Annotated in this window: 55 protein-coding genes, 1 tRNA gene and 1 pseudogene (1 of these 57 cut by a window edge); 32 read left to right on the top strand and 25 right to left on the bottom strand. The window is 63.8% G+C overall.

Features of this window, described 5'->3' with window-relative positions:
* Positions 1–1,133, bottom strand: partial view of an MFS transporter gene (locus tag Q3C01_RS11835; RefSeq protein WP_458145498.1) — the 5' portion only. Its footprint begins 283 nt before the window's first position; only the first 1,133 of its 1,416 coding nucleotides appear in the window; its start codon is at positions 1,131–1,133; its stop codon lies beyond the left edge, outside the window.
* 250 nt (positions 1,134–1,383) lie between these two features.
* Here Q3C01_RS11835 and Q3C01_RS11830 point away from each other — a divergent pair, with 250 nt between their 5' ends.
* Together Q3C01_RS11830 and Q3C01_RS11825 are read left to right on the top strand one after the other, a co-directional pair.
* On the top strand, positions 1,384–2,163 hold the full coding sequence (locus Q3C01_RS11830; RefSeq protein WP_458145497.1) for an ArsR/SmtB family transcription factor: 780 nt from the start codon (positions 1,384–1,386) through the stop codon (positions 2,161–2,163).
* A gap of 264 nt (positions 2,164–2,427) precedes the next feature.
* A pseudogene (locus Q3C01_RS11825) lies at positions 2,428–3,120 on the top strand (IS5 family transposase).
* 60 nt (positions 3,121–3,180) lie between these two features.
* Here the strand turns inward: Q3C01_RS11825 and Q3C01_RS11820 are convergent.
* On the bottom strand, positions 3,181–3,648 hold the full coding sequence (locus tag Q3C01_RS11820; RefSeq protein ID WP_458145496.1) for a cupin domain-containing protein: 468 nt from the start codon (positions 3,646–3,648) through the stop codon (positions 3,181–3,183).
* A gap of 315 nt (positions 3,649–3,963) precedes the next feature.
* Here Q3C01_RS11820 and Q3C01_RS11815 point away from each other — a divergent pair, with 315 nt between their 5' ends.
* On the top strand, positions 3,964–4,851 hold the full coding sequence (locus Q3C01_RS11815) for a hypothetical protein (RefSeq protein WP_458145495.1): 888 nt from the start codon (positions 3,964–3,966) through the stop codon (positions 4,849–4,851).
* A gap of 429 nt (positions 4,852–5,280) precedes the next feature.
* On the opposite strand, the gene Q3C01_RS11810 is transcribed toward Q3C01_RS11815, so the two are convergent.
* Both Q3C01_RS11810 and Q3C01_RS11805 read right to left on the bottom strand, forming a co-directional pair.
* Positions 5,281–5,547, bottom strand: a complete 267-nt coding sequence (locus Q3C01_RS11810) for a hypothetical protein (protein ID WP_458145494.1) — start codon at positions 5,545–5,547, stop codon at positions 5,281–5,283.
* Positions 5,548–6,193: 646 nt separating this feature from the next.
* Positions 6,194–7,093 (bottom strand): helix-turn-helix domain-containing protein, encoded by a 900-nt coding sequence (locus Q3C01_RS11805; RefSeq protein WP_458145493.1) that lies wholly within the window; start codon positions 7,091–7,093, stop codon positions 6,194–6,196.
* A 194-nt stretch (positions 7,094–7,287) separates the two neighbouring features.
* On the opposite strand from Q3C01_RS11805, the gene Q3C01_RS11800 reads away from it, so the two are divergent.
* From Q3C01_RS11800 to Q3C01_RS11790, 3 genes are read left to right on the top strand one after another with little or no spacing between them, the layout of a single operon-like run.
* Positions 7,288–9,414 (top strand): molybdopterin-containing oxidoreductase family protein, encoded by a 2,127-nt coding sequence (locus Q3C01_RS11800; RefSeq protein ID WP_458145492.1) that lies wholly within the window; start codon positions 7,288–7,290, stop codon positions 9,412–9,414.
* A 2-nt stretch (positions 9,415–9,416) separates the two neighbouring features.
* The gene (locus Q3C01_RS11795; RefSeq protein ID WP_254105298.1) at positions 9,417–9,722 is read left to right on the top strand and encodes a ferredoxin family protein; all 306 of its coding nucleotides are present in this window, start codon (positions 9,417–9,419) and stop codon (positions 9,720–9,722) included.
* Positions 9,719–11,035 (top strand): FAD-dependent oxidoreductase, encoded by a 1,317-nt coding sequence (locus tag Q3C01_RS11790; protein ID WP_458145491.1) that lies wholly within the window; start codon positions 9,719–9,721, stop codon positions 11,033–11,035. Before Q3C01_RS11795 ends, Q3C01_RS11790 begins: the two co-directional genes overlap by 4 nt.
* Positions 11,036–11,168: 133 nt before the next feature.
* Here Q3C01_RS11790 and Q3C01_RS11785 read toward each other — a convergent pair whose 3' ends face one another.
* Together Q3C01_RS11785 and cysE are read right to left on the bottom strand one after the other, a co-directional pair.
* The gene (locus Q3C01_RS11785; protein ID WP_458145490.1) at positions 11,169–11,387 is read right to left on the bottom strand and encodes a DUF3126 family protein; all 219 of its coding nucleotides are present in this window, start codon (positions 11,385–11,387) and stop codon (positions 11,169–11,171) included.
* Positions 11,388–11,522: 135 nt separating this feature from the next.
* Complete coding sequence (gene cysE / locus Q3C01_RS11780) at positions 11,523–12,347, bottom strand: serine O-acetyltransferase (RefSeq protein WP_458145489.1); 825 nt, start codon at positions 12,345–12,347, stop codon at positions 11,523–11,525.
* A 272-nt stretch (positions 12,348–12,619) separates the two neighbouring features.
* Here cysE and Q3C01_RS11775 point away from each other — a divergent pair, with 272 nt between their 5' ends.
* Positions 12,620–13,996: a hypothetical protein gene (locus Q3C01_RS11775; RefSeq protein WP_458145488.1), complete on the top strand. Its 1,377-nt coding sequence runs from the start codon at positions 12,620–12,622 to the stop codon at positions 13,994–13,996.
* Here Q3C01_RS11775 and Q3C01_RS11770 read toward each other — a convergent pair.
* Positions 13,982–14,737, bottom strand: a complete 756-nt coding sequence (locus Q3C01_RS11770) for an alpha/beta fold hydrolase (RefSeq protein WP_458145487.1) — start codon at positions 14,735–14,737, stop codon at positions 13,982–13,984. The genes Q3C01_RS11775 and Q3C01_RS11770 overlap by 15 nt on opposite strands.
* Before the next feature lie 37 nt (positions 14,738–14,774).
* On the bottom strand, positions 14,775–15,914 hold the full coding sequence (locus tag Q3C01_RS11765; RefSeq protein ID WP_458145486.1) for a hypothetical protein: 1,140 nt from the start codon (positions 15,912–15,914) through the stop codon (positions 14,775–14,777).
* A gap of 303 nt (positions 15,915–16,217) precedes the next feature.
* On the opposite strand from Q3C01_RS11765, the gene Q3C01_RS11760 reads away from it, so the two are divergent.
* A complete protein-coding gene (locus tag Q3C01_RS11760) occupies positions 16,218–16,463 on the top strand; it encodes a zinc-finger domain-containing protein (protein ID WP_008140025.1) in 246 nt (81 codons plus the stop codon).
* A 20-nt stretch (positions 16,464–16,483) separates the two neighbouring features.
* Positions 16,484–17,686 carry an FAD-dependent monooxygenase gene (locus tag Q3C01_RS11755; RefSeq protein ID WP_458145485.1) on the top strand — a complete coding sequence of 401 codons (1,203 nt, stop codon included), beginning with the start codon at positions 16,484–16,486 and terminating at the stop codon, positions 17,684–17,686.
* Positions 17,687–17,698: 12 nt separating this feature from the next.
* Here Q3C01_RS11755 and Q3C01_RS11750 read toward each other — a convergent pair whose 3' ends face one another.
* Together Q3C01_RS11750 and Q3C01_RS11745 are read right to left on the bottom strand one after the other, a co-directional pair.
* Positions 17,699–18,145 carry a twin-arginine translocation pathway signal gene (locus Q3C01_RS11750; protein ID WP_458145484.1) on the bottom strand — a complete coding sequence of 149 codons (447 nt, stop codon included), beginning with the start codon at positions 18,143–18,145 and terminating at the stop codon, positions 17,699–17,701.
* A 1,255-nt stretch (positions 18,146–19,400) separates the two neighbouring features.
* On the bottom strand, positions 19,401–19,646 hold the full coding sequence (locus tag Q3C01_RS11745) for a hypothetical protein (protein WP_458145483.1): 246 nt from the start codon (positions 19,644–19,646) through the stop codon (positions 19,401–19,403).
* Between the two features lie 181 nt (positions 19,647–19,827).
* Here Q3C01_RS11745 and Q3C01_RS11740 point away from each other — a divergent pair.
* A tRNA-Leu gene (locus tag Q3C01_RS11740) sits at positions 19,828–19,916 on the top strand.
* A gap of 35 nt (positions 19,917–19,951) precedes the next feature.
* On the opposite strand, the gene Q3C01_RS11735 is transcribed toward Q3C01_RS11740, so the two are convergent.
* Positions 19,952–20,746, bottom strand: coding sequence for a carbon-nitrogen hydrolase family protein (locus Q3C01_RS11735; RefSeq protein ID WP_458145482.1), 795 nt, complete (start codon positions 20,744–20,746; stop codon positions 19,952–19,954).
* A 9-nt stretch (positions 20,747–20,755) separates the two neighbouring features.
* Positions 20,756–21,058 (bottom strand): hypothetical protein, encoded by a 303-nt coding sequence (locus tag Q3C01_RS11730; RefSeq protein ID WP_458145481.1) that lies wholly within the window; start codon positions 21,056–21,058, stop codon positions 20,756–20,758.
* Between the two features lie 119 nt (positions 21,059–21,177).
* Between Q3C01_RS11730 and Q3C01_RS11725 the strand changes: the two genes are divergently transcribed.
* The 3 genes from Q3C01_RS11725 to Q3C01_RS11715 all read left to right on the top strand — a co-directional run bounded on the left by Q3C01_RS11725 (position 21,178) and on the right by Q3C01_RS11715 (position 23,244).
* Positions 21,178–21,621, top strand: a complete 444-nt coding sequence (locus tag Q3C01_RS11725; protein WP_458145480.1) for a hypothetical protein — start codon at positions 21,178–21,180, stop codon at positions 21,619–21,621.
* Positions 21,622–21,803: 182 nt separating this feature from the next.
* Positions 21,804–23,054 (top strand): multidrug effflux MFS transporter, encoded by a 1,251-nt coding sequence (locus Q3C01_RS11720; RefSeq protein WP_458145479.1) that lies wholly within the window; start codon positions 21,804–21,806, stop codon positions 23,052–23,054.
* A 58-nt stretch (positions 23,055–23,112) separates the two neighbouring features.
* Complete coding sequence (locus Q3C01_RS11715) at positions 23,113–23,244, top strand: hypothetical protein (RefSeq protein ID WP_458145478.1); 132 nt, start codon at positions 23,113–23,115, stop codon at positions 23,242–23,244.
* A 9-nt stretch (positions 23,245–23,253) separates the two neighbouring features.
* On the opposite strand, the gene Q3C01_RS11710 is transcribed toward Q3C01_RS11715, so the two are convergent.
* Positions 23,254–24,852: a glycosyltransferase family 39 protein gene (locus tag Q3C01_RS11710; RefSeq protein ID WP_458145477.1), complete on the bottom strand. Its 1,599-nt coding sequence runs from the start codon at positions 24,850–24,852 to the stop codon at positions 23,254–23,256.
* 199 nt (positions 24,853–25,051) lie between these two features.
* A complete protein-coding gene (locus Q3C01_RS11705) occupies positions 25,052–26,659 on the bottom strand; it encodes an ABC transporter substrate-binding protein (RefSeq protein ID WP_458145476.1) in 1,608 nt (535 codons plus the stop codon).
* A gap of 271 nt (positions 26,660–26,930) precedes the next feature.
* Between Q3C01_RS11705 and Q3C01_RS11700 the strand changes: the two genes are divergently transcribed.
* The 9 genes from Q3C01_RS11700 to Q3C01_RS11660 all read left to right on the top strand — a co-directional run bounded on the left by Q3C01_RS11700 (position 26,931) and on the right by Q3C01_RS11660 (position 38,029).
* Positions 26,931–28,061 carry a M20/M25/M40 family metallo-hydrolase gene (locus tag Q3C01_RS11700; RefSeq protein WP_458145475.1) on the top strand — a complete coding sequence of 377 codons (1,131 nt, stop codon included), beginning with the start codon at positions 26,931–26,933 and terminating at the stop codon, positions 28,059–28,061.
* A gap of 232 nt (positions 28,062–28,293) precedes the next feature.
* Positions 28,294–29,235 carry an ABC transporter permease gene (locus tag Q3C01_RS11695; protein ID WP_027526424.1) on the top strand — a complete coding sequence of 314 codons (942 nt, stop codon included), beginning with the start codon at positions 28,294–28,296 and terminating at the stop codon, positions 29,233–29,235.
* Between the two features lie 9 nt (positions 29,236–29,244).
* The gene (locus Q3C01_RS11690; RefSeq protein ID WP_458145474.1) at positions 29,245–30,132 is read left to right on the top strand and encodes an ABC transporter permease; all 888 of its coding nucleotides are present in this window, start codon (positions 29,245–29,247) and stop codon (positions 30,130–30,132) included.
* A gap of 157 nt (positions 30,133–30,289) precedes the next feature.
* Positions 30,290–31,936, top strand: a complete 1,647-nt coding sequence (locus Q3C01_RS11685; protein WP_458145473.1) for an ABC transporter ATP-binding protein — start codon at positions 30,290–30,292, stop codon at positions 31,934–31,936.
* Positions 31,937–32,230: 294 nt separating this feature from the next.
* A complete protein-coding gene (locus Q3C01_RS11680) occupies positions 32,231–33,736 on the top strand; it encodes a M81 family metallopeptidase (protein WP_458145472.1) in 1,506 nt (501 codons plus the stop codon).
* A 15-nt stretch (positions 33,737–33,751) separates the two neighbouring features.
* Positions 33,752–34,924, top strand: a complete 1,173-nt coding sequence (locus tag Q3C01_RS11675) for a M20 aminoacylase family protein (RefSeq protein ID WP_458145471.1) — start codon at positions 33,752–33,754, stop codon at positions 34,922–34,924.
* Entirely contained in the window at positions 34,917–36,338 is a 1,422-nt protein-coding gene (locus Q3C01_RS11670) for an amidase (RefSeq protein ID WP_458145470.1), read from the top strand. Before Q3C01_RS11675 ends, Q3C01_RS11670 begins: the two co-directional genes overlap by 8 nt.
* Positions 36,339–36,476: 138 nt before the next feature.
* On the top strand, positions 36,477–37,367 hold the full coding sequence (locus tag Q3C01_RS11665) for a crotonase/enoyl-CoA hydratase family protein (protein WP_458145469.1): 891 nt from the start codon (positions 36,477–36,479) through the stop codon (positions 37,365–37,367).
* Positions 37,364–38,029, top strand: a complete 666-nt coding sequence (locus tag Q3C01_RS11660) for an esterase/lipase family protein (protein WP_458145468.1) — start codon at positions 37,364–37,366, stop codon at positions 38,027–38,029. The genes Q3C01_RS11665 and Q3C01_RS11660 overlap by 4 nt, the downstream gene beginning before the upstream one ends.
* Before the next feature lie 150 nt (positions 38,030–38,179).
* Here the strand turns inward: Q3C01_RS11660 and Q3C01_RS11655 are convergent, their stop codons facing one another.
* Both Q3C01_RS11655 and Q3C01_RS11650 read right to left on the bottom strand, forming a co-directional pair.
* Positions 38,180–39,157, bottom strand: coding sequence for an NADPH:quinone oxidoreductase family protein (locus Q3C01_RS11655; RefSeq protein ID WP_458145467.1), 978 nt, complete (start codon positions 39,155–39,157; stop codon positions 38,180–38,182).
* Positions 39,157–39,765 carry a 2-hydroxychromene-2-carboxylate isomerase gene (locus Q3C01_RS11650; RefSeq protein ID WP_458145466.1) on the bottom strand — a complete coding sequence of 203 codons (609 nt, stop codon included), beginning with the start codon at positions 39,763–39,765 and terminating at the stop codon, positions 39,157–39,159. Before Q3C01_RS11650 ends, Q3C01_RS11655 begins: the two co-directional genes overlap by 1 nt.
* A gap of 130 nt (positions 39,766–39,895) precedes the next feature.
* Here Q3C01_RS11650 and Q3C01_RS11645 point away from each other — a divergent pair, with 130 nt between their 5' ends.
* Positions 39,896–40,918, top strand: a complete 1,023-nt coding sequence (locus tag Q3C01_RS11645) for a methionine synthase (protein WP_458145608.1) — start codon at positions 39,896–39,898, stop codon at positions 40,916–40,918.
* The gene (locus Q3C01_RS11640) at positions 40,915–41,142 is read left to right on the top strand and encodes a hypothetical protein (RefSeq protein ID WP_458145465.1); all 228 of its coding nucleotides are present in this window, start codon (positions 40,915–40,917) and stop codon (positions 41,140–41,142) included. The genes Q3C01_RS11645 and Q3C01_RS11640 overlap by 4 nt, the downstream gene beginning before the upstream one ends.
* Here the strand turns inward: Q3C01_RS11640 and Q3C01_RS11635 are convergent.
* The 5 genes from Q3C01_RS11635 to Q3C01_RS11615 form a co-directional block, all read right to left on the bottom strand.
* Positions 41,139–41,756: a hypothetical protein gene (locus Q3C01_RS11635; RefSeq protein WP_458145464.1), complete on the bottom strand. Its 618-nt coding sequence runs from the start codon at positions 41,754–41,756 to the stop codon at positions 41,139–41,141. The genes Q3C01_RS11640 and Q3C01_RS11635 overlap by 4 nt on opposite strands.
* A gap of 90 nt (positions 41,757–41,846) precedes the next feature.
* Positions 41,847–42,182: a hypothetical protein gene (locus Q3C01_RS11630; RefSeq protein WP_458145463.1), complete on the bottom strand. Its 336-nt coding sequence runs from the start codon at positions 42,180–42,182 to the stop codon at positions 41,847–41,849.
* A 118-nt stretch (positions 42,183–42,300) separates the two neighbouring features.
* The gene (locus Q3C01_RS11625) at positions 42,301–43,113 is read right to left on the bottom strand and encodes a class II aldolase/adducin family protein (RefSeq protein ID WP_458145462.1); all 813 of its coding nucleotides are present in this window, start codon (positions 43,111–43,113) and stop codon (positions 42,301–42,303) included.
* A gap of 19 nt (positions 43,114–43,132) precedes the next feature.
* Positions 43,133–43,657, bottom strand: a complete 525-nt coding sequence (gene gpt / locus Q3C01_RS11620) for a xanthine phosphoribosyltransferase (protein ID WP_458145461.1) — start codon at positions 43,655–43,657, stop codon at positions 43,133–43,135.
* A 31-nt stretch (positions 43,658–43,688) separates the two neighbouring features.
* Positions 43,689–44,426, bottom strand: coding sequence for a competence/damage-inducible protein A (locus Q3C01_RS11615; RefSeq protein ID WP_458145460.1), 738 nt, complete (start codon positions 44,424–44,426; stop codon positions 43,689–43,691).
* A 295-nt stretch (positions 44,427–44,721) separates the two neighbouring features.
* Between Q3C01_RS11615 and Q3C01_RS11610 the strand changes: the two genes are divergently transcribed.
* The 3 genes from Q3C01_RS11610 to Q3C01_RS11600 all read left to right on the top strand — a co-directional run bounded on the left by Q3C01_RS11610 (position 44,722) and on the right by Q3C01_RS11600 (position 48,041).
* Positions 44,722–46,140, top strand: coding sequence for a circularly permuted type 2 ATP-grasp protein (locus tag Q3C01_RS11610; RefSeq protein WP_458145459.1), 1,419 nt, complete (start codon positions 44,722–44,724; stop codon positions 46,138–46,140).
* A 5-nt stretch (positions 46,141–46,145) separates the two neighbouring features.
* Positions 46,146–47,090 carry an alpha-E domain-containing protein gene (locus Q3C01_RS11605; RefSeq protein WP_458145458.1) on the top strand — a complete coding sequence of 315 codons (945 nt, stop codon included), beginning with the start codon at positions 46,146–46,148 and terminating at the stop codon, positions 47,088–47,090.
* 108 nt (positions 47,091–47,198) lie between these two features.
* Positions 47,199–48,041 (top strand): transglutaminase family protein, encoded by an 843-nt coding sequence (locus tag Q3C01_RS11600; protein ID WP_458145457.1) that lies wholly within the window; start codon positions 47,199–47,201, stop codon positions 48,039–48,041.
* A 60-nt stretch (positions 48,042–48,101) separates the two neighbouring features.
* Here Q3C01_RS11600 and Q3C01_RS11595 read toward each other — a convergent pair whose 3' ends face one another.
* The gene (locus tag Q3C01_RS11595; RefSeq protein ID WP_458145456.1) at positions 48,102–48,488 is read right to left on the bottom strand and encodes an SEL1-like repeat protein; all 387 of its coding nucleotides are present in this window, start codon (positions 48,486–48,488) and stop codon (positions 48,102–48,104) included.
* 158 nt (positions 48,489–48,646) lie between these two features.
* Here Q3C01_RS11595 and Q3C01_RS11590 point away from each other — a divergent pair, with 158 nt between their 5' ends.
* A complete protein-coding gene (locus Q3C01_RS11590; RefSeq protein WP_458145455.1) occupies positions 48,647–49,405 on the top strand; it encodes a proteasome-type protease in 759 nt (252 codons plus the stop codon).
* 23 nt (positions 49,406–49,428) lie between these two features.
* Positions 49,429–50,187, top strand: a complete 759-nt coding sequence (locus Q3C01_RS11585; protein ID WP_458145454.1) for an SDR family oxidoreductase — start codon at positions 49,429–49,431, stop codon at positions 50,185–50,187.
* A gap of 101 nt (positions 50,188–50,288) precedes the next feature.
* On the opposite strand, the gene Q3C01_RS11580 is transcribed toward Q3C01_RS11585, so the two are convergent.
* Positions 50,289–51,509 carry an MFS transporter gene (locus tag Q3C01_RS11580; protein WP_458145453.1) on the bottom strand — a complete coding sequence of 407 codons (1,221 nt, stop codon included), beginning with the start codon at positions 51,507–51,509 and terminating at the stop codon, positions 50,289–50,291.
* Between the two features lie 179 nt (positions 51,510–51,688).
* On the opposite strand from Q3C01_RS11580, the gene Q3C01_RS11575 reads away from it, so the two are divergent.
* The gene (locus Q3C01_RS11575; RefSeq protein ID WP_458145452.1) at positions 51,689–52,939 is read left to right on the top strand and encodes a NupC/NupG family nucleoside CNT transporter; all 1,251 of its coding nucleotides are present in this window, start codon (positions 51,689–51,691) and stop codon (positions 52,937–52,939) included.
* 155 nt (positions 52,940–53,094) lie between these two features.
* Here the strand turns inward: Q3C01_RS11575 and Q3C01_RS11570 are convergent, their stop codons facing one another.
* Together Q3C01_RS11570 and Q3C01_RS11565 are read right to left on the bottom strand one after the other, a co-directional pair.
* Complete coding sequence (locus Q3C01_RS11570; protein WP_458145451.1) at positions 53,095–53,628, bottom strand: cupin domain-containing protein; 534 nt, start codon at positions 53,626–53,628, stop codon at positions 53,095–53,097.
* Between the two features lie 180 nt (positions 53,629–53,808).
* Positions 53,809–54,096: an usg protein gene (locus Q3C01_RS11565; RefSeq protein ID WP_458145450.1), complete on the bottom strand. Its 288-nt coding sequence runs from the start codon at positions 54,094–54,096 to the stop codon at positions 53,809–53,811.
* A gap of 374 nt (positions 54,097–54,470) precedes the next feature.
* On the opposite strand from Q3C01_RS11565, the gene groES reads away from it, so the two are divergent.
* The gene (gene groES / locus Q3C01_RS11560) at positions 54,471–54,785 is read left to right on the top strand and encodes a co-chaperone GroES (RefSeq protein WP_212407848.1); all 315 of its coding nucleotides are present in this window, start codon (positions 54,471–54,473) and stop codon (positions 54,783–54,785) included.
* A gap of 90 nt (positions 54,786–54,875) precedes the next feature.
* A partial coding sequence (gene groEL / locus Q3C01_RS11555) for a chaperonin GroEL (RefSeq protein WP_458145449.1) occupies positions 54,876–55,864 on the top strand: 989 nt, incomplete at its 3' end.

Raw genomic sequence — 55,864 nt, 5'->3', positions numbered from 1 at the left:
CCGATCGCCCAGTAGCTCGTGCCTGAGGTCATGGGCAGCAGCGCAATGCAGCCCGCGGCGGTGATCACCGAAGCCAGCGCGATGGTTTGCGGCGCGCCCAGGCGCTCGCCGACCGACGCGGCGACGAGGTTGGCGGGCAGCACCATGCCCATCATGGGCACAAAGGCGAGGCCCGTTGCGAACGGCGACCAGCCACTGACCTTCTGGAAATAGAGGCTCAGCACGAAGATCAGGCCGTAGAAGGCGACGTTGAAGAGAAGCCCGACCAGCGCGGTCAGTGCGAACATGCGATGGCCAAACAGCGAGAGCGGCAACATCGGTTGTGCCGCGCGTGCCTCGCGCCATACGAACAGGAGTCCGATCACGGCCGCCGCCGCGAAGCCCATGATGACGAGCGGATGGCTCCAGCCGAGCACGCCGCCCTCGATCAGAGCGCCGGCCAGCATGCCGAGCGCTGCGATCGCCGCGATCTGGCCCGGCAGATCGATCTCGCGCTGCGCGAGTCGCGGCGTCTCCTCCGCATAACGCCATGCGAGCCAGAGGCCGGCGGCGCCAATCGGCAAGTTGACCAAGAAGATCGAGCGCCAGCCGACCAGCGCGATCAGCGCGCCGCCGACGAACGGCCCTGCAGTCAGTGCGACGCTCGCACCTGCAGCCCAGAAGCCGACCGCGCGGCCGCGCGCCTTCGGATCGGCATAGGCGTGATTGAGCAGCGTCAGCGAGTTCGGCACCAGGATCGCCGCCGCCAGGCCCTGCACGGAGCGCGCGGCGATCAGGAACACCGCCGACGAGGCCAGTGCGCAGGCGAGCGAAGCCAACGTGAAGATTGCAAAGCCCCCTATGAATATCCGTTTGGCGCCAACGCGGTCACCGAGCGCGCCGGCGGTCAAAATGAAGGCAGCGAACGCGATGGTATAGGCGGTCACCACCCATTGCAGCTCGGCGACGCTGCCGCCGAGCGAGGTCCCGATGCTGCTCAGCGCGGTGTTGACGATGGTGATGTCGAGCTGCACAACGCCAAGGCCGAGGCTCATGGCCGCAAGCGCCAGCGGCTTCGCGAGATGCGAATGCAATGACGTGTTGTCGGAGCGGGCTTGTTCCCGATGCCTTGTGTCGAGCAAAGTTGGTTGCATTGATCACACTCAGTTGTCTGTGAGAATTTGACGGCTCAGATAAGCCCCGTTTTGCGATGATCATTCGATATCAATCGAATATTCGACGCCGCAGGATGATCTATGCTTCGTGACAGCACTTCCTTCGACGGGGCGTATTGGTGTCCGCGCAATCTATGTCCCGCGATCGCGCCAGTCTCGCGGAAACACTACGATCTTCGCCGAAGTGTTTGTGCTTGGCGCTGCGTCCTAGTCGGCGTAAGACAAAGACATGGACACGGGACCCAAGATCGCGCAGGTCGCGGCACTCGTCGGCGATCCTGGGCGCGCCAACATGCTTAGTGCGCTGATGGATGGCCGAACATTGACCGCCACGGAGCTCGCCTATCTGTCCGGCGTGGCGCCGCAGACGGCGAGTGGCCATCTCGCGAAACTCAGCGACGCCGGACTGCTCGCGCTCGAAAGGCGGGGCCGACGACGATATTTCCGTCTGGCCTCTCCACTTGTCGCACGCATGCTGGAAGGTCTCATGGTCGTGGCGCAGGAAGGCCCCGCAAGGCAGCGTAATCTCTGGCGCGGCGGAGAGACGCTTCGACACGCGCGCACATGCTATGACCACATGGCCGGCCGCATCGCCGTTGCAATCGCCGACCGGCTGGTCCAACAGTCGTTTATTCTGCTCGACGAGGATGGCGGCCAACTGACCGATGCCGGTCGGTCATTCTTCGATGAGTTGGGCGTCGATCTTTGCCTCGCCTCCAAGCGCCGAGTGTTCTGCCGACCTTGTCTCGACTGGAGCGAGCGCCGGCCGCATCTGGCCGGGGCGGTCGGCGCTGCCATTCTTCGTCACGCCCTCGAGCACGATTGGGTCGAGCATATCCGGGATAGCCGCGCGCTCCTCGTTACTCCCGTTGGCGTTAGAGAACTTGCCACAACGTTCGGCATTGAGGGCGCACCACCAACGGACGCCTGCAAGGGGCCTGTTGCATCACTGTCCCGAGGCCGGGCACCGTTATCCCGGTTTAGGCAGCTTCCCCCGGAATGGAGCTAGCAGTGCATCAGCCGCTTCGGCCGCGGCTACTGTCGTCCGTATTTGACCTCAAAATCGTGAAATTGCCTTGTGTGACCAAGCAAGCCGACGCGGCCAGGTAGAAAAATTCGACGAAGTCCGCCTTGGGGCATTTTCGACGGTTTCATCGGCGATTGTCGGCAGGTCGATGTCGCTCCAGCACGTAAGCGCCGAAACGGGGCCGGGCCAAGCGTTGCGCTTGGCCAGACCCCCGTGATTCAAACTCCCGAACTGGGGGCTCGAATCATGCGCTACGAACTCGCGGATTATGAATGGACCACCATCAAGCCGATGCTGCCGAACAAGCCGCGTGGCATTCCCCGGGTAAACGACCGACGCGTTCTCAATGGAGTTTTCTGGGTTTTGCGATCCGGAGCCCCCTGGCGTGATCTGCCCGAGGCATTGGTCCGTACACCACGTGCTACAACCGCTTCGTTAGATGGCGGCGGGCCGGTGTCTGGGGCCGCATCATAGACGCACTTGCTGCTGCCCACGATGCCGCTGTCAAGATGATCGACACTTCGATTGTCCGCGTGCATCGGCATGGAGCCTGCATCACCAGGAACCAGCGGCAGTCGATGGGAAGGTCACGCGGAGGCTTGACCAGCAAAATCCATGCGGTGGTCGATCGCAATGGTCTCCCGGTACGGCTTGCGTTGAGCCCCGGCGAGGCCCACGACGTTCGACTTGCAGGAAAGCTTTCTTGCCATGAAGAAGGGCGCGTGGGCCAACATCCCGCCGAAAGGCAATCGCAGCGATCCGATCTGCTTCAGCCCCTATCTCTACCGCGCTCGCAACCAGGTCGAGCGGTTCTTCAACAGGATCAAACAGTGTCGTCGGGTGGCGACGCGCTACGACAGGCTCGCCGCCAACTACCTTGCCTTCGTTCAGCTCGCGTCAATCAGGCTATGGCTGCGCCTTAATGAGTCCGCGTCCTGATTCTCGATCGCGAGCGTCCTAATTAGGACAGCACCATCATTTTCAACGAATTCAGTCGCTCTATTTCTCTTCCGCCGCCGTCGCTGTTGCCGGGCCTTCGCCCATGATCAGCAGCACGGCGTCCTCGTCCTTGGCGCCGTCCCAATGCACCTGCTTGCCGTAATGGGTCACGAAGCTGCCGGGCGGCATCGGCACGGTGCCGTGGTCGGGATCGAATTTCGGGCCTGAGCCGACCCACCAGGTGCCCTGGAGCACTACGATGTAGCGGTCATTCGGATGGAAGTGCGGTCGGCTGAAGTGATTGCCCTTGGTCCACTTGTTGTAGACCATGTAGAAGCCGGGTTTATTGGGATCGCCCACCACCACGGCGCTCTGCGCGCCGCGCGCGTCGACCGGGCCCCAGGGGATCTGGTCCGGCAATTTATAGACGACAGCGGCAGGATTGAGCTCGGCGGCGGACCCGATGCTCAGCGTGCCGGCCAAGGTGAGCGGCAACAGCAGATAGCGACAGGCGCGGCTTGTCGTCATGACACTCTCCTTTTTTTGGCGCCAGTCGCGTTGGCACCATGTGTTTGCAGGGACGCTAGCCCGTCCTGTCGCCAAGGCAAGGCGCGGGCCGCACCTAATCCCGGCCGGCCAGACGCCGGGATCGTTCTGACGACGGGTCAGGGTTCCTTCCGTAGTTCTCCGACCGTGAACATAGTTCCGCCTTCTCGGCTGCGTTAAACCGGGCTGGTGAAAAAGCCGATTGACATGCAGTTGCATGCTCATCCCTGAGAAGCGTCGCAGGCTCAAGAACCATCTGCGTTCCGTTGAATGTCAGCTTCGCCGTAGCGCAGACGCGTGGACCGCTCTCAGGCGGATGCCAATGCATTTGATACGGAGCGGCCAATGAATTCCACGCTGGACGATGTGCTCGCGGAAGGACAGATCGCGAGCTTGGAGGAACAGCTTTCGAACCTGGCTCGCGAAGCGGGAGTCAGTCATTCGGACCCGCCGGCCAGCATTCCGCCGACCAGCATGACAACGTCTCGCGCCCCCCTGGCGGCGATTTATCGATTGGCTGATTGGCGATTGGCAGATTGGCGCTATGTGGCTCTCGTCGGTGCTCTATTGGCGGCTTCCATTGGTATCGCTGCCTCGTGGCGGTCATCCTCCGCTGATACTGCTATAACGGCCCCCGCAGACGCAGCACGTCTGACGCAAGCCACGCCAGACGCCGCCGCGCCGAAAGAGGTCGCGCCGACTGCCGATGTCCTGCATTCCGAGTTGGCGCAACAGCTCCAACCGATCGCGCGCGACGTCGCTGCCTTGAACCAAATGGTCGAACAGCTCAAAGCGAGGCAAGAGCAATTGGTCAGCGACAATGAAAATCTCGCGAGCCAACTGAAGGCGAGCCGAGATGAAAGCGCACGCAACAACGGCATCATCGACCAGATCAAGGCAGACCAGATCGAGATGGCGCACGAGAACCAGAAGCTTGCCGAGCGGCTCGACGCGAGCCAGCAACAACTCGCCCAGGTCGTCGCCAACGCTGCAGAGCCGAAGGCGATGCCCGAAGCGCCACCAAAGGTGAGCCCCGAAGAACCAAAGGTGATGCCCGAAATACCGCTGCCGCGTCCGCGGCACCCGGCCAATATCGCCCAGGCGCAAAAGCCGACGCCAACCGCGGAGCGGTCGCAAGCCAAGAAGCCGCAATCAGCATTGGCATGGCCCTGGTCAGCGCGCTAAAACGCGCTGAGATTGGGTTGAATCGTCATCGCGTTCTAGATTGTTGCTTGCGCATGATCTCCGCGCAAACGCGATCCGCGTTTGTCGCGAGGGACAACCGCTTCACACTTTGCGCTGACGCGGCCCTTCGGGTCCGGATCATGCGCTGATCACGACAGACAATTGTCTCTAGGGACAATTGCTCGCTTCGCTTCTGTCGCCTTTGATGGAGGTGCGTATCGGCAACCCGATAGGCATCGCGCCAACGGTCCCGTAGCGGCCGCCCGTTGTGGGATCGTTGGTGCGGAGTGCCCGGCAAACCGGCGCACGGCCCACCTTGAGCTCCCGGCGAAAAGCAAGTGGTGCCAGGCGAGAACTGTCGCAGGGTCGGCGCCGGAGGCCGCCAACTGAGGCGGCCTTTGTCGTCGCTACGGTTTCTGAAGAGATCGATCAATTCTTGAAGCCCTGACTACTGCACCACCACCAGGCACCGTTACTGTCCGCACCCGTCTTCCTCACCATCGCCATACATTCGGTGTAGTTGTGGGCGAGAGGCTTCGAACACTGTTCGGCCGAAAAACGGGGCCAAGAAGTGGTGGAGCAGTTGCCGGTAGTTGAGGCATAGGTAATTGGCGCGACTATCTTTCCAGCGTTGGCGGGTGCAAACGACAGGGTTGCGGCAGCCAGGCTCGCAACGAACAACGATGTGGCTTTCATGGCTATCTTCCTCTCCAAAGGCGACAAAATGCCCGCCATGCTACCTATAGTAGCACCGATAGCAAATCGGGGATAGTGCCAAACGGTCGTCGAGCAGGCGCCACAGTCTGCAAGCTGAGATAACGAAATTAGGCCATCACGAAATTCGGTTGGATCACTGCGACAGGAAACATGTCAGCACCTGTTCGCGCACAACGATTGCGCACATAAGTACACTCCAAAAATCAACCTAGGACACCAGGGGTTAAATACGGACAGTACCCGGCGCCGCGTGTCAGCCTCTATTTGCGACGATGCGGTCTATGTCTCGGAGGGGCCATTCCCGTAATTGCCCGATACCATGCAGCGTCTGCTTGCGCCTGCGCTCTGGCAGCGGCGAGATCCGATTGTCCCTGATAGAACTGACTTAGGGCGAGGTAGCAATCGGTGCGGTCCGGTCCGCGAGGTATCGTCGCGCAGTCCACCTGCGCGCTCGCGATGGCAGGAACACTTGCTAGCCCTATTGCGACGAGGCTTGCGGTCAAATACCTCATGCCGCCTCCGCGCTGTATTGGTCTAAGTCGATATACAGTCCTCTCTGCTGCGCCGTCTCGCAGTTGCGTAGGCCGAAAGGGCCCCCGCCCCCGATCGTCAGCAAACCGCCGCGTCAGTCGCGAACCTTCTGCGCGCGATAAAGGCTCGGCGTCGTGCCGACGGCCTTGCGGAAGGCGCGGTTGAAATTGGCCTGCGACGAAAATCCCGTGGCATAGGCGATATCGACCAGCGGGCGATCGCTGGTGGCCAAGAGCCGCTTGGCGAGATCGAGGCGCTGGCGGCTGACATATTCATGCGGCGCCGCACCGGTCGCCGCCTTGAAGCTGCGGGAGAAATGCGCAGGGCTCATGCACGCCACCGATGCCAGATCCTTGACCGAAAAATCGCGCTCGACGGATGCATCGATGAACTCCGTCACGCGCGACAGTCGCTTGGCATCGAGCGGCCTTTGGCCGACATTCAATTGCCGGAGCCTGACCGCCGTGGCCGAGTAGGCATGCACCAGATGGGCTGACAACGCACGCCCGAGGCTTTCGATCAGGAGCCGGCCAGTGGAGGTCTCCTGTTCGAGCTCCTTCAGGATGCGATCCGCAACGTGCTCGATGAACATGTCCTGGTCGATGGTCTCGTACCGGATCGAGATTCCCGACGGGTCGATGTCGAGATCCCGGAGCATGGTATCGTCGAACGGCCGGCCGGGAAGAAAGAGATGCAGGCATTCCTGCATCTGGTTCTCGACACGAATGAAATCTTCGCGGATGCCGGCCGGGCAGAGCCACACCGTGCCCCTTCTGCCGAAGGTCCGCTGCCGCATTCCTGCGCCTTCGCGGTCGACGACCGAGTTGCCACGCAGCAGGATCGCGATCTCGGTGTCGCGCGGCAATTGCGGCGGCAGATCACCCGGCTCATGGCTCCATCGCTCGGCGAGGAGATGCGCCCATCGCCGGTCGTTGGACGTCTGAAGCATTCTGCCGGTAACATATTTATCGACAGAGTTGCCAAGCATACCCATCGGGAATCTCCGCCAGATAACGCGATGTGGGTAAAGAGGTATTGTTGGGTCTGGCAATAACCATGCCAGAGAACCGGTTGGCCGTCCACGGGCCGAAAGCAGTCCGGGACAACAACACCGCACGTTTTGAAAAGCCAGGCCGCGCCCGGCCGCCGCATCCTTCACCGTCTTGAATCGGGAAACGGAGAAGACCCATGGCCCGGACCACGGTAATAGGCGCGTGCCCCCACGACTGCCCGGACACCTGCTCCATCCTGACCACGGTCGAAGATGGCAAGGCCATCGCGGTCCGCGGCAATCCCGATCATCCGTTCACGCGTGGACGGCTCTGCGTGAAGGTCAACAACTATGAGGAGCGCGTCTACAGCGACAAGCGCATCCTCCATCCCCTGAAGCGGGTCGGCCCGAAAGGCTCCAGGCAGTTTCAACGGATCTCCTGGGACGAAGCCATCGAGACCATCGCGTCGCGCTGGAAAGCTGTCATCGCCGAGCACGGCGCGCAGGCGATCCTGCCTTACAGCTATCTGGGCACGCAGGGCATCATCAACGGGCTGAACGTCGGCGATCCCCTCTTCAACAAGCTCGGGGCGACGGTTCTGGAGCGAACGTTCTGCGATTCCGCGTCATGCACCGCGTACATGATGACGATCGGGCACACGCCGGGCGTCGATCCCGAGAGCTTCGTGCACTCGAAATACATCATCCTGTGGGCCTGCAACACGCTGAGCACGAACTCGCATCACTGGCCGTTCATCGAGCAGGCGAAGAAGGCGGGCGCCAAGCTCGTGGTGATCGATCCCGTAAGGACGCGCACGGCGCGCCTCGCCGACTGGCATATTCCGATCCGCCCAGGCACCGACGCAGCACTCGCACTCGCGATGATCCACGTCATCATCAAGGAGAACCTCGTCGATCGCGACTACGTCGACAGGCACACCGTCGGATATGATGAGCTGGCGGAGCGGGTGTCGGGCTACACCCCCGAATTCGCATCGCAGGAAACCGGCATTGCCGTCGACGACATCGTCAAGCTGGCGAGGGAATTTGCGACCACGCCGCCCGCCGTCGTGCGCATTGGCGTCGCGGTGGAGCGGCATGCCGGCGGCGGCCAGACCGTGCGCGCGATCGCCTGCCTTCCGGGACTGATCGGCGCATGGAAGCACGTCGGCGGCGGCCTGCTTCAGCTTCCGATCTGGGCCTTTCCGGTCAGATGGGACGTGCTGATGCGTCCCGATCTCCAGCCCGAAAAGATGCGCGTACTCAATTCCTGGCGCCTCGGCGCGGCGCTGACAGGCGAACTCGGCTTCGACCCGCCGATCAAGTCGCTGTTCGTCTACAACGCCAATCCGATGGCGATGGTGACCGAACAGGGCAAGCTCGAAAAGGGGTTGGAACGCGAGGATCTCTTCACCGTCGTCAGCGATCACTTCCTGACCGACACCGCAAAATATGCCGACATCGTTCTGCCGGCGACCACCCAGCTCGAGCAGAAGGACATCATGTTCTCCTGGGGACACCTTTACCTGTCCTACAACAACCAGGCGATCGAGCCGCTCGGCGAGGCCGTTTCCAACACCGAACTGTTCCGCCGGCTTGCGCGCGCGATGGGCATCACAGACCCGGCCTTCTTCCGGACCGACGACGAAATGATCGAAGGTTCGCTGGACTGGAGCAACCCGGTCCTCGAGGGCATCACGCTCGATGACGTCAAGGCCAAGGGCTATGCACGCCTCAACATGCCGGCACCCGCCGACTGGGCGCCGCATCGCGAGGGCAATTTTCCGACCGCGTCGGGCAAGTGCGAATTCAAGTCGACGATCGCCGGCGGCGGCAACTTCGTGGTGCCGCTGTTCCGCCAGGGCTACAATGGCGACCAGGATGGCGCGCTGGTCGATCCCCTACCCCACTACATCCCGCCGAACGAGAACGCACGGACGGCGCCCGCGCTCGCGACGCGCTACCCGCTCAGCCTGATCTCGCCGAAGAGCCATGCCTTCCTGAATTCGAACTACGGCAACCTTCCGGCTCAGACTGCCCAGGCCGGCGAGGAACAGGCGGTGCTTCTCAATCCGGACGACGCGGCGCAGCGCGGGATCGTCGCGGGCGCGCCGATTCGCGTGTTCAACGATCGCGGCTCGTTCGAGGCCTTTGCGACCGTTTCATCCGACATCATGCCGGGGGTCGTGGTGGCACCGTCCGGCTACTGGCAGCGTTCCAATCGCAAGGGCGCAACGGTTCACGCGCTGACGCCGCCCGCGTTCGCCGACCTCGGCCGTGCGCCGACGTTCTCCGACATCCTCGTTCAGGTCAGCGGAGCCTGACGATGACATATGTGGTCACCGACAACTGCCGCGGATGTCGATACACCGAATGCGTCACCGTCTGCCCTGTGGAGTGTTTCCACGTCGACGACGCCATGACTTATATCGATCCGGAGAATTGCATCGACTGCGGCGGCTGCGCGCCGGCATGCCCGGTCGGCGCGATCGAGCCCGACTATCGCCTCGCCGCGGACAAAAAGTTCTGGATCGACGTCAACCGCAAACGCGCCGCCGAAACCCCCGTCCTCAGCGCGCGCCTGCCGCCTCTGCCAGGCGCCGACGAACGCCGGCAGGCGCTGGGCCGATGATTGGCCCGGCTGAAAGCGTACGCCGCATCGCCATCGTCGGCAGCGGTCCCAGCGGCTTCTACACGGCTGAGGCCTTGTTGCGCTCGGGCGCAGCGGTCGCGGTCGACATGTTCGAACGGCTTCCGGTGCCGTATGGGCTGGTGCGGTTCGGCGTTGCGCCCGACCATCCGAAGCTCAAGCAGGTCACGATTGCCTTCGACCGCATCGCCGGAATGCCCGGCTTTCGCTTCATCGGCGGCGTGACGGTCGGAGACAACGTCACGGTCGACGAGCTGCGCGAGGCCTATGATGCCGTCGTGCTCGCGACAGGTGCCGAACTGAGCCGGGCCCTCGACATCCCCGGCGAAGCGCTGCCGGGAAGCCACAGTGCCGGCGATTTCGTCGCGTGGTACAACGGGCATCCCGAATTCCGTGATCGCGAGTTCAATTTTGACCATGAGGCGGCGATCGTGATCGGCCATGGCAACGTCGCGCTCGACGTTGCGCGCATTCTTGCGAAAACGGCCGACGAGCTGCGCCAGACCGACATTGCGCGCCATGCGCTCGAGGCTTTGGCGCAAAGCCGGATTCGCACCGTCTATGTCGTCGGCCGTGGCGGGCCGGCGCAGGCCAAATTCACCGCGAAGGAGTTGCGCGACTTTTTCGAATTGAGTGCATGCGACACGTCGATCGACATGCGCGACGTCACATCGGATGAGTTCGAGCCGCAACGTCCCGATGATCCAGAGCTTGCCGAAAAGCTGTCCTTGCTGCGCGCGTTCCCGCTGCAGGCAACCACGAAGCCGCGGCGCTGTGTCTTTCGATTTGGTCTGTCGCCCGTCGCCATCGACGGACGAGGCCGCCTGGAGACGATCGCGTTCCGGCAGCGGTCGGGCACCGTCGAGGACATCGCATGCGGTCTCTCCTTCAGCAGCGTCGGCCGAAGGACAGCGCCCGTTGCCGGTGTTCCCTATGACGCGCATCGCGGCGTGCATGCGAACATCGACGGACGCGTCGCGATCGGTCATTCCCTCGTTGATGGCCTCTATGTCTGCGGATGGAGCAAGCGCGGGCCGAGCGGCACGATCGGCACCAATCGCGGCTGCGGGATTGCGACGGCCGAGGCCGTGCTCGCCGATCTTGCCGATCGGCGGCCGCGTTCGGATACTCCCGATGCACTGCTTGCGCGCCTCGCCAGCCGCGTCGCGCGCATCGTGAGCTATTCGGAGTGGACCACGATCGACGCGGCCGAAAAACGCAGGGGAGCCCTGCTCGGCAAGCCCCGGGAGAAATTCGTCACGATTCCCGAGATGCTTGCTGCGACGGATGCGTGACCCCGAAAACGGGGCCGCGCTCGCGTAGGTTATTGTTTGAGCGTCATCTCCGCGCAAACGCGTTCCGCGTTTGTCGCGAGGGAGAACCGCTTCACACTTTGCGCTAACGCGGCCCTTCGGGTCCGGATCATGCTCATTCCTGATCGACGAGATCGTCCTCGAGGATCGCCATCTGGAACTGGAACGAGCGATCGTCGTCCTCGTCATCGACGAACAGCACGCCGATGAACTCCTCGCCGATATAAACCTCGGCGGAATCGTCCTTCTTGATCCGCGGCTGGACGCGAATCTTGGGATTGCCGAACACGCGCTTCAGATACGCGTCGAGCTTCCTCACTTCTTTGATGTCCACGGCAAGTCTCCAATCGAAATCTAACGTGGCGGGGTTTTAGGACGAGACGCGACGAACCGCCAGCATGAATTCCCAAAGAATTCTGGGGACGATCGGGGCCCGAAGGCAAGGCCCCGATTCAAGGTCAAAGCGTGATCAAAGCCCCATGGCGTTGATCATCTGGTCCATGGTGCGCGACGGCTCGGCGCAGCCGGCCTTGCCAACGATCCTGGCGGGAACGCCGGCAACGGTGACGTTGTGCGGCACGGCCTCGAGCACGACCGAGCCGGCCGCGATGCGCGCGCAGTGGCCGACTTCGATATTGCCGAGGATCTTGGCGCCGGCACCGATCATGACGCCATGACGGATTTTCGGATGGCGGTCCTCGTTCTCCTTGCCGGTGCCGCCGAGCGTGACGCCATGCAGGATCGAGACGTCGTCCTCGATGACCGCGGTCTCGCCGCAGACGAAACCGGTGGCGTGGTCGAGGAAGATGCCGCGGCCAATGCGCGCGGCCGGATTGATGTCGGTCTGAAAGACGGCGGAGGCGCGGCTCTGGAGATAATACGCAAAATCCTTGCGGCCCTTCAGATGGAGCCAGTGCGCGAGACGATGAGTCTGGATCGCATGGAAGCCCTTGAAGTAGAGCAAGGGGTCGATGAAGCGGGAGGTCGCGGGATCGCGGTCGTACACGGCGACGAGATCGGCACGGAACGCGTTGCCGAGATCGGGCTCGTCACGCAACGCCTCGTTATAGGTCTGGCGCACGAGATCGCCCGACAGTGACGCATGATCGAGCCGGTCGGCCAAGCGATGCACGACCGAATCTTCCAGGCGGCTGTGATGCAGCACGGTCGAATAGATGAAGGTTGCGAGCTCGGGCTCGCGCTGGACGATGTCTTCGGCCTCGGTCCGGACCCGATCCCAGATCGGATCGAGCGCGGCGAGCTTTCCTGCCGTATTGACCTGATGCATTGCCATGGCGTGCTCTCGAAATTCGCTCGTTTCGTTTAACCTATAGCACAGTCTAGCGTGCCCTGTCCCTGTAGGCTTGCCTGAGAGTGAACACCGGGTTGCCGCCAAAAGCCCATCAACGTGTTGAATTAAAAGACTTTCCTGCAGCACCCCTGATACGGCAAGGCTCGTTCTAAGTGGTCAGCGTTTCGCCAAAATCAAGCTCGGCAGCGTCAAACTATTGGTGAATTCCGCTCCAACCGTTATTGCGGGCATGGTCGAGAGACGACGGAGACGATTTGAGCATCACCACCGACATCTTGCGCACCCGCGCCGCGGGGTCCTTGTGGCTGCGGCTCGCCGCCGTCGCCCTGCCCCTCCTCCTGATCGCGCCGGCGTTCTGGAACGGATACCCGCTCCTTCAATGGGACACCGGCGGCTATCTGGCGCGCTGGTATGAGGGCTATCTCGTCCCCAGCCGCTCCACAGTGTTTGGCCTCTATTTGCATTTCGGAGAGAGCTCGAGCTTCTGGCTCAACCTTGCCGTCCAGTCGCTGGCAACGCTGTGGCTGCTGCAATTGACGCTCCGCGTGCTCGGCCTGATGCAGACCTTCCGCTTCGTCGCGATCAGCCTGCTCCTGATCCTGTCGACCGCGCTGCCCTGGCTTGCCAGCATGCTGCTCACCGACATCTTCGCGGGGCTATCGGTGCTGTCGCTGTTCATCCTGGTGATCGGGGGCGACCGGACCTCGGGCATCGAAAAAATCTCGCTGTTCGCCTTCACCGCCTTTGCCGCAGCGACCCACAGCGCGACGCTCGGCGTCCTGTTAGGACTTTGCGCGGTTGGCTGGTTGGTGCGGCCGCTGCTCGGCAAGCGCCTTCCCCTCGCAGGCCTTGCGCAAGGCAGCCTGACCATCGTCGCCGGCGGGGCCATGCTGGTCATGGCGAACCATGCGCTGTCGAGCCAATGGGCCTGGACGCCCGGCGGTTACGGCGTCGCTTTCGGGCGCATGATGCAGGACGGCATCGTGGCGCGCTATCTTGGCGATCATTGCCCGCGCGAGAGTTTCAAGCTCTGCCCGTACCGCAACGAATTGCCGGCGACCGCGGACGAGTTTCTGTGGGGCAACAGCATGTTCAACACGCTCGGCCGATTCGAGGGGATGAACGACGAGATGAGCTACATCGTCGTGCATTCGCTCGCCGACTATCCGGCCTGGCAGGCAGCCGCAGCGCTGCGGGCCATGGGCCAGCAATTGCTGCATGTCGGGACCGGCGAAGGCACCAATGGCTGGATCCCCCACACCTACGGCATCATCGAGCGCTACATCCCCTCACAAATCGCGCCGATGCGCGCAGCGCGGCAGCAGCACTGGGATATCGATTTCGACTACGTCAACTGGCTGCACGTGCCGGTCGCGCTCGCCTCGATGCTCGCGCTCATCGCCCTGCTCGGCCATGCGCTGGCCAGCCGACGGCTCGACGACCTGACGCTGCTGGCAACGACCGTGACGCTGGCGCTGCTCGGCAACGCCTTCATCTGCGCCGTCATCTCCGGCCCGCACGACCGCTACGGCGCGCGGATGGTGTGGCTTGCGACCTTCGTCGTGCTGACGGCGCTGGCGCGCACCTTCGGCAGGGACGAGCCGGCAGACGAGGTCTCAGCCGCGGCGTGACAGGAAGTCGATCACGCCGGTCTTGTAGACCTTGTCACCGACCGCGCGCATGTGATCGCGGTTCGGGATATCAAGCACTTCCGAACCGGGAATGATCTTTCCCAACGCTGAGGCTGAGCCCGCGACGTCGTCGGTGGTGCCGACGGCGATCAGGACCGGCACGTCGATGCGTGCGGCTTCCTCCCTCTTCATCAGATCGCGGGTGCCGCGCAGGCAGGCGGCGAGCGCCTTGCGGTCTGAGCGGGTTTGATCGGCGAACGCACGAAAGGTGCGCCCGACGGGATCGGTGACGTCGTCGAGCGATGGCGCCTCCAGCGCCTCGGCCACGTTCTCGCCGGGCCCGGTGCCCTCGATCAGGCCCCCGATGCCGATGCCGCCGAGGATCGCCGAGCGCAGGCGCTGCGGCTCGTTGAGCCCGAGCCAGGCCGTCATCCGACCGCCCATCGAATAGCCCATCATGTCGGCCTGCGGGATGCCGAGATGGTCCATCAGCGCGAGCACATCGCCGGCCATGACCGGAATGGAATATTGCGCGGGATCGTAGAGCTTTGCGCTCTCGCCATGGCCACGATTGTCCAGCGCCAGCACGCGGCGGCCGTTCTTGCGCAATTCCGAGACCCAGGTCGGATAGACCCAGTTCACGTTCTTGCTCGAGGCAAAGCCGTGCACCAAGATGATCGGGTCACCCTCGCCTTCGTCGAGATAGGCAATTTCGACTGCGCCGTTGTGAAAGCTCGGCATCAAGTTAAGTCCGCGTCTGTTGGGGGAGAGGATGATCTTAGGCGCTGACGGCTGTGCCCGCCAGCGTAAGTTGCGCCCGGCGCATCCGCCGCGCCCGCCTGCGGTCACACCAGGCCTGCGTCAGCCGCTCGGTCGTGGCCTTGATCGAGGACAGGACGCCGAACAGGGTCACCAGCGCGCCGAACAGCCACAGTGCAAGATCGAATGCGCCGGTTGCGAGCAACAGCGCGCCGCGGCCGAGCAGCTTCATGATCGCGCGGGTCTTGCCGCCCTGGGCCTCGGCGAGCCGCGCTGCGCGCGCAACGTCCTTCGGTCCCTCGGCGACGCGCAGCGTGTCGAGCGCGCCGCGTGTGCCCGCCTTCTCGGTGACGCGGGCGACGTCCTTGCCGAGCCGAACCAGCGCGCCGGCCTTTTCGACACGGAACGCGGCCCTGATTGCGCTCGCGGTCTCGCCTGGCCGCAACACCGAGCCGGTGGCGACCGCGTTCTGGAGCATCGGCGTGTCGACCACCTCGCGCGCGGAGCGGCCGGCCCAAGCCGCAAGTCCCTCGCCGAGCCGCCCGACCTTGCGGGCGTCCTTCACCAGCGACAGGCCGGCGCGCACCGGCGCCGCACCGCCGACCGAGACATAGGTCGCCGCCGTCACCGCAAGACCGGCCGCGGCAAGCCCGAGCACGAGGCGGTCGGTCTCCTCGCCCATGGCCAGATGCTTGCCCTCGCGCACGACGTCCCTGACATCACCGATCACGAAGAGGTCGCCGGCAACGGTGCCAGACAGGCTCGCGACGTCGTCGGCATTGCCGGTGACGAGACCGGTGGCAAAACCTCTTGCGAAATGCGAGGTGGAGCTTTCCTCCTTCACGGCGTCGTTGACGCGGCTCAAGAGGTCGTCAGGCAGCGCGATGCTGCGGTCGCGCGCGAGCTCGACGAAGCTGCTTGCAAGATCGGCGTCGTGCGCTGCGAGCGCCGCTTCGATATTGTCCTGAACCAGCGCGGCGTTCTTGCCCGGTTCGTTCTTGTCCAAGAGGGAATCGAGCTTCAGCTCCGAGAGCTTCGCAGGATCGTCCTTTGCTGCCAGCACGGCACCCGCCTCGCGCGCATGCGGCACGACCTGCACGAGCACAACGCTGCATGCCACGAGGGTGGTCAACGCGGTGCTGATTCGCAGCCACTTCATGCTCAAAGCCTGGACGTTCGCCTGGAAATTCGTTTGGAAAGTCGCCTGCCGCCGGGATTTCGTTCGTCCACAGACATAGTATGCCAGATTTGCGACACAACGGCCCCGACGAAAGAAGGGCTTCTCTGAGGCGACAAGATTGTGTCGAATTTGCATGAGCAAATGAGCATGGGGCAGTTGCGAACCTTTTGGTTCCACTGGACTAGCAATCATCTGCACCCCTCAGTATGGTCCGCGACATTCAAAGATGCCGCGTCAGTCTTGATTGTGTCTGCCGCCATTGCCACTCCAGGATGAGTTCCGATGTCCGACCATGTCGTCCCGCACTTCCACAACGATGCCGGTGTCCCCGTCATCGAAATCGGCTCGCAGGAGTTCATGTGCGTCGGCGCCAATCCTCCGTTCGACCATCCGCACGTCTTCCTTGATCTCGGCAACGACAACGAGATCATCTGCCCCTATTGCTCGACCCTGTACCGCTTCGCGACCGATCTGAAGGCCGGCGAGGCGCGCCCGCCCGAATGCGTGCTGAAGGACAAGGTGGCCTGACCGGCGGCATCCGCTAACGGGTGGCCGTCTCCCGAACGATCATCATTGCCGGTGCCGGAATCGGAGGATTGACGGCAGCGCTCGCGCTTGCCGCCAAGGGCTTCCGCGTCGTCGTGCTCGAGAAGGCTGAGCGGCTCGAGGAAGTCGGCGCCGGCCTGCAATTGTCGCCCAATGCGAGCCGCATCCTTGTCGAGCTCGGGCTGAAGGACCGCCTGGGCTCGCGCGCGGTGACGCCGGAGGCGGTCAGCATCATGAGCACACGCGCCGGCGGCGAGCTGATGCGCCTGCCGCTAGGCGCGGCGGCCGCCGAGCGCGCCGGCGCTCCCTATTGGGTGGTGCACCGGGCCGATCTGCAAGCAGCGCTGGCCGCTGCGGTTGCGGACCATCCTGATATCGATTTGCGGCTAGGTGGGACTTTCGAGGACGTCGCCGCCCACGCCAAGGGACTCTCCGTCGTCTATCGCAGTGGCACGTTGCGCCGGAGCGAAGTGGCAAGCGCGCTGATCGGCGCCGACGGCGTCTGGTCCACGGTACGCCAGCATCTGTTTCCGGACGTAGCGCCGCGCTTCTCGGGCCTGATCGCCTGGCGCGGTACGTTCGAGGCCACGCAACTGCCGAAGGAATACACCTCGCGCCGCGTGCAGCTCTGGATGGGACCGAACGCCCATCTCGTCGCTTATCCGATCGCGGGCGGACGCCAGATCAACGTGGTGGCGATCGTGCCGGGCACCTGGAACAGGCCGGGCTGGAGCACGCCCGGCGATACGTCCGAGCTGAAGGATGCCTTCCCGGCGCCGCGCTGGCCGGGCCCGGCGCGGATGATGCTCAGCGCGGTCGACAGCTGGCGCAAATGGGCGCTGTTCACGCTGCCCGACGGCGTTGGCTGGAGCAAGGGCGCGATCGCACTCGTCGGCGATGCCGTGCATGCGATGCTGCCCTTTGCCGCGCAGGGCGCAGGAATGGCGATCGAGGACGCAGCCGTGCTCGCAGAGCACCTGAGCGGCAACGCCACCGAGAGCGCAGCTGCAATCGCCGCGGCGCTGGCGCGCTATGGCCGGGCGCGCGAGGCGCGCGTCAGACGCGTGCAGCGGACCGCGCGGCAGCAGGGCCGCATCTATCACCTCGCAGGCCCCTTCGCGCTGGCGCGCGATCTTGCGATCCGCGCACTCGGGCCAGAACGCGTGCTGGAGCGGCAGGACTGGATCTATCGCTGGCGCGCGTGAGGTCAGGCGCCCTTAGTGGACGGCACTGCTGGATTTCGAGCCGGATGCTGGCTTCGCTGCAGGCTTGGCGGCGGTCGGGGGCACAGGCGATGCTGGCGGGGGCGTCGGCTCCATGTCGCTGTCGCGGCACTTGTTGCGCCGCCAGTTCTCTTCCACGAGCTTCTGCTGTCCGCGCAGGGAGATATAGTCGTTGCGATAGGCCAGCTCCGAGACGACCGCGCCGCCTGTGCCCGTCTCCGCTTTCGCCATCAGCTTTTCGAGGTCCTCGATACGCTTGATCAGGCTCTTGCGTTCGGGGCCTAGCTGCTTGCAGTCCCAGAGCTCGTATTTGCCCGGATCGACGAAGGCCGGGCTGATGGCGTCGCTCACGCCGGCACAGCCGGTGAGCACGGCACCGAGCCCGAGCAGCGCGACCAGCGCAAGCGCAGGACGGCGGCGGTTGAGAAGCGAAACAGACATGCCGGATTGGTAGTCCCCGTAGATTGACATTGCCTAAAGCAGCCAGAGATGTCCGGATTGAGGCTTTGCCTTGTGCGGCCGGCTCGCTCAAGGGCACCTTTCGCCTCGTCCGGCCCCAAGCCAGGCGGCCTGCAGGGGCTTTAAGTGTTTGATCCCGTTGGATCAAGCGGGCTTGGCGGAGCTCGTACTCGGCGCGCGTCTCCGCCTCGGTGGGGTGCGTCGACCAGTCGATACACACATGTCCCCAACGGCAGTCTCGAAGAAGGCCCCCTTCGCCTCGCACGCCTTAGGCCGTTGCTTTGCGAAAGGAGCTGAAAGTACCGAGGGGGCGCCTGAAGAGCGCTTATGCACCACGCCCTGACGCCTTTACGGCTTCGCCGAAGGACTTGATGACCTGTGACACCATGCTGCTCAACTGGCTGACGTGGGTCGGCGCCAGCTACATCCGCACCGATCGGTAACCAGTCGCGGAGCGCGGCCCGCCCATGCCGCTGCCCTTCAGGCCGATCTCACACGCGCGAGCCTGCCGGATCAATCGATCTCTTTCAGCGCCCGGGGAAACCGAGTGTGCTCTCAGGCGCGCCTGCGCGGCCTGCTCGAGGAGCTGCCTTCGTTCGGCAGCCAGGTCAGGAGTGTCGTGTTGCATCGAAGTCCCCATCGACTTTCCGAATCACAGGATAATGGAGATGCGCGCCCACCGCCGTCGCCCTTCGGCCACACTCAGCGGCGCAACATCGGTTTATCCACAGCGCCTAGGCGGAGCGACGGCCCGCATGCGCCGCCTGCGCGTCGGGCGCATCCTTAACCGTACTTCGACACCGGCTAGCCTGGAGGCTTATCAGTGCGCTCGGCAGGCCGGACCTTACGGCAGCGACCCTCGAAGCTCTGCGACACCAGAGGTGGCTCGACCGGATTTCTCAGCAGGTCCGACGTTTCGAGCGAGGATCGCGGCAATCAGGAGGACGAACATCGCGACGGCAAGTCCGTTCAGCATCGCGGACAGATATCGATCAAACAAATAGCGCATCATACTGCACCCGTGCGCATCGCCCGCCCGCCGTAACTTGCGTCGTTGAGTCGTTGGGCGATTTGGTGGCGCCCTGGTCGCTAATCAACGTACGGCCTCCGCCAGGAGGCCGTCGCTAAGCGGACCATCACCTGCGCTGGACCACCCCGCGGCTATCGAAACCGCGGACCGTCAGAAGTGCCGTCAAGGCAACTTCACGCACGGTTGTCGAGAGGATCGCGGGAGCGCCTAGTGGCGGTCAGTGACCAAAACAACCGGCGCCGTTTCTTGGACGGGCTTGCGATTGCCTTCATCGGCAACGCTCGTTGGCTGAGCCGTGGAGGCTTGCGAAGCTTGCCCGCCAACCGTGGTAGGGGTGGTGCTGGCGACAACGGAAGCCTTTGCGCTGGCTTCGCGGTTCCAATCGCAGGCAGCGGCCGAATACGCGGCGAGAGTAACGGCAGCAAAAATCGTAGCGACGACGATCTTCTTCATGGCCGGGCTCCTCTTCGAGGCAAGTCATTCTACTACGACGAGCCTTGCTCGAACGCTTTGGCTTGATCACGAAGCTGCGAGGGGCGAAGGACAAGCCGTCAACGCCGATCTGCAAAACAGCAAGGGAAAGCCCGCAAGACACTTGCCCGCAAACGGCGATTTCTCTAGACAAATCAACGCGGCGGGCATGGCGGAATTGGTAGACGCAAGGGACTTAAAATCCCTCGGTGCGCAAGCACTGTGCCGGTTCGATCCCGGCTGCCCGCACCAGCGCTGAAGCTCGTCAAAAATCGCAAATAGGTAGGCTATTCGCGCGAGGTGAGCTTGATGCCCTGGCGAGCGGCGGCCCGCCACGGACGAGCTTTTGTCAAAGCGATCTCATACCTTGCACGGTCCAATGTGCCGTACACCAGGTCAGCCTCTGGGGTTGCCTGCCCAAAGGGTCGCCCATCCGGCCCAATTAGGGTGCACGGAAGTTTGAGGCGGCTGACGGCAGGCGTCGCAACGCTGAACCAGACATTGTTCATGGCGGCGTGGGCTTGGGCTTCGATTGCAAAGATAGGATCGTCCGCGTAGGCGGAGTAGAGCACACCATCAACACCCAGCTTGGCATATTCCATAAACAGCTCCGGGAAATGGATCTCGATGCAGAGGGTGCATCCAAATCGAAAACCGTCCACCTCAAACACGAGCGGCTCTGTGCCGGGCGTGTACCAGCTTGTTGCCTCGGCATGGGAAATCAGCCGCTTATCGTAGCGCCCGACCGTGGCTCCCTTGTCTGAAATGACATAGAGCGCATTGCGCGGCCAGTGCGGCGGCGGGCGCGGAGAGTTGGCCCCCACGACAACCCATATACCAAGCTCCGCAGCATGTGCAGCGGTGTCCTCCAGCTCGGCCTGAAGGGTTGGCCAATCCACGGAATCCCACTTGTGGATTTCAGTCTTCACGTATCCGGACAAGGCGCCTTCCGGGAAATGGATTAGACGCGCTCCGAGAGATTTGGCTTTGGTCATCAGTTCGCGGATATGTGCGCCATTCGCGCGAACGTCAGCGCCGATGTGGCTTGAAGCCGAGGCGATGGTAAGCGTGTTGGGAAGCATTGTGTAGTGCTAGGAAATGTAAACGAGACGGTAGACGTAGGACTTGTCGCCTTTCCGGCTGACCCAGTCTCCCTCAGGCGGAACATCACCTTGGTCCTGCGGCAAGACATTCCAGGGCCGCCCCATGCAAGACTGGCTTGCTTCATCCCAGGCCACCCACCCCCATTCCGGTTTCCACTCGATCCAATAATCGCCGTCTTCGCGCTTGTAGCCAACGCTCTCATCGGCTCTCGTCGTGCGCACGAACGTATAGATTAAATCGTCACTTCGCCGGCGCAGCTCAAATTTGGTGGGCTTATCGTCGTTGGGCATCTCACTTTTCCCTTCCTGGAAGAGATAATGAGTCATTGAACCCAGATGCGCAAACCCCCTGAAGTGCTTCACACGCAGTTCACGACTTTCTTCACACTGTCGTCTTCGCAGCAAAATTGATGCACGGTGCCTTTCGGGCACGCGCCTGCGTTTTCGCGACTGAAACCGATCGCATCCAGCTCTGCCGCCCTCCCCAACTTGGCCAAGTTTCTGTCAACGAAAAGCGCGATACGTTTTGCAATTGCTCCTCATCCTGGTACCCCCTTATCGTCCCCTGGAAAGAAGCGGAGCAAAGTTTGGTGCAGGGCCTTTTTGTCCTCCTGATCCTTATGTCGATGTCCTTCGCCGCCGGATATTTCACGCGCGATCATCTGTCGCGCAAACGACGCGAACAGGCACGCAGGTGGAGGGGCTATGTGGAGCCCGAATGGGTGCGGCCGGCCAACTCGAATGAAGCTGCAGCCCGTACGGACGCTGTTCCCGCCGAGCTTGGCGATTTGGGCCAAATGCTGGAACGCTGGGAAAGCAGGGCACGAGCGCGGAAACTCTCGGTTTCTTCCTGATAAGACTTTGGCGCCTCATAGCGCGGCACCATTTGGCAGCCCATGCCGCGGCCCAACTCATCCTCTCCAACCGGCACCAATTCTTGTCGGGTTCCCAGCTCGCCTACCTGCCATCCCCAAATGTGGGTTGTGCAACGCAGCATGCCTACTAAGACAGCATCTGCACTTGCAGAGGTAACTACGTGTCCGACGTCAATGCCGACAGTTGGGTGTCCTCGGGACACCGCCCGATGGGGTTTCCGGAATTCGTGATCGTGATCGCCGCCATCATGGCGCTCAATCCGCTCGCGATGGACATGATGCTGCCGGCGCTGCCGAACATCGGAGCGGCTTTTCATATTCCCGTCGCCAATCATCTCCAGCTCGTGCTGTCGACGTTCCTGATCGGTTTCGGTGCAGGACAGTTCGTCATGGGGCCGCTGTCGGACCGGTTCGGCCGGCGGCCGGTGCTGCTCGGCGGCATGACGGTCTATGCGATCGCGAGCGTGCTTGCAGTTGCGGCGCCCTCGTTCGAGACGCTGCTGCTGGCGCGCGCGCTGCAAGGGCTCGGCACCTCGGCAACGCGGGTGATCGCGACCTCGATCGTGCGCGACTGCTATGTCGGCCGGCGCATGGCGAGCGTGATGTCGCTGGCGATGATGGTGTTCATCGCCGTGCCCGTGATCGCGCCGTCCTTTGGACAAGCGGTGCTGCTGGTGACGCATTGGCGCGGCATCTTCATCGTGCTGATGGCCTATGGTCTCCTCGCGCTCGGCTGGACCGTGCTGCGGCTGCCGGAGACGCTGCCCGAGAGCGAGCGCAAGTCGCTGGCGCCGCGCGAGGTGCTCGACGCCTTCCGCCAGACCCTGACCAACCGGCAGACGCTCGGCTACGCGATTGCCGCGGGCTTCGTCATCGGCTCACTGTTCGCCTTCGTGTTCTGCGCGCAGCAGGTCTTCACCGGCATCTATCATCTCGGCCATTATTTTCCGCTCGCCTTCGCCGCGATCGCGGCCGGCACCGCGGTTGCCGGCTTTGCCAATGCGCGGCTGGTCGGGCGTCTCGGCATGCGCGTGATCTCGCATGGCGCGCTGGTCGGCTACGCGATCGCCGCCGGCCTCATGCTGCTCACCGCGATCCTGCACATGCTGCCGCTGTGGCTGTTCATGATGCTCTCGGCACTGATGATGTTCTCGTTCGGCATGATGATAGCCAACTTCACCGCGCTCGCGATGGAGCCGCAGGGCCACATCGCCGGCACCGCGTCCTCGCTCTACGGCTCGATCACGACGCTGTTCGGCATCGTCGTCGGCATGACGATCGGCCAGAGCTTTGACGGAACGTTGCTGCCGTTCTCGACCGGATTCTTCCTGTGCACGCTGGCCGCGCTCGCGGTCGTTGCCGTGGTGGAGAAGGGCCGGCTATTCCAGCCGCATCATCGCGCGGGCGCTTAAGTCGCGAGCAGGAACTTCGCTCACTTCTCCATGTTGTCCTGCAGCAATGGAGATATGAATGGAACCGGAACGTAAGGACCAACGAACGCAGGACGCCGAAGAGGTCAAGCAGGAGCACGCGGAACAGCAAGAGACCACCCTGCCCTTCGCAAGCGAAGGGCTCGAGCAGTTGCGCGACAGCCATTGTTGATGGAGCGCCTTATCGCGGCGCACGCTTGCTCGCGCTGAAATCATCCGCAGGGCTCGCGGGTGGCTTGGTCCCATCATCATGCGGCGGCACAAGCAGCGCGACCAGCTTGCGCGTCACGCCGCCCCGACCGAGGAGCTCCGCCTGAAGGGTGAATTCGCGCCTGACGAAATCACCGGCACGCGCCGAGGTCCGCTCCATCCAGCCGAGGCAATCGGGCTGGTCGTGGAAACACAGCGCCGCCCAACCGCGCTCCAGCGTGGCCTTGCGCGGCAAGCCCCATGAATATTGATAGGCGAACGGCCGCGAATATTGCGGATGATCGGGACTATAGAAGGCGGTGGCAAAGGCCAGCGCATCGTCGCCGCTGACGGCTGTGAGCGGCACGCCGGTGAGATCGCGCCACTGCCGCGTGAGCTCGGCAGCCGCCTTTGAATAGAACTCCCGGCCCTCTTCGTAGCCGTGCGCATTACGGTAGGCGGCATGAATGGGGGCCACGACCACGAGCGCGACGACGCTGACGCCAGCAACCAGCACCGTGGCATTGACGGCATAGAAGCGCTCGATCGGATAGCGCGTGCCGCACACGATCAGCACGACGAACAGGAACAGGCCCTGCAACGCCCATAGCGACGGCAGGTCCGTGCCGAGGGCGAGCGAAGTCAGCATCGGCAAGAGCAACGTTCCGAGCGCGACATAGAACTGCAGCTTCAATCCCGGATCCATCGCGACGAAGTCGGCCGGCAAACGTTTCAGCCGATCACCTGCGATCATCGCCCAGGTGACGGCCGCCGCGCTCATCGCCGCGACGAGCCCGAGTGCAAATGACTTGACCTCGCCCAATGCCGTGACGAGGTCGGCATTGGCATGCGCCAGGGCGTAGGAGAAGGTCGGGGCGCCCGTGGTCGCGAGCCAGTGGAGATGCGGCGACAAAGCCAGAAGCCCCGTCACGGCGGAGATCCAGGGCGAGGCCGAGGTGAAATAGGCGCGCCGTGCCGGATGCATCGCGGCAGCCAGCACGAAGCTCGCGACCAGGAACACCGAATAGTATTTCCCGACCATCGCCAGCGCCGTCGCAAGACCGGCGGCAATGGCCCAGCGCGTTGCGCGCGTCTCGAAGGCGCGCAGGAAGCAGAAGGTCGCGAGCGGCCAGGTCGCCAGCAGCACGCTGTTGGCGTTGAAGCGCTGGGCATGGAAGTGATACGCGGGCGTCAGCATCAACAGCAGCAGCACCAGAAGGCGCTTGTGCCCACTTACGAAGCGGCGCGTGATCAGGTCGACGAACCACAGCGCCAGCGCCGCATTGGCCATCGCCATCAATTGCATCGACCAGTCGCTCAACGGGAAGATCGCGGTCCAGGCCGCCGCCACCCACCCCATCAGCGGCGGATGTTTGGGATACCCCCAGGCAAAATGCCGACCCAGCGTCCAGGCCTCGAGCGTGTCGGGATGCAGGCCGGCGCCGAGATAGGCGATCACGAGATAGAGCGTCCAGACTGCGGTGAAGGCCGTGAGCAGCAGCGGGACGGCCCAGCCAGCCTCCACGCCGTCGAGCCAGCGCAGGAAGGGACGGCGCCAGCGTGCAGGCGCACGGTCCGAGCGTTCGGCCATCGCCTGGAATGCAAAATCTATCGGCACGTCACTCAAATCGGAGAAAAGGAACGGAAGAGCGCGCCATCTATTTCAGGCACACAAACAAATAGCAATGATCGGAAGCTGGAACAGTTAAAAGCGCAGCTCTTGCCACACAGACGAAAATGGCCGGGACGCTCGGTCCCGACCATCACGATACCACTTTGCGGCGTGACGCCTATTCGGACTTGTCCACGTTCCACCACACCGGCGTCGCCGGGCCGTCGAGCACGCCGGTGAGCGACTTGCGCCAGGAGCTCGGCGCCAGGTACTGCCCGAGCGGGACGTAGATCACCTGATCATAGGCTTCCTTCTGTATCTCGGTGGCGATCTTCTTCTGCTCGTCGAGCGAGGGCGCGCGCACGAAAGCGTCCTTGAGTTGCTCGATCTTCGCGTCCTCCGCCCAGCCAAACCAGCCACCATTCTTGCCCAGCCCGCCGATCGAGAGATTGGCGATCGGGTTGGAGACGTCGGCAGACACCCAGTTGGTGAAGAACATGTTCCAGCCGCCCTCCTTCGGCGGCTTCTGGCTGGCGCGGCGGCTCACCACGGTCTGCCAGTCGGTCGCCTGGAGATCGACCTTGAAGCCGGCCTCGCGGAGCTGCTGCGCCGCCACGATCGGCTGCGCCTTCAGCGTGATCACGTCGCCAGGCGCCATGATCACCACAGGCGTGCCGTCATAGCCGGACTCGGCGAGCGCCTTCTTGGCTTCCGCCAGGCCCCCGCCCTTGACCAGCGTCTCGGAGCCGACGTCGGTCGCGAACGGCGTGTCGCAGATGAAGAATGCACCGCACACCTTGTAGTACTTGGGATTGCCGACCAGCGCGTCGAGCACGTCCTTCTGGCTCATCGCCAGCAGTGCTGCGCGCCGCACCTTCGGATTGTCGAAGGGTGGATAGAGGAAGTTCATGCGGCCGAGCGTCTGGTAGCCGAACTTGTTCAGCACCTCGATCTTCAGATCGCTGTTGGCCTCGAGCACCGGCAGCATGTCCCATGGAACGTTCTCCATGAAATCGATGTCGCCCGATTGCAGCGCGTTCACCGCGGTCTGCGAGTCCGGCATCGTAACCCACTCGACGCGGTCGACCTTCACGACCTTGCCGCCAGCCGTCCAGCTCGACGGCTCCTTGCGCGGCACATAGTCCTTGTTCTTCTCGTAGACGGCCTTCACGCCCGGCTGGAATTCAGCCTGCACGAACTTGAAGGGGCCGGAGCCGATCTGCTCGGGAATCTGCTTGTCCGGTGGCGTTTCGGCGAGGCGCTTGGGCATCATGAAGGCGACGCGCGAGGACGGCTTGCCGATGGAGTCGAGCACGAGGCCGTACGGCTCCTTCAGCTTCAGCGTGATCGTCTTGGCGTCGGTCGCTTCCAGGCTGGCGGTGAAGTCCATCAGCTTCTGGCCCATGCCGTCGACCTTGGCCCAGCGCCGCAGCGAGGCGACGCAGTCTTCGGCCGTCACGGGCGTGCCGTCATGCCACTTCAGGCCGTCGCGCAGCGTGAAGGTGTAGGTGAGCTTGTCGTCGGAGATCTTCCAGTCCGCCATCTGCGGCTGGATCTTGAAATTCGAATCGGTCGCGATCAACGTGTCGTAAACCATGTAGCCATGGTCGCGCGTGATGTAGGCCGTCGTGAAGATCGGATCGATGATTCTGAGGTCGGAGTGCATCACGGCCGTGATGGTCTTTCCGGCGGCAAGGACCGGCGAGGCCAGTGCGGTGAGCGCAACGACCGACAGCGCGAGTTTGGAGACGATCGCGCTGCGTCCCCGGCGCAAGAAGTGGAACATCGAAGTTTCTCCTGACGTGAAACTGGTCAAAGGCAGGTTATTGGTTGAGCATGCGGATCGTTCCTTGGGCGAACCAACCTCATGCAATGCCTTTATTTTTAGAGACTTGCAGAGCGCATCGAAGGCGTCAATCCGCTTTCGCTGCATGCCGATGCAGGCGCGTACAAGGGCTCCGTCCTTGCGCGTTTCGCTATACAACGCATCCCGCCGATCGTTTCCTGACTGCAAAGCAATGCACGTTCCGCGCGTGTGAAGCCTCAAGAGGCCGCCCATGAATCCAGCCAATCTTCCCTTTGACTCCGAGGCCATGCTGCAGGGGCTGCGCGCATGGGTCGAATGCGAAAGCCCGACCTGGGACGCGGTTGCCGTGAACCGCATGCTCGACCTCGCCGCGCGTGACATGGCGATCATGGGTGCGACGATCGAGCGCATCGTCGGACGGCAGGGTTTTGGCGGCGCCGTGCGCGCACGCTTTCCGCATCCGAAGCAAGGCGAGCCCGGCATCCTGATCGCCGGGCACATGGACACCGTGCATCCCGTCGACACCATCGAGAAGCTGAGATGGCGGCGCGAGGGCAACAAATGCTATGGCCCCGGGATCTTCGACATGAAGGGCGGCAACTACCTCTCGCTCGAGGCTATCAGGCAATTGGCCCGCGCCTCCTTCGTAACGCCGCTGCCGATCACGGTGCTGTTCACGCCCGACGAGGAAGTCGGCACGCCATCGACCCGCGACATCATCGAGGCCGAGGCCGCGCGCAACAAATACGTGCTGGTGCCGGAGCCCGGCCGGCCCGACAACGGCGTCGTCACCGGGCGCTACGCGATCGCGCGCTTCAATCTCGAGGCAACGGGGCGGCCGAGCCACGCAGGTGCGACGCTTTCCTCGGGTCGTTCCGCGATACGGGAAATGGCCAGGCAGATTCTCGTGATCGACGCGATGACCACGGATGATTGCACCTTCTCGGTCGGCATCGTGCATGGCGGGCAGTGGGTCAATTGCGTTGCCACCACCTGCACCGGCGAGGCGCTCTCCATGGCCAAGCGCCAGGCCGACCTCGACCGTGGCGTCGAGAAGATGCTGGCGCTGTCGGGCACAACCAATGATGTCAGCTTCAAGGTGACGCGCGGCGTCACGCGGCCGGTCTGGGAACCCGACGCCGGCACCATGGCGCTCTACGAGAAAGCGCGCGGGATTGCCCGCGAGCTCGGCGTCGAGCTGCCACATGCCAGCGCCGGCGGCGGCTCCGACGGCAATTTCACCGGCGCGATGGGCATCGCGACGCTCGACGGCCTGGGCGTGCGCGGCGCTAATGCCCACACGCTCGACGAGCACATCGAGATCGACAGCCTCGCCGAGCGCGGCCGATTGATGGCGGGGCTGCTCGCGACGCTGGCTTGATGTATGGCACCGTCATTCCGGGGCGATGCGAAGCATCGAACCCGGACTCTGGAGATTCCGGGTCGCGCTTCGCACGCCCGGAATGACATCGAGAAGAACCGCGCTCGCAAAGCATGTTGGCTGCACCGCAAAAACGACGGCCGCAATGGCATGGGAATTGCTGAAACGTTAGGTTGGTGGCAACCTGCCGAAGGGCGCCTCGCCGGTTTGACTCTAATCTGACGGATCCAACTTGCTCGGATATCTCGTTCGCAGAATCCTCGCCGCCGTCCCCGTGATGGGCGTGGTGGCGCTGTTCGTCTTCCTCCTGCTCCGGCTCACCCCGGGCGATCCCGCCGCGATCCTCGCCGGCGATAACGCGACGCCCGAGCGGCTCGAGCGCATTCGCGCCTCGCTCGGCCTCAACGAGCCGCTCATCGTGCAGTTCATCACCTGGATCAACAAGCTGCTGCACGGCGATCTCGGGACGTCGCTGATCTCGAACCTGCCGGTCCTGAAGATGATCGGCCAGCGCGTCGAGCCGTCGATCTCGATCGCGCTCTCCACCATCATCCTCGCCGTCGTCGTCGCGGTGCCGCTCGGCGTGATCGCGGCGTGGAAGCACGGCACCTGGATCGACCGTTTCGTGATGGGCCTGTCCGTGCTCGGCTTCTCCGTGCCGGTGTTCGTGGTCGGCTATGTCCTGATCGAGATTTTCGCCATCGACCTGCGCTGGGTGCCGGTGCAGGGCTTCAAGAGCATCACCGCCGGCTTCGGACCGTTCTTCGAGCGCATCATCCTTCCGACCTGCGCACTCTCCTTCATCTATATCGCGCTGATCGCGCGCATGACGCGCGCGGCAATGCTCGACGTGCTCGGCGAAGACTACGTCCGCACCGCGCGCGCCAAGGGCATCAGCGAGGTCGCGGTCATGATGCGGCATGCGCTGCGCAATGCCGCCGTGCCCGTGATCACCGTGATCGGCACCGGCTTTGCGCTTCTGATCTCCGGCGTCGTCGTCACCGAAAGCGTGTTCAACATTCCCGGCATCGGCCGTCTCACGGTCGATGCGGTGCTGGCGCGCGACTATCCGGTGATCCAGGCCATGATCCTGCTGACGTCGCTGATCTATGTCGTCGTCAATCTCCTGATCGACGTCGCCTACACGCTCCTTGATCCGCGGATCAGGTATTGAGGCTCAAGCATGTCGGTTGATACTCTCCCCCGATCGTCCATCCCGATCACCTCGCCACTGCGGCCGCGGTTCGGATTCCTCACGTCGACGCCGATCATCGCGGCCGCGACGATCTGCCTCGCGCTGATCGCGCTGATCTCGATCCTCGCGCCGCTGATCGCGCCGCATGATCCGGTCCTGCTCGCGCCCTCGCAGCGGCTGAAGCCGGCCTCGGCGCAATTCCTGCTCGGCACCGACGCCTTCGGCCGCGATCTGTTGTCGCGCGTGATCTATGGCGGCCGCGTCTCACTGCTGATCGGCATCGGCTCGGCCGCTCTCTCGATCGCCATTGGGCTGGCGATCGGCCTCGTCGCCGGCTTCTTCAAGCTGGTTGACTCCATCATGATGCGCGTCATGGACGGTCTGATGGCGATGCCGAGCATCCTGCTCGCGATCGCCGTCGTCTCGCTGTCGGGCGCCAGCATCTGGACCGTGCTGGTCGCGATCACCATTCCCGAGATTCCGCGCGTGGCGCGCCTGGTACGCTCCGTCGTCCTGTCGGCGCGCGAAGAGCCTTACGTGGAAGCGGCGATTTCGGTCGGCTCGTCACTGCCGAAGATCATGTGGCGCCACCTGATGCCGAACACGATCGCGCCCCTGATCGTGCAAGGCACCTACGTCTGCGCCTCGGCGATCCTCACCGAGGCCATCCTCTCCTTCCTCGGCGCCGGTATCTCGCCGGAGACACCGACCTGGGGCAACATCATGGCCGAAGGACGTCAGTTCTTCCAGATCAAGCCATCGCTGATCTTCTGGCCGGGCCTGTTGCTCTCACTCGCGATCCTCAGCATCAATCTGATCGGCGATGCCGCCCGCGACGCACTCGACCCCCGCATGAAGCAGCGGGAGGGCAAGTGAGGATCACCCATTTCGTCATTCCGGGGCGCGACGAAGTCGCGAGCCCGAAATCCATTTCACCACGCGTATCGGGGCTCGATGGATTCCGGGCTCGCGCTGACGCGCGCCCCCATTGCGCAATCGCGCAATGTGGAATGACGGCGGAGAGTTTTGCTGCATGACCAACACCGTCCTCGACATCAACAATCTCACCGTCTCCATCGGCAAGGCGCCGAATGGACCGAAGATCATCGACGGCATTTCGATCCAGGTCCGCGAGCGCGAGACGCTGTGCCTCGTCGGCGAAAGCGGCTCCGGCAAGTCGGTGACCTCGCTCACCGTGATGGGCCTGTTGCAGAAGGGCTCGCTGACACCCACCGGCGGAAGCGTCAAGCTGGTCGGCGAGGAACTCCTGACCGCGACCGACCGCCGCCTGCGGCAGTTGCGCGCCACGCAGATGGCGATGATCTTCCAGGAGCCGATGACCGCGCTCAATCCGGTCGTTCCTGTCGGCCGTCAGATCGACGAGGTCCTGCGCGCCCACACCAATCTCGACGCGAAGGCCCGGCGCAAGCGCATCCTGGAGATGATGGAACAGGTTCGGCTGCCGCAGGTCGAGCGCATCTTCGCCTCCTATCCGCACCGCCTCTCCGGCGGCCAGCGCCAGCGCATCATGATCGCGATGGCGCTGGTGCTGGAGCCGAAACTGCTCATCGCCGACGAGCCGACCACCGCGCTCGACGTCACGACGCAGAAACAGATCCTCACCCTGATCCGCGACCTCCAGCGCGATCACGGCACCGCCGTGCTGTTCATCACCCACGACATGGGCGTCGTCGCCGAGATCGCCGACCGCGTTGCGGTGATGCGGCAGGGTCGTCTGGTCGAGACCGGCAAGCTCGATTCCGTGCTGCGCAATCCCACGATGGAATACACCCGCAACCTGCTCGCCTCGGTTCCGAGCCTGGTGCCGCGCGCAGCGCGCCCGGAGACCAAGGAACCGATCGTCCTGGAGGCCAACGACCTCGGCAAGGTCTATCGCGAGCGCACCTTCTTCGGCAAAGGCCGCGAGGTGGTCGCAGCCGACAAGGTCACCCTCAGCTTGCGCAAGGGCCGCACGCTCGGCATCGTCGGCGAAAGCGGCTCGGGCAAGTCGACGGTTGCACGCTGCATCGTTCGCCTGATCGATCCGACCTCGGGCGGCGTGCGCCTCGCGGGCCGCGAAATCTCCGACCTGTCGCGGCGGCTGCTCCAGCCGCATCGCCAGAAAATCCAGATCGTGTTCCAGGATCCCTACCGCTCGCTCAACCCGCGCGTCAGCGTCGGCGAGAGCATTGCGGAAGGCCCGATCAATTACGGCGTCGCGCGCGCCGATGCGCTGAAACGGGCGCGTGAGCTTTTGGAGCTGGTCGGCCTGCCTGCGGATGCCGTGTCGCGCTATCCGCATCAGTTTTCGGGCGGCCAGCGCCAGCGCATCGCCATTGCGCGCGCGCTCGCGCTCGATCCCGACGTGCTGGTCGCGGACGAAGCGGTCTCCGCACTCGACGTCTCCGTGCAGGCACAGGTGCTGGAACTTCTTGACGAGATCCAGAAGCGGCTCGGTATCGCGATCCTGTTCATCACCCACGATTTGCGTGTCGCAGCGCAGATCTGCGACGAGGTCGTCGTGATGCAGCACGGCCGCGTCGTCGAACAGGGCCCGGCGGCCGAGGTGCTGACGCATCCGAAGGAAGCCTACACCAAGTCCCTGCTTGATGCGGCGCCGGGCCGCGGCTGGGATTTTGCCAATTTCCGGCCGGTGGAAAGCGCGGCGGCGAGCGCTTAGGATCTTCCCCAATGTCGTCCTGGCGAAAGCCAGGACCCATTACCACCGTCGACAGTTTTGCGACGACTAGGGGCCACATCGTTTTCCGGCAAAACCCACTCGGGGTAATGGGTCCTGGCTTTCGCCAGGACGACACGGAAGGTGTGGTCGCGCACTTCCCTCCCTCTGACAGTGACGTGTCGCACCATTCCCAAAACGGCTTGACGCCATGCGCGGCGCGATTGTCTGCCTTGCTTGCTCTTGCCGCAAAGGCGGGTAACGTCGCGCGCATCATTTGCGTTGGACCAGAATTGAATGACCCGTATCGCCGTCGGCGGCTTCCTGCACGAGACAAACACCTTCGCTCCGACGAAGGCGACGTTCGCGGACTTCCAGCATGGCGGGGGCTGGCCGGCGATGACGCAAGGCGCCGATGTCTTGAAGGTGATGCGGCGCATCAATGTCGGTCTCGCCGGTTTCGTCGACGCGGCTGAGGCCAATGGCTGGGAACTCATCCCCACTATCGCCTGTGGTGCGAGCCCCTCGGCGCATGTCACGAAGGATGCCTTCGAGCAGATCGTGAATGTGATGGTCGACGGCATCAAAGCTGCCGGCCCGCTCGATGCGGTCTATCTCGACCTGCACGGCGCGATGGTCACCGAGCATCTCGACGACGGCGAAGGCGAGATTCTCGCGCGCGTGCGCCGCGTCATCGGTTCGAATGTTCCCCTCGTCGCCAGCCTCGACCTGCACGCCAATGTTACTCCGCAGATGGTCGCGCACGCTGATGCGCTGATCGCCTACCGCACCTATCCGCATGTCGACATGGCCGACACGGGCCGCGCCTGCGCCAGGCACCTCGCGCTGCTCCTGAAGACCAGGCAGCGCCTCGCCAAGGCGTTCCGCCAGGTGCCGTTCCTGATCCCGATCAGCTGGCAGTGCACCAACGACCAGCCCACCAAGAGCATCTACGAAAAGCTCGCCACGCTCGAAAGCGATGCGGTGCTGACGCTATCCTTTGCGCCCGGCTTCCCTGCCGCCGATTTCCGCGATTGCGGGCCAAGCGTGTTCGCCTACGGCCAGACCCAGGCCGATGCCGACCGCGCAGCGGACGCAATCGTCAAACTGATCGAAAGTCATGAGGACGATTTCGACGGCAAGATCTTTTCGCCGGACGAAGGCGTGCGCCATGCCATGGAGCTTGCAAAGAGCGCGAGCAAGCCGATCATCATCGCCGACACCCAGGACAATCCCGGCGCCGGCGGCGATTCCGACACCACGGGCATGCTGCGCGCGCTGGTGCGCAACAAGGCGAGTGCGGCGACCGGCGTGATCTATGATCCGGTCTCCGCCAAGGCCGCGCATGCGGCCGGCGTCGGCGCGACCGTGGCACTGTCGCTCGGCGGCAAGTCGGGCATTCCCGGCGACGAGCCCTATCGAGAGACATTCGTCGTCGAAAAACTGTCCGACGGCCGCTTCATCGCGCCGGGCCCCTATTATGGTGGCCGTGAGATGGAGATGGGCCCCTCCGCCTGCCTTCGCATCGGCGAGGTCCGCGTGGTCGTCAGCTCGCACAAGGCGCAGCTCGCGGACCAGGCGATGTACCGCTATGTCGGCATCGAGCCGACCGAGCAACAAATCCTCGTCAACAAGAGCTCGGTGCACTTCCGCGCCGACTTCGAGCCGATCGCCGCAAAACTCCTGATCTGCGCCGCACCGGGCGCGATGCCGGCGGATACCGCCTCGCTGCCCTGGACACGCCTGCGCGCGGGAATCCGCATCAAGCCGAACGGCCCCGTTTTCACGCCTCCATCACGCTAAGGAATTAAGCACAAAATGCCCACCATCGACCGCATCGACGGCTATGCCGACGAACTCACTGCCATCCGCCGCGATCTCCACGCCCATCCCGAGATCGGCTTCGAGGAGGTCCGCACCTCCGGCATCGTCGCGGACAAGCTGAAGAGCTGGGGCATCGAGGTGCATCGCGGGCTCGGCGGCACCGGCGTGATCGGCGTCATCAAGGGCAAAGGCACCGGTGCAAAGCGCATTGGCCTGCGCGCCGACATGGACGCGCTACCCATGGAAGAGAATACCAATCTGAAATGGCGCTCCACCATTCCCGGCCGCTTCCACGGCTGCGGCCATGACGGCCACACCACCATGCTGCTCGGCACTGCGCGCTATCTCGCCGAGACGCGGAATTTCGACGGCACGGTGCATCTGATCTTCCAGCCGGCCGAGGAAGGCCTCGGCGGCGCGCGCGCCATGATCAAGGACGGATTGTTCGAAAAGTTTCCGTGCGACGAGCTCTACGGGCTGCACAATGCGCCGGACCTCAATCTCGGCGAGGTCGCGATCCTGCCGGGACCCGCAATGGCCGGCGCCGACTTCTTCGACCTTCGCATCAACGGCTATGGCGCACATGGCGCGATGCCGGAGCGCTCCAAGGACGCCGTGGTGATCGCAACCACGCTGGCGCAGGCCATTCAAACCATCGTCAGCCGCAACGTCGAGCCGCTCCAGGCGGCCGTCGTGTCGATCACCCAGATCCATGCCGGCTCCGCCTACAACGTCATCCCCGGCGAAGCGCATCTCTGCGGCACGGTGCGCGCCTTCTCCGATGAAGTGCGCGCGCTGATCCGCGAGCGCATGCGCACGATCTGCGCCGGTGTCGCCAGCGCTTTCCAGGTCGAGATCGAGGCCGACATCCGCGATGCCTTTGGCGTGCTGGTGAACCAGGTCGAGCAGTCCAAGGTCGTCGAGGAGGTCGCGCGCACCGTCGTCGACCCCGCCAAGGTGATCACCCGAACCCAGCCGAAGATGGGCAGCGAGGATTTCGCGGACATGCTGCAAACCATTCCCGGCGCCTATTTCTGGGTCGGCCATGACGGCTCGGTGCCCGTGCACAATCCGGGCTATGTGCTCGACGACAAGATCCTGCCGATCGGCGCCAGCATGTTCGCCCGCATCATCGAGCAGCGCATGCCGGTCGGTGGCCATGCATAAGCTGCGCGCCGAAGAGAAGGTCACTTCGCTGCACGATCTGTCCGCGGTCGATCTGATCGCGGGCTACAAGGCCAGGCAGTTCTCGCCGAGCGAGGTGCTGGACGACGTGCTCGCGCATGTCACCGCATGGGAGCCGCATCTCAAGGCGCTCTACGCCTTCGATCCCGATGGCGCGCGCGAGGCCGCAAAGACCTCGACAGCGCGCTGGTCCGGCGGCGAGCCGTCCGGTCCGCTCGATGGCGTGCCGGTGACGGTGAAGGACAATATCGCGACCAGGGGCGTGCCGGTGCCGCTGGGCGCGGCGAGCTCGAAGCTCGTGCCGGCGGCGAAGGACGCCCCGCCGGCTGCCCGCCTGCGCGAAGCCGGCGCGATCATCTTCGCCAAGACCACCATGCCCGATTACGGCATGCTGTCGTCGGGTCTGTCCAGCTTCCATGCGCTGGCCCGCAATCCCTGGGACCTCTCGAAAAATCCCGGCGGTTCGAGCGCAGGTGCCGGCGCCGCTGCTGCGGCCGGTTACGGCCCCCTGCATCTCGGCACCGATATCGGCGGCTCGGTGAGGCTGCCAGCGGGCTGGTGCGGCCTCGTCGGATTGAAGCCGAGTTTTGGCCGCGTGCCGATCGATCCGACCTATGTCGGTCGCGTCGCAGGGCCAATGACCCGCACCGTCGACGATTGCGCGCTGATGATGAGCGTGATCGCAAAGCCGGATCGCCGCGACGGCATGAGCCTGCCGGCCAACACCATCAACTGGAAGGCGCTCGAGAAGTCGCCGCGCAAGCTGCGCATCGGCCTGATGCTCGATCTCGGCGTCGGCCTGCCGCTGGAGAAGCCGGTGCGCGACGTCGCGGTGAAAGCCGCCAAGGCCTTCGAATCCGCCGGCGCCGTCGTCACCGAGGTCGACGGCATTTTGACGCGCGAGATGCTCGATGGTCTCGACAATTTCTGGCGCGCGCGGATGTGGGACGATCTTGCGAAGCTCGCGCCTGCCGAGCAAGCCAAGGTGCTGCCCTACATCTTCAAATGGGGCGAGTCCGGCGCAAAGCTCTCCGGCGTCGAGGTGATCCGCGGCTTCAACCAGACCATGGCGATCCGCGCCGCCGCCGCAAAACTGTTCTGCGAGCTCGATTATGTGATCTCGCCGACCGCGCCGAACGTGAATTTCCCGGCGGAGCTCGCCTCGCCCACCAACGATCCGATGAAGCCGTTCGAGCACATCTGCTATACCGTGCCATGGAATATGTCGGAGAACCCGGCGATATCCATCAACGGCGGCTTCGACGCCGAGGGTTTTCCGATCGGCGTGCAGATCGTCGGTCGCCGCTTCGACGACATCGGCGTGCTCGGCCTGGCCAAGGCGTTCGAAGGCCTGCGCGGTGCGCAGAGGCCCTGGCCGTCGCCGCCGAAGAAATAACTCTTCCGTCATTCCGGGGCGCGCGTCAGCGCGACCCCGGAATCTCGCGTCACATCTCCAGATTCCGGGTTCGATGCTTCGCATCGCCCCGGAATGACGTGCTAGGTATCAGACAAAAAACGAGGGAAGGAAGCCACCATGGCGTATGAGACGATCAAATACGAGGTCGCCGACGAGATCCTCACCATCACGCTGAACCGGCCGGAGAAGCTCAACGCCTTCAACGCGAAAATGCAGGCCGAGCTGATCGAGGCGTTCGACGCCGCCGACAAGGACGACAACGTCCGCGCCATCATCGTCACTGGCGAAGGCCGCGCCTTCTGCGCCGGCGCCGATCTCTCCTCCGGCGCCGACACCTTTGACCGCGACGCGCGGCGCGGACCGGTGAAGCGGCTTGCGAACGGCCAGGTCGACTACAGCGATCCGCAGGTGCGCGATGGCGGCGGCCAGGTGACGCTGCGCATCTTCAAGAGCCTGAAACCCGTGATCGCCGCCGTGAACGGGCCTGCAGTCGGCATCGGCGTCACCATGCAGCTTGCGATGGACATCCGCATCGCCTCGGAGGCGGCGCGCTTCGGCTTCGTATTCTCCCAGCGCGGCATCGTGCCGGAGGCGGCGTCGAGCTGGTTCCTGCCGCGCCTCGTCGGCATCTCGCAGGCGCTGGAATGGTGCTACACCGGCCGCGTCTTCCCGGCGCAGGAGGCGCTCGCCGGACGGCTGATAAGCAAGGTGGTGCCGCCGGATGACCTCCTGCCGACCGCGCGCGCGCTCGCCAAGGAGATTGCAGCCAAGACCGCGCCGGTGTCGATCGCGCTGATCCGCCAGATGATGTGGCGCATGATGGGCGCCGACGATCCGATGGAAGCCCACAAGGTCGACAGCCGCGGCATCTATACCCGCGGCCGCTCCGACGACGTCAAGGAAGGCGTGATGTCGTTCCTGGAAAAGCGTCCCGCGCAATTCAAGAACAAGGTGTCGAGCGACATGCCGGACTATTTTCCGTGGTGGACGGAGCGCGAGTACAAGTGAGCCTGGAGCTGACGAAGCCGCAAGACGGCGTCGTCCTCCTGCACGGCATCAGCCGGACGGCGCGCTCGTTTCGCAAGATGGAAATTGCGATCGGGCGCGCCGGCTACGCAACGCTCAACCTCGACTACGCCAGCCGTCGCAAGGCGCTTCAAGAGCTCGCGGACGACATTCATCCCGCGATCGAATCATTTGCCGGCTCGGTGAACGGCTCCGTGCATTTCGTCTGCCACTCCATGGGCGGCCTCCTGGCGCGCGTCTATCTCGGGCGGCACCGGACGCGCAATCTCGGGCGCGTCGTGATGCTGGGAACACCCAATGGCGGCAGCGAGATCGCCGATCGCCTCATGAGCTCTTTCCCCTACCGCGCCTTCTTCGGCCCCGCCGGACAGCAGCTCGGCACGCATCGCGACGTAGCGACCGCGGCGCTGCTGCCGCCAATCAACTATCCCCTCGGCATTATCGCCGGTGACCGCTCGATCGATCCGGTGGCTGGCGCCTTGCTGGCGCGCCCCCATGACGGGCGCGTCGCGGTCGCGAACACCACGGTCGACGGCATGGCCGACCACGTGGTGGTGCACGCCTCGCATCCGTTGCTGATGCGAAATCAGGAGGCGATCGCTGCGACCATCGCATTCCTTCAGAACGGATGCTTCCCGAGGTGATCGTGGCTCGAGATCGTAGGGTGCGCAAAGCCACCGGGTCGCGCGAATGCGCGCCCGATGACAGGCTCCGCGTGCCCACCTTCTCTGTCGAAAATCGTTGAGAGATGGTGGGCACGGCGCGAGAGCGTCTTTGCCCACCCTGCGAGAGCGTCAATCCATCACCAGTGCCACGCGCCCGATCGCCTTGCGATCGATCAGGAGCCGCATCGCCTTCGCATAATCCGCCAGCGGCAAGCGATGCGAAACGTTGGGACGCAGCTTGCCCTCCTCGGCCCATGCGAGCAGCGCCTTCAGGCGCACCTCGCCCAGCGCCGGATTCTTGCGTACCGCTTCGCCGGCGCGCACGCCCAGAACGCTCGCGCCCTTGATCAGCAGCAGATTTGTCTTCGCCGAGCCGATGCCGCCGGTGAAGCCGATCACCAGGAGCCGCGCGCCCCAGGCGATGCATCGCATCGAGTTCTCAAACACCTCGCCGCCGACGGGATCGAACACCACGTCGGCGCCGCGGCCGCCGGTGATGCGCTTGACGGCATCGCGGAACGGCTCCCGTGAATAGAGCAGCAGATGATCGGCACCTTTTGCTTTCGCGATTTCAAGCTTCTCCTCCGAAGAGGCGCAGGCAATCACCGTCGCACACAGCAACTTGCCTATTTCAACCGCCGCAAGTCCAACACCGCCTCCGGCGCCATGCACCAGCAGGACTTCACCGGATTGGAGCCGGCCGCGATCGATCAGCGCGTGATAGGCGGTGCCGTGGCCGGCCAGGAAGGTCGCACCTTCCGCGTAGTCGAAGGTCGACGGCATCGGTACCAGCTGCGAGTCCGCCACGACTGCCTCATCGGCATACGCACCGTAGCGCATCTTCACGATGACCCTGTCGCCCACCGCAACGCCGCGCGCCGCAGCATCGACCTCGATCACATCGCCCGCAGCCTCCACGCCCGGCGTGAACGGCAATTCTGGCTTGAGCTGATATTCGCCGGCCGCCATCAGAATATCCGGAAAGTTGAGCCCGGCGGCGCGGATCGCGACCCGCACCTCGCCTTCCCCAAGCGGCCGCGACGGGAAGGCTGCGAGCCGCAAGCTTTCGGGCGGGCCGAGCTCACGGCAGACCACGGCCCGCACCATCAGGCCGCACTCGCCTTGCGGCGAAGCAGCGCCTCGCGGATCAGAGGCAGCCGGTCATTGCCGAAATACATGTCGGTCTTGTCGAGAAAGATGGTCGGCGAGCCGAAGCCACCGCGCGCGACGGCCTCGTCCGTATTGGCCTTGAGCTGGTCCTTGATGCCCTGCTCGGAAATCCCGGCTAAGAACTTTTGCGGGTCGACCCCGACCGTCTTGCAGATGTCTCCGAGCACCGCGTCCTGCGAGATATCCTTGTCCGCCCCCCAATAGGCTTCGAACACCGAGGTCGCGAACGGCACAATGTCTTTGCCGAGCCAGATGCAGCCGCGCATCGCCTTCACGCTGTTCACCGGAAACACCGTCGGCGGCATCTTGATCGCGAGCCCCGCCGAGCGCGCCCAGTCGTTGAGGTCCTTCAGCATGTAGCGCGCTTTTTGCGGCACCGGCTTTTCGCGCTGCGCATAGACGCTGGGGTTGACGCTGTTGAAGATGCCGCCGACCAGGATCGGCCGCCAGGAAATCTCGACGCCGAGCTCCTTTGCCAACGGCTGGATGTTGTGGAAGGCGAGATAGGTCCAGGGGCTGGAGCAGTCGAAGAAGAACTCGATCATGGGGCTTCCTTTGCCTGCATTTTGTTCCCTGTCGAGGTCGCCGGGAATATGAGCCGACTTTTGTTGTTCTGTACCTCGACGTTAAGACATGGCAGGAAGGTGCGCAATGACATCAGACGCGGAGGGCGCCATGCTGTTTCCAACCACCATCGCCGGCTCCTTGCCGAAACCGGAATGGCTCGCAGAGCCGAACATGCTCTGGGCGCCCTGGAAGTCGAAGGACGACGAGCTCCTGCGCGCCAAGCGCGACGCGACGCTGATCTGGCTGAAGATCCAGGAAGACGCCGGCATCGACATCGTCACCGAGGGCGAGCAGGCGCGGCAGCACTTCGTGCACGGTTTTCTCGAGAAGATCGAGGGCATCGACTTCGCGCACAAGGTCGAGATGGGAATTCGAAAGGATCGTTATAAGGCAATGGTGCCGCAGGTGATCGCGCCTTTGCAGCTCAAAGATCGCGTCCACGCCTTCGAGGCGCGCGTGGCGCGGACGCATACGAAGAAGAAGCTGAAATTCACCCTGCCCGGCCCGATGACCATCATCGACACTATCGCCGATCGCTACTACGGCGATCGGGTGAAGATGGCCTTTGCTTTCGCCGATCTCCTGAACGCGGAGGCCAAGGCACTGCAGGCCGACGGCGTCGATCTCATCCAGTTTGATGAGCCCGCCTTCAACGTCTACATGGACGAGGTCAACGATTGGGGCATCAAGGCGCTGGAGCGCGCCGCCGAGGGCCTCACCTGCACGACCGCCGTGCACATCTGCTACGGCTACGGCATCAAGGCCAACACCGACTGGAAGGAGACGCTCGGGAGCCAATGGCGGCAGTATGAGCAGATCTTCCCCGCGATCGATGCCAGCTCGATCCAGCAGGTTGCGATCGAATGCCGCAATTCCAAGGTGCCGCTCGATCTGTTCGCACTTCTGAAGCGCAAAATCGTTCAGGCCGGCGTGATCGATGTCGCCAGCGACACGGTCGAGACGGCCGACGACGTCGCTCAGGTGATCGACGCGGTGTCGAAATTCGTGCCCAAGAGCAACATCATCGCCACCACCAATTGCGGCATGGCGCCGATGCGGCGGGAGATCGCGGAAGCCAAGCTGATGGCGCTCGGCGCCGGCGCCGCGCTGGCGCGCGAGAGGCTCGGATGATGCGGCTTGCGTGCAGCGTCGCGTTGCTGGCAGCGCTTGCGCCGCCGGCGCACGCCGAAGATCGCTCCGTGCTCGTCAATTGCAAGGCAATGGTGGAACGGGCTGCGCGGGATGCGAACGTGGCGAGTGATGGGGAGATCGCCCGATGCCGCCAAGTCATCCGCGAATGGGCTCTGCGCGATGCGCGGATGATCGTGGACGAGCAAGGGCGGCCGCTGCGCTAGCGCAATGCGGTCGCATGCAGCACGGGCTCGTAGCCGGCGTGCAGTGTGCGCAGCGTCGATGGCGGCGTGAGCAGCTTTGCTTCGCTGGGCTGACGCTCGACGTCGGTATAGCCCGCCGGCGACCACAAGAGCACCCTGCCCTGCGCCACCAGAAAGCTCTCCTCGCCTTGGCTCACCATCGCGCCGACGGGAAGGTGGTCGATCGGCATCAGCAGCGCGTGCAGTCGTTTCTGGCCGTGATCGAGCCGCTCGTGGTGCAGCACCGTGTCGATGTCGTGCATGCGGGCATCATGCACGCGATTGCCTTTCTCCCATGCGGCCCGGAAGCGATTGGCATCGTCGCGGCGGCAATAGAAACAGGGACGATGGCCGGCAGCGAGCGCGGTGGCCTCGTCGAGGAAGAACAGCTCGGTCCAGCTCTGCGTCGCCATCACCTCGCGGCGACGGCCGCGGAATTCGCACGTGCAGGTCAGCCAGGCCGGCGTCGACCAGCGTTTTTTCAACAGCGTCTTCGTCGCGGGGTCATGGATGATGCCGCGGTTGCCCGTGAACATGCCGCGATGTGGGGTGGCGATGATCTCACCCGTCGGCATGACGCGGTTTTGCAGCGGCATGGTAAAACGCCTGCGTCCTATAGGTGGCATCAAATCAATCGTCGTCGGGCAAGTACTGCCGCGCAAGCTGGTTGCAAATGTAGAGCGCAATCAGCCTTGCAGACTTGATTTCCTCGAAGTGAAATTCGGAAGCTCTATCGAAAGGAAGTAGTCAACGTCCCACCGCTGTTCGCTTGCCACATCCAACGGCAGATTGTGGATCAAGTTCAATATCCATCCAGCGCTAACGAAGTTGGCACTCTTGATCTGATCGACCGCCTCAGCAACACAGCGCCCGACAATTCTCCGTGTACTTGAACCCGCTATCGAATCGATATCTGCCAGGATTTGCTGAAGGCAGGGCAGAACGTGCTCGTTTGCGTGACCGTTCAGCAGCATATTCCTGCAGGAGATCAAGCCTATGGCGATCGGCTGTTTCGTGGTCATCGGTAGCCCCCGGGGCGCCTCAGTAGCGTCTTGTTGATGCCGCGGTTGCCCGTGAACATGCCGCGATGTGGGGTGGCGATGATCTCACCCGTCGGCATGACGCGGTTTTGCAGCGGCACTATTTTGGTGGCGCCGTGGTGATGCGCATTTTCCACAGGTTCCAGACACGGTCGAGAACCTGCAGATTGATCGCGTCGGCCTTGGCGCCCTCGGCTGCCGTCAGATAATTCACTTCGCCGCCAAGCGCGATGGCCTGCGACTGCAGCCGCGCATTGACGTCGGTGTAGTAGGCACGGAAGACCGCGACTTTCACGGATGGTCCCACGGTTGCGTCGCCATGGCCGCGCATCAGCACCACCGACTTGTCGGCGAGCGCGAGCGCCAGTCCCTTGCCGATGGCCGAATTGCTGACCAGCATGTTGGTCTCGCCGAAGTCTTTCCGGATATCCCAGACCGGCGCGCCCGCGGCAAGGAACGCCGCGTTGTGGAAGACCGGCCGCAGCGCAACCTGGCTGATCGTGAACGGAATCACGCCGGGCGAATGCGTGTGCACCACCGCCATCACATCCGGCCGCGCCTTGTAGATCTCGCTATGGATGAAGCGCTCCAGGAAGACGCTGCGCCCCTTGGCATCCACGGGATTGCCGTCGAGATCGAACTCCATGATGTCGTCAGCCGTGACGAGCGCCGGCGCCAGCGAGCGCGACATCAGGAAGTGATCGGGGTTCTTGGGATCACGGGCGCTGACATGGCCGAAGCCGTCGAGCACGCCAAGCTCGGCGAGAACGCGGCTGCCGATCACGATGTCCTCGATCACGGCTGGGTCGAGAGCCGAGGTCTGCCGATCCTGGCATCGGGCTTCGGCCGCAAGCAGTGTCACAGCGAACGCGACGACGAAGCCGAACCATGCCAACCGCGCGCGTCCGGCCATCGTAGTCAGCTCCCGTGGCTTACGCCGCTCCGTCGCGGAGCGGCGGATGGTAGGACAACGCTGTGTCCCAGGGGAAGAAGATCCAGGTGTCCTGGGAGACTTCCGTAATGAAAGTGTCGACCAACGGACGGCCCTTGGGCTTGGCATAGACGGTGGCGAAATGCGCCTCCGGCAACATTTCGCGGACCAGCTTGCCGGTCTTGCCGGTGTCGACGAGGTCGTCGACGATCAGAAGCCCCTTGCCGGTGCCGCCGCCGAGCTTCATCGCCGCCTCCGAAATGCCCTTGAGCACCTGAAGGTCGCCCTGCTTGGTGTGGTCGTAGCTGGCGATGCAGACGGTGTCGATCACGCGCACCCCGAGCTCGCGCGCCACGATCGCGGCCGGCACCAGGCCGCCGCGGGTGATCGCGATGACCGCATGGAACGGGCCGACCTCGTTGAGGCGCCAGGTCAGCGCGCGACAGTCCCGGTGAAACTGGTCCCACGAGACCGGAAAGGCTTTGCCCGCCCGCTCCTGCGCACTCAGTTCCGGTGCCTCGGCCATCGTCGTCTCCATTCCTCTCAAGCGTCTTCTGCTAGCGGCTAACGTTCAACCCTACCAGCATTTCCTTCACCGCCGCCATTGCTGCCGCCAGCTTCTCCGGATCGCGCGAACGCACCACCAGATTGGTGTTCGGCTTCTGCTCCTCATCCATGAAGGGATAGCTGCCGATGATGGTGTCGGGATGGGCGGCGGCGATCGTCCGCAAGGGCCCGCCGATGTCGCCTTCCCGCGCATTGGCGCGGACCGATTCGGAGAGCATGCGGACGCCCGACTTCAGCTTGGGCGAGACAATGTCCATCATTGCCTGCATGATCGACGGTACGCCCGCCATCACGATGACATTGCCGATCTTGAAGCCGGGGGCGAGGATGGTCGCACTCTGGATCAGCTCGGCGCCGTCGGGGATGCGGGCCATGCGCAAGCGGGCCTCGTTGAGGTCCTGCTCGCTCCAGCGCTCGCGGAAGCGGGCGACCACCTCGGGATGGTGGTCGATGCCGACGCCGAAGGCCTTTGCCACGCTGTCGGCGGTGATGTCGTCATGGGTCGGCCCGATGCCGCCGGTGGTGAAGACATAGGTGTAGCGATGCCGCAGTGCATCCAACGCCGCGATGATGTCGGGCTCGTCATCGGAGACGACCCGGACCTCCTTCAGGTCGATGCCGATATTGGTCAGGTATTCGGCGATGAAGCCGATATTCTTGTCCTTGGTCCGGCCGGACAGAATCTCATCCCCAATAACCAGAATGCCCGCCGTGACGATCTCGCTCATAAACCTGTCCCTCACCTGTAACGCCGACTTTGCCGAGGTAACGCGTTGAAGTCACGCGGTTTTGCTGCCGAATTAAGCAGTCCTCAGCCATTTTTTCAGGCACCTCTCCGGTCATTCCCGGCAAATGCCCCGAGACTGTGCTTCGAAGTCCATGCTTATCGCGCTGGCCCGGCCCTTGCTACTACCGGGGTAAGTCATGCACTCTCGCAAGCATGGCCACAGGACGTTGCGGTCTTCACCAAGGCCCATACGACCTGAGCAATGGCGCAACGCCTGGGGAGAACAGTCGGGATCTATGGCAGTCGCGTTTGACGAAATGAACATTCCCGGCGGGGACCTGCGCCCCGCCTATCAGGAGCTGGCACGCTGGCTCAAGGAGACGCCTCCTGAGGCGCTCGAATATCGCCGCCAGGAAGCGGAGCTGCTGTTCCGCAGGATCGGCATCACTTTTGCGGTCTATGGGGATTCCGAGTCCACGGAGCGGCTGATCCCGTTCGACGTGATCCCCAGGATCATGTCGGGCAAGGAATGGGCGCTTCTGGAGAAGGGCCTCAAGCAGCGCGTGCGCGCGCTGAACATGTTCCTGCGCGACATCTATCATGGCCGCGATATCCTACGGGCCGAGGTCGTGCCCGACGACCTGATCTTCCACAACCCGGTGTTCCGCCCCGAGATGAACGGCCAGCAGGTGCCGCACGACGTCTACGTGCACATCGCCGGCATCGACATCGTCCGGGTCGACGCCAATGACTTCATCGTGCTGGAGGATAATGCGCGCACGCCGTCCGGCGTGTCCTACATGCTGGAAAACCGCGAAATCATGATGCGGCTGTTTCCGGACCTGTTCGCCCGCCACAAGGTTGCGCCGGTCGAGCGCTATCCGGACGAACTGCTCGCGGCCTTGCGCTCCGTCGCGCCACTCGGCGCATCGGCCGAGCCGACGGTCGCCCTGCTCACGCCCGGCGTCTACAACTCCGCCTATTACGAGCACTCTTTCCTCGCCGACAAGCTCGGCATCGAGCTCGTCGAGGGCAGAGATCTCATCGTCAAGAACAACGAAGTGTTCATGCGCACGACGGAAGGGTTGAAACGGGTCGACGTGATCTATCGCCGCGTCGATGACGACTTCCTCGATCCCCTCACCTTCCGCCCCGACTCCGTGCTCGGCGTGCCCGGGCTGATGTCAGCCTATGCGGCCGGCAACATCACGCTCGCCAACGCGGTCGGAACAGGGATTGCCGACGACAAGGCGATCTACTCCTACATGCCGGACATCGTGAAATTCTACCTCGGCGAGGAGCCGATCCTGAAGAACGTGCCGACCTGGCGCTGCCGCGAGCCGAAGGACCTCGCCTACGTGCTGGACAATTTGAGCGAGCTCGTCGTCAAGGAGGTGCACGGCTCCGGCGGCTACGGCATGCTGATCGGCCCCGCGGCGACGAAAGCCACCATCGAAGCCTTCCGCGAGAAGCTCAAGCGCGAGCCCGAAGGATTCATCGCGCAGCCGACGCTGGCGCTGTCGACCTGCCCGACCTGCACCGCAAGCGGCCTTGCGCCGCGCCATGTGGACTTGCGGCCCTTCGTGCTGACGGGCAGCAAGCGCACCACAGTCGTGCCGGGCGGGCTTACCCGCGTGGCGCTGAAGGAAGGCTCTCTGGTCGTGAATTCGAGCCAGGGCGGCGGCACCAAAGACACCTGGATACTGGACGAGTAGAGAGAATGCTGTCGCGTACCGCCGAAAACCTCTACTGGCTCGCACGTTACGTCGAGCGTGCCGAGTATCTCGCGCGCACCATCGATGCGACGTTGCGTGTCACCGCTCTGCCGGCCACCTATGTCGGCAAGACCAACGAATGGGACTCGGCGCTGCTCACCGCCGGCGTCGCCGCGAACTTCTATCAGAACTATGAGGAGGCCAACGAGTACAACGTCGTCGACTATCTTTCGTTCTCGGCGACCAACCCATCCTCGATCAGGAATTGCATCGAGGCGGCGCGGCTGAACTCGCGCTCGGTGCGCACCGCGCTCACCAGCGAGATGTGGGACACGATCAACTCGGCCTGGATCGAGCTCCAGGCGGTCTGGAGCAGGGGCGCTTCGACGCGCGAGGATTTGGCAAAATTCCTGCGCTTCGTGCAGGAGACCTCGCTGCGCTTCGACGGCTCGGCCTACCGCACCATGCTGCGCAACGACGCCTACTGGTTCTCGCGGCTCGGCCTTCATCTCGAACGCGCCGACAACACCGCGCGCATTCTCGACGTGAAGTACCACGTGCTGCTGCCTGAGGAGGAACATGTCGGCGGCCCGCTCGACTTCTATCAGTGGAGCTCGATCCTGCGCTCGGTGTCGGCACTCACCGCCTATCACTGGGTCTATCGCGAAACGCTGAAACCGTGGCTGATCGCAGATCTCCTCATCCTCAACGACACGCTGCCGCGGTCGCTGGCGAGCTGCTACGGCAATCTCGTGCGCAACCTCGACCAGATCGGCGTCGCCTATGGTCGCCAGGGCGCGGCCCAGCGTCACGCCCGCGGCATTCGCAACCGGCTGGAACACTCCAACATGAACGACATTTTCCAGCACGGTGTGCATGAATTCATTCAGGAATTCATCGCTGACAATTCAAGGCTGGGCGAAATCGTCACGAAGCAGTATTTGATCTAGCCGAACAGGGACCCACCTCAGCCCTCGTCATTCCGCGGCGCGAACCCGGAATCTCGAGATTCCGGGCTCGGTCCTGCGGACCGCCCCGGAACGACGGAATCAAACACCATGCGCCTGCGAATCCAGCACACCACGACCTATCGCTACGAGCCGGCGGCGACGAGCGTGATCCAGATCCTGCGCATGACGCCCGGCAGCCATGACGGGCAATATGTGGCGGAATGGCAGATCGACGTCTCCACCGACACCAAGCTCGACATGCACGAGGACGCCTTCGGCAACGTCACCCATGTGCTGTCTTGCGGTCCCGTCGCCGACATCAAGATCAGCGCCGAAGGCCTGATCGAGACGCATGACACCGGCGGCGTGCTGCGCGGCGCCGACGAGCGCTTTCCGTCGGGGCTGTTCCTGCGCTCGACCGAGCTCACTGCAGTCAATGTTCCGATGGCGAGCTTTGCGCGCCAATTGCGCAGCGAAGCCGAGAGCGACACGCTCGGTTTCCTGCACGCGCTGATGTCGGAGGTCAGCGAGCACATGACGTTCGACGAGGACCCGACCAACAGCGGCACGTCGGCGGTCGAGGCGTTCACGCTCAAGCGCGGCGTCTGTCAGGACTACGCGCACATCTTCATCGCCTGCGCCCGCACCGCCGGCGTGCCGGCGCGCTTCGTCTCCGGCCATTTCCTGCGCTCCGACGGCACCGTCCATCAGGACGCCGGCCATGCCTGGGCAGAAGCCTTCGTGCCTGATCTGGGCTGGGTCGGCTTCGATCCCGCCAACTGCATCTGCTCCACCGATGCCCATGTCCGCGTCGCGATCGGGCTCGACTATCTCGGCGCCGCACCGGTTCGCGGCACCCGCTATGGCGGCGGCGCGGAGACGCTGAGCGTCGCGGTGAAGGTGGATCAGGCCGGACGTCCAGGGCAGTGGCAGAGCCAGTCGCAGGGGTAGTTATCTAGCTCGTCATTCCGGGCTCCGGCTTTGCCGCGCCCCGGAATGACGGCGGGGAGACTAATACTCGCAATTCCTGTAGTCCGACGTCTCGCAGGACTGCATCATCTCTTCCGCGCGCGCCATGTCTTCGGCCGTCATCGTCGCGGAGACGGTCTTGAGCTCCGCCTTGGCCTTGGCATCGCCACGGGAGGCGGCCAGACTCAGCCACATGAAGGCGCGCGCCGAGCTTTTCGCCACACCCTGCCCGCGCTGGTACATCGCGCCCAGCATGCCTTGTGCCTTTGCGTTGCCAGCCTTCGCCATGCCGCGGAACACCTGGATCGCCGGCACGTAGTCGCCGCGATTGTAGGCGGCCATGCCGTCTTCCCATGGACCCGCCATGGCTTTAGGGCTCGTCATGCCCAGCGCAGCCGCGATCAGGCTGCTGACCACGAGCTTTCTCATCTCCCCCTCCTCGTCCCCTCGCCTTGCCTTCTATCGGGTTGGTACGGCATGCGCCAAGGGAAGGTTTCACGAGGCCCTCGGCCGGGGGAAATGGGGTTGGAGGGCCACGCGAAATTGGCTACTAGTCTTGCGCCACTGTTCGCGTTCGGGGACTGGAAATGACCTATTGCTGCGGAATCCTGGTTCGGGAAGGTCTGGTCATGATCGCCGACACCCGGACCAATGCGGGGCTGGACAACGTCTCGACCTTCCGCAAGCTGCACATCTTCTCAAAACCCGGCGAGCGGATCATGGCGATTGCGAGCGCCGGCAATCTCGCGATCAGCCAGTCGGTGCTGTCGACGCTCACCGAGGGTCTCGAGGACCCCGACACGGGCGACGTCGAGACCTTGATGAACGCGCCGACCATGTTCCAAGCGGCGCAGCGCATCGGCCGCGCCATCCGCGCCGTGCATTCGACCGAGGCGGCTGCGCTCAAGGCCGAGGACATCAATTTCGACGTGTCGTTCCTGTTCGGCGGCCAGATCAAGGGCTCGCGGATGCGGCTGTTCATGGTTTATCCGGCCGGCAACTTCATCGAGTGCACCACCGACACGCCTTACCTTCAGATCGGCGAGCACAAATACGGCAAGCCGGTGCTCGACCGCGCCATGCATTACGACATCGAGCTTTATGAGGCGCTGAAGACCAGCCTGATCTCGATGGATTCGACGATGCGCTCCAATCTCGGCGTGGGCTTGCCAATCGACGTGCTGGTGGTGCGGACCGATGCGTGCGATGCCGACCTCAACCATCGCATCGAGGCGGGCGAGCCCTATTTCCACGACCTGCGCTCGCGCTGGTCGGCGGCCTTGCGCGCCGCGCATCAGAACATTCCGCGGCCGCCCTACAAGAACGACAAAGAATCCAAAACCTGACAGAGAAGAAAAGGCAGGAAACGATGAGCGAAGCGAAAAAGATCGCGGTGGTGACCGGCGCCGGCACCGGTGTCGGACGCGCAGCCGCACTGGCGCTGATGAACGCCGGCTTCACCGTGGTGCTGGCCGGACGCCGGCTCGAAATGCTCGAGGAGACCGCAAAGCTGGGCCCAGCCGGAAAGAGCCTCTGCGTCTCCGCCGACATGACCAACCCCGGCTCGATCGCCGCGCTGTTCGCCAAGGTCTCGGAGACTTACGGCCGGCTCGACGTGCTCTTCAACAATGCCGGCATGGGCGCGCCTCCGGTGAATTTCGAGGATCTCAGCCTCGAGCAGTGGCAGGCGGTGGTGAACACCAATCTCACCGGCCCGTTTCTCTGCACCCAGCACGCCTTCCGCATCATGAAGGACCAGAATCCGCGCGGCGGCCGCATCATCAACAACGGCTCGATCTCCGCGCACGCGCCGCGGCCGTTCTCCGCCGCCTACACCTCGACCAAGCACGCCATCACGGGCCTCACCAGGGCTTCCAACCTCGACGGCCGCGCCTATGACATCGCAGTCGGCCAGGTCGACATCGGCAATGCCGCGACCCCGATGACCGACCGCATGGTCAACGGTCCCGGCGTGTTGCAGCCCGATGGCACGACGAAGCACGAGCCGCGCATGGACGCAAAGGCGGTCGGCGATGCCGTCGCCTACATGGCCGGGTTGCCGCTCGACGCCAACGTGCTGTTCATGACGGTCATGGCGACCAAGATGCCGTTCGTGGGACGCGGCTAACTCTTTGCTCCTGCTCTCCCCGCCTGCGGGGAGCGCCGCACTACAAAAACCGAAAAACAACCCCATGCACAGTAGGCGCAGCGCCGGGTGGCGGTATCATTCTACTCCAGTCGCTCCACCCTGCGCAGGCTCGGGAACAGCTTCATCCATAGCAGCGCCACCGCGATGGTGCCGATGCCGCCGAGCACGGCGGCCGGCATCGCGCCGAACAGCGCGGCGGTGAGCCCGCTCTCGAACTGGCCAAGCTGGTTCGAGGCGTTGATGAAGAGGAAGTTGACCGCGCCGACGCGGCCACGCATCTCGTCGGGCGTCGAGAGTTGCACCAGCGAGAAGCGGATCACGACGCTGATCGTGTCGGCGGCGCCCAGCACCGCGAGCGCGAGCACCGACAGCCACATCCACTGCGACAGCGCGAACACCACGGTGGCGATGCCGAACACGATCACTGCCTGAAACATCCTGATGCCGATGTGGCGCGAAATGGCGTGGCGCGCCAGCACCATGGTCATCAAGAGCGCACCGACCGCAGGCGCGGCGCGCAGGATGCCCAGACCAAGAGGGCCCGCCTCAAGGATATCTCGGGCATAGATCGGCAACAGCGCGGTGACGCCGCCAAACAGCACCGCGAACAGGTCGAGCGAGATCGTGCCGAGGATCGCCGGATTGGAGCGGATGAAACGGACGCCCGCGTAGATGTCGTCGTCGCCGTCATCCTTGGCGATGGCCTGCGGGCCCGGCTGGATCATGCCCGTGAAGATCATGCCGAGAATCCAGAACAGCACCATCACGACATAGGCGAAGTGCGGCGCGACCGCGTAGGCGAAGCCGCCGAGCGCCGGCCCGGTGATGGTCGCAACCTGCGCCGCGCCGCTGGAAATTGCAGTCGCACGCTGGAGCGAGCCCTGAGGCGCGATCAACGGCAGCAGCGCCGCGGTGGTCGGACTTTCGAACGCGCCGGCGATGCCGAGCGCGAAAGTTGCGACGAAGATCTGCACCTCGCCGATGGCACCGAGATATGTGCTCGCGGCGAGATAGAGTGCGGTCGCGGCTTCCGCGAGTTGGCAGAGCTGGACGACGCGCTTGCGCTCGAAGCGGTCGGCGGCGTGGCCGGCGACGAACACCAGAAGCGCTGTGGGGAGGAACTGCACCAGCCCGACCATGCCCAGCGCGAAGGCCGAACCCGTGAGATCGTAGATTTGCCAGCCGATCGCGACCGCCGCGATCTGGCTGGAAAAGCGCGACAGGCTGCGCGAGAGCAGGAAGAACAGGAATGGCGGGTGCTTGAGGAGTTCGCCGGCGCTGACCGGCGGGTTCGCGGACATTGGCTGCTCTTGAAGCTGCTCTTGTTCGGCAAGGCTATTGGCGCCCCGCGCGGATGGTGTTGACGCTGTGGCGTGACTGAGGCCGGTAGTCTTGTCAACAACCGGCCGGGCTCCAGTGCGCCCCGGCATTGCCTTTGCAACGGCCCGGCTGCCATAATCATTGCGGGATTGGGGACATCATGCTGCGACTGCAATCGGCACTCGGCATTTTCGCATTGCTGGCGATCGCCTGGGCGCTGGCGGAAAACCGTCGCGCGGTCTCGCTGCGCCAGGCTGGAATCGGCCTCGTCGTCACCTTCCTCACCGCGATCGTCCTGCTCAAGCTGCCGTTCGTCGCGCATGCTTTCGGCGCCATCAATGACGCGGTCGGCGCGATCTCGGCGGCCTCGCGCGCCGGCACGTCGTTCGTGTTCGGCTATGTCGGCGGCGGTCCCCTGCCTTTCGACCTCAAGGCACCCGGCGCCGATTTCATCCTCGCCTTCCAGGCGCTGCCGATCGTGCTCGTGATGAGCGTGCTGACGACGCTGCTGTTCTATTGGCGCGTGCTGCCGCCGATCGTGCGCGGCATGGCGTGGCTGCTCGAGCGCACGCTAGGGGTCGGCGGCGCGGTCGGGCTGTCGACCGCGGCAAATATCTTCCTCGGCATGGTGGAAGCGCCGCTGTTCGTGCGGCCGTATCTGGCGCAGATGACGCGCAGCGAATTGTTCCTGGTGATGACCGGCGGCATGGCCGGAATCGCCGGCACGGTGCTGGTGCTCTATGCGACGCTGCTTGCGCCGCTGATCCCGGACGCGGCCGCGCATTTCGTCATCGCCTCGGTGCTCGGCGCGCCGGCCGCGATCCTGGTCAGCCTGATCATGGTGCCGGAGACCTGCGACCGCCTCACCGGCGGTTCGCTCGAAGACCCCGACATGCACGCCTCCGGCACGATGGATGCGATCGTCAAGGGCACCTCCGCCGGGCTCGAGCTGTTGCTCAACATCGTCGCCATGCTGATCGTGCTGGTGGCGCTGGTCTATCTCGTCAATGCCGCGCTCGGGCTGTTGCCGAACATCGACGGCGCGGCGATCTCGCTGCAACGCCTGCTGGGACTCGTCATGGCGCCGGTGTGCTGGCTGATGGGGCTGCCATGGGATCAGGCCGTCACGGCCGGCAGCCTGATGGGCACCAAGACGGTGCTCAACGAGCTGATCGCCTATGTCGATCTTTCGAAGCTCGCCCCCGATGCGCTCGATGCGCGCTCGCGCCTGATCATGCTCTATGCGATGTGCGGCTTCGCCAACTTCGCGAGCCTCGGCATCATGATCGGCGGCCTCGGCGTCATGGCCCCGGAGCGGCGCGAGGAGATCAACGCTCTCGGCCTGAAATCGATCGTATCAGGGACGCTGACGACGTGTTTGATCGGCGCGATCGTGGGGGTGTTGAATTAGTCTCTCTCCGCTCGTCATTCCGGGGCGCGACGAAGTCGCGAGCCCGGAATCCATTTGACAGCAACGCAAGAAGTGAAATGGATTCCGGGCTCGCGCTACGCGCGTCCCGGAATGACAGCGGGAAGGACGTGTCGCTCCCAGGAATGGCGCGAGAATTACGCCGTGATCTCCACCGTCTTGAACTCCGCCGGCAGGATGATCTCCAGCAATTCCACGTCGTCCGAATAATCGAGGATCATGTGCTTGATCTTCGGCGGCTGGGTCCAGGCACTGCCCTGCTTCATCAGCGTCTCGCCCTGGCCGTCCATGTAGGTCTTCACCCAGCCCTTGAGCACGTAGACCATCTGGAATTCGACGTCGTGGTAGTGGAGCTTCGACACCTCGGCCGGATTGCACGGCGGCAGCAGGCGGATGACGTGGGCTTGCGCGAGACCATGTGTTGCCGCTGCGATGCCGAGATCGCGATAATGCGCGTACGCGCGCAGGCCATCGGCTTTGAAATCCTCTTCGCGGTGATGGCTGACGGCGATGCTCTGCTTGGGCCGGATGCGCGTTTTGGCAGGTGTGGTGCGAGCTTTCGCCTTCACGGCCTTGCGGGCTGAAGATCGCCCGGCGACCTTGTTGCCGTGCCACTTCTTCTTCACCGCTGATTGCGCCGCGCTGCGCGAGGTCACCTTCCGCTTGGCCATTGCTTCCTCCCGTTCTTGTTCTGGAGACAAAGGCTAGCACAGAATTCGGAAATCGTAGGGTGGGCAAAGGAGCGCAAGCGACGTGCCCACCACTTCTGTGACCCCGTCAACAGAAGTGGTGAGCACGCTTCGCTTTGCCCACGCTACAACTCCGCGGAAACTACAACTCCGCGGCCGCGCTCAGTTCAGCCTGAACACGCCGTCGACCGCGCGCAGCTCAGCCGGCTTGATCAGCTTGGAATGCGCCACCGTCACCGAATAGAGCGGACCGTCGAGCTTCTCCTCCCAGAAGGCGAGGAAATCCGTCAGCGCCGGGAATTTCGGAAACAGATCGTAGTTCTGCCAGATGTAGGTCTGGAGCAGCGAGGGATGATCCGGCATCCGGTAAAGAATCTGCGCCGTCGTCAGCCCGTAACCCAGCAACTGTTTCCGGAAGTCGTCGGAAACACCCCCAACCCGCAAGCCCATGCCAGCCTCCTTTGCAGGAGCGCATATTCAAGGGGTGGCTTACTCGGACTGCCCTAAAGAGCCACCCGGTGGAGATGCGCTCACATGAGAGAAATGTGACGCACACTGCCAACCGATCTCAAGCCCAAAAGTTTAACAAGTTGTTGAAATTCAATGCTTTAGCAGCAGATCGCGACGCCTGCTAATAGCTGGGTCCGGTTAAGGATGGAAAATGTTTTTGGCAGGCGAGCCTTCTGAGTGCTGATTTTTCTGCTAGAAGCCCTTGCTCCCGTAAAAAACCTGTCCTATCTCCATTTCGCCTGCGTAGCACTCGCGGGCATCGACTGCTAACAACCCAAAAATCTCCATCTCGTGCAAATGCTTAGGAGGACTGCATGAAATTCCGTCCGCTTCACGACCGCGTCGTGGTCAAGCGCATCGACGCAGAAGAGAAGACCGCTGGCGGCATCATCATTCCCGATACGGCCAAGGAAAAGCCCTCCCAGGGCGAAGTGATCGCCGTCGGCCCCGGTGGCCGCGACGAGAGCGGCAAGCTGATCCCGATCGACGTCCAGGTCGGCGACCGCGTGCTGTTCGGCAAGTGGTCGGGCACCGAGGTCAAGATCGACGGCCAGGACCTGTTGATCATGAAGGAAAGCGACATCATGGGCGTGCTCGAAGCTCCGGCTTCGAAGAAGAAGGCCGCCTAACTCTACCGCTCGCACCGCTCACCCTGAGGAGCGCCTGCCGGGCGCCTCGCCAAGGGTGAGATGAGACCAAGACAACTCAGGGAAACCAATATGTCAGCCAAAGAAGTGAAATTCGGCGTCGACGCCCGCGACCGCATGCTGCGCGGCGTCGAGATCCTTGCCAACGCCGTGAAGGTCACGCTCGGTCCGAAGGGCCGCAACGTCGTCCTCGACAAGTCGTTCGGCGCTCCCCGCATCACCAAGGACGGCGTCACGGTCGCCAAGGAGATCGAGCTCGACGACAAGTTCGAGAACATGGGCGCCCAGATGGTGCGCGAAGTCGCCTCCAAGTCCGCTGACGCGGCCGGCGACGGCACCACCACCGCGACCGTGCTCGCGGCTGCGATCGTCCGTGAAGGCGCCAAGGCGGTTGCCGCCGGCATGAACCCGATGGACCTCAAGCGCGGTATCGACCTCGCCGTCGACGCCGTCGTCGCGGACCTCCAGAAGAACTCCAAGAAGGTCACCTCGAACGAGGAGATTGCCCAGGTCGGCACCATCTCGGCCAACGGCGACCAGGAGATCGGCAAGTTCCTCTCCGACGCCATGAAGAAGGTCGGCAACGAGGGTGTCATCACCGTCGAGGAAGCCAAGTCGCTCGAGACCGAGCTCGACGTCGTCGAGGGCATGCAGTTCGACCGCGGCTACATCTCGCCCTACTTCGTCACCAACGCCGACAAGATGCGCGTTGAGATGGACGACGCCTACATCCTCATCAACGAGAAGAAGCTCTCCTCGCTGAACGAACTGCTGCCGCTGCTCGAGGCCGTGGTGCAGACCGGCAAGCCGCTGATCATCGTCGCCGAGGACGTCGAGGGCGAGGCGCTCGCCACCCTCGTCGTGAACCGCCTGCGCGGCGGCCTGAAGGTCGCGGCCGTCAAGGCTCCGGGCTTCGGCGATCGCCGCAAGGCCATGCTGCAGGACATCGCGATCCTGACCGGCGGCCAGGCGATCTCGGAAGATCTCGGCATCAAGCTCGAGAACGTCACGCTCAACATGCTCGGTCGCGCCAAGAAGGTGATGATCGACAAGGAGAACAC

The sequence above is a fragment of the Bradyrhizobium sp. UFLA05-109 genome (assembly GCF_054185165.1).
Note: the sequence above shows the minus strand (reverse complement) of the source record. Positions and strands in the feature narration are given on the sequence as shown.

Coding starts and splice junctions, on each gene's coding strand:
- Q3C01_RS11750 (WP_458145484.1), bottom strand. CDS start 18,145: ATGTCTGTTTCGCTTCTCAACCGCCGCCGTCCTGCGCTTGCGCTGGTC.
- Q3C01_RS11630 (WP_458145463.1), bottom strand. CDS start 42,182: ATGACCACGAAACAGCCGATCGCCATAGGCTTGATCTCCTGCAGGAAT.
- Q3C01_RS11595 (WP_458145456.1), bottom strand. CDS start 48,488: ATGAGAAAGCTCGTGGTCAGCAGCCTGATCGCGGCTGCGCTGGGCATG.
- Q3C01_RS11640 (WP_458145465.1), top strand. CDS start 40,915: ATGATGCGGCTTGCGTGCAGCGTCGCGTTGCTGGCAGCGCTTGCGCCG.
- Q3C01_RS11705 (WP_458145476.1), bottom strand. CDS start 26,659: ATGTTCCACTTCTTGCGCCGGGGACGCAGCGCGATCGTCTCCAAACTC.
- Q3C01_RS11670 (WP_458145470.1), top strand. CDS start 34,917: ATGCATAAGCTGCGCGCCGAAGAGAAGGTCACTTCGCTGCACGATCTG.
- Q3C01_RS11805 (WP_458145493.1), bottom strand. CDS start 7,093: ATGGGTATGCTTGGCAACTCTGTCGATAAATATGTTACCGGCAGAATG.
- Q3C01_RS11605 (WP_458145458.1), top strand. CDS start 46,146: ATGCTGTCGCGTACCGCCGAAAACCTCTACTGGCTCGCACGTTACGTC.
- Q3C01_RS11710 (WP_458145477.1), bottom strand. CDS start 24,852: ATGGCCGAACGCTCGGACCGTGCGCCTGCACGCTGGCGCCGTCCCTTC.
- Q3C01_RS11650 (WP_458145466.1), bottom strand. CDS start 39,765: ATGATCGAGTTCTTCTTCGACTGCTCCAGCCCCTGGACCTATCTCGCC.
- Q3C01_RS11730 (WP_458145481.1), bottom strand. CDS start 21,058: ATGCCCAACGACGATAAGCCCACCAAATTTGAGCTGCGCCGGCGAAGT.
- Q3C01_RS11565 (WP_458145450.1), bottom strand. CDS start 54,096: ATGGGCTTGCGGGTTGGGGGTGTTTCCGACGACTTCCGGAAACAGTTG.
- Q3C01_RS11615 (WP_458145460.1), bottom strand. CDS start 44,426: ATGAGCGAGATCGTCACGGCGGGCATTCTGGTTATTGGGGATGAGATT.
- Q3C01_RS11795 (WP_254105298.1), top strand. CDS start 9,417: ATGACATATGTGGTCACCGACAACTGCCGCGGATGTCGATACACCGAA.
- Q3C01_RS11635 (WP_458145464.1), bottom strand. CDS start 41,756: ATGCCGCTGCAAAACCGCGTCATGCCGACGGGTGAGATCATCGCCACC.
- Q3C01_RS11600 (WP_458145457.1), top strand. CDS start 47,199: ATGCGCCTGCGAATCCAGCACACCACGACCTATCGCTACGAGCCGGCG.
- Q3C01_RS11745 (WP_458145483.1), bottom strand. CDS start 19,646: ATGAAGAAGATCGTCGTCGCTACGATTTTTGCTGCCGTTACTCTCGCC.
- Q3C01_RS11645 (WP_458145608.1), top strand. CDS start 39,896: ATGCTGTTTCCAACCACCATCGCCGGCTCCTTGCCGAAACCGGAATGG.
- Q3C01_RS11715 (WP_458145478.1), top strand. CDS start 23,113: ATGGAACCGGAACGTAAGGACCAACGAACGCAGGACGCCGAAGAGGTC.
- Q3C01_RS11665 (WP_458145469.1), top strand. CDS start 36,477: ATGGCGTATGAGACGATCAAATACGAGGTCGCCGACGAGATCCTCACC.
- Q3C01_RS11675 (WP_458145471.1), top strand. CDS start 33,752: ATGCCCACCATCGACCGCATCGACGGCTATGCCGACGAACTCACTGCC.
- Q3C01_RS11800 (WP_458145492.1), top strand. CDS start 7,288: ATGGCCCGGACCACGGTAATAGGCGCGTGCCCCCACGACTGCCCGGAC.
- Q3C01_RS11610 (WP_458145459.1), top strand. CDS start 44,722: ATGGCAGTCGCGTTTGACGAAATGAACATTCCCGGCGGGGACCTGCGC.
- Q3C01_RS11585 (WP_458145454.1), top strand. CDS start 49,429: ATGAGCGAAGCGAAAAAGATCGCGGTGGTGACCGGCGCCGGCACCGGT.
- Q3C01_RS11590 (WP_458145455.1), top strand. CDS start 48,647: ATGACCTATTGCTGCGGAATCCTGGTTCGGGAAGGTCTGGTCATGATC.
- Q3C01_RS11580 (WP_458145453.1), bottom strand. CDS start 51,509: ATGTCCGCGAACCCGCCGGTCAGCGCCGGCGAACTCCTCAAGCACCCG.
- Q3C01_RS11725 (WP_458145480.1), top strand. CDS start 21,178: ATGCACGGTGCCTTTCGGGCACGCGCCTGCGTTTTCGCGACTGAAACC.
- Q3C01_RS11820 (WP_458145496.1), bottom strand. CDS start 3,648: ATGACGACAAGCCGCGCCTGTCGCTATCTGCTGTTGCCGCTCACCTTG.
- groES (WP_212407848.1), top strand. CDS start 54,471: ATGAAATTCCGTCCGCTTCACGACCGCGTCGTGGTCAAGCGCATCGAC.
- Q3C01_RS11570 (WP_458145451.1), bottom strand. CDS start 53,628: ATGGCCAAGCGGAAGGTGACCTCGCGCAGCGCGGCGCAATCAGCGGTG.
- Q3C01_RS11700 (WP_458145475.1), top strand. CDS start 26,931: ATGAATCCAGCCAATCTTCCCTTTGACTCCGAGGCCATGCTGCAGGGG.
- Q3C01_RS11575 (WP_458145452.1), top strand. CDS start 51,689: ATGCTGCGACTGCAATCGGCACTCGGCATTTTCGCATTGCTGGCGATC.
- Q3C01_RS11810 (WP_458145494.1), bottom strand. CDS start 5,547: ATGAAAGCCACATCGTTGTTCGTTGCGAGCCTGGCTGCCGCAACCCTG.
- Q3C01_RS11655 (WP_458145467.1), bottom strand. CDS start 39,157: ATGGTGCGGGCCGTGGTCTGCCGTGAGCTCGGCCCGCCCGAAAGCTTG.
- gpt (WP_458145461.1), bottom strand. CDS start 43,657: ATGGCCGAGGCACCGGAACTGAGTGCGCAGGAGCGGGCGGGCAAAGCC.
- Q3C01_RS11735 (WP_458145482.1), bottom strand. CDS start 20,746: ATGCTTCCCAACACGCTTACCATCGCCTCGGCTTCAAGCCACATCGGC.
- Q3C01_RS11680 (WP_458145472.1), top strand. CDS start 32,231: ATGACCCGTATCGCCGTCGGCGGCTTCCTGCACGAGACAAACACCTTC.
- Q3C01_RS11760 (WP_008140025.1), top strand. CDS start 16,218: ATGTCCGACCATGTCGTCCCGCACTTCCACAACGATGCCGGTGTCCCC.
- Q3C01_RS11765 (WP_458145486.1), bottom strand. CDS start 15,914: ATGAAGTGGCTGCGAATCAGCACCGCGTTGACCACCCTCGTGGCATGC.
- Q3C01_RS11690 (WP_458145474.1), top strand. CDS start 29,245: ATGTCGGTTGATACTCTCCCCCGATCGTCCATCCCGATCACCTCGCCA.
- Q3C01_RS11790 (WP_458145491.1), top strand. CDS start 9,719: ATGATTGGCCCGGCTGAAAGCGTACGCCGCATCGCCATCGTCGGCAGC.
- Q3C01_RS11625 (WP_458145462.1), bottom strand. CDS start 43,113: ATGGCCGGACGCGCGCGGTTGGCATGGTTCGGCTTCGTCGTCGCGTTC.
- Q3C01_RS11770 (WP_458145487.1), bottom strand. CDS start 14,737: ATGCCGAGCTTTCACAACGGCGCAGTCGAAATTGCCTATCTCGACGAA.
- Q3C01_RS11830 (WP_458145497.1), top strand. CDS start 1,384: ATGGACACGGGACCCAAGATCGCGCAGGTCGCGGCACTCGTCGGCGAT.
- Q3C01_RS11685 (WP_458145473.1), top strand. CDS start 30,290: ATGACCAACACCGTCCTCGACATCAACAATCTCACCGTCTCCATCGGC.
- cysE (WP_458145489.1), bottom strand. CDS start 12,347: ATGGCAATGCATCAGGTCAATACGGCAGGAAAGCTCGCCGCGCTCGAT.